At 64.4% G+C, this 47,026-nt stretch carries 48 protein-coding genes and 1 tRNA gene; 26 read left to right on the forward strand and 23 right to left on the reverse strand.

Annotation, left to right across the window (positions count from 1 at the left end; genetic code table 11):
• Positions 1-89 precede the first annotated feature (89 nt).
• From I6F36_RS14250 to I6F36_RS14260, 3 genes are all read left to right on the forward strand, one after another.
• Positions 90-1,535 carry a TAXI family TRAP transporter solute-binding subunit gene (locus I6F36_RS14250; RefSeq protein WP_225126603.1) on the forward strand — a complete coding sequence of 482 codons (1,446 nt, stop codon included), beginning with the start codon at positions 90-92 and terminating at the stop codon, positions 1,533-1,535.
• A gap of 242 nt (positions 1,536-1,777) precedes the next feature.
• A complete protein-coding gene (locus I6F36_RS14255; RefSeq protein ID WP_035997220.1) occupies positions 1,778-1,996 on the forward strand; it encodes a hypothetical protein in 219 nt (72 codons plus the stop codon).
• A 123-nt stretch (positions 1,997-2,119) separates the two neighbouring features.
• Positions 2,120-2,905, forward strand: coding sequence for an enoyl-CoA hydratase/isomerase family protein (locus tag I6F36_RS14260; protein ID WP_225126605.1), 786 nt, complete (start codon positions 2,120-2,122; stop codon positions 2,903-2,905).
• A gap of 7 nt (positions 2,906-2,912) precedes the next feature.
• On the opposite strand, the gene I6F36_RS14265 is transcribed toward I6F36_RS14260, so the two are convergent.
• On the reverse strand, positions 2,913-3,557 hold the full coding sequence (locus I6F36_RS14265) for a glutathione S-transferase family protein (protein ID WP_225171611.1): 645 nt from the start codon (positions 3,555-3,557) through the stop codon (positions 2,913-2,915).
• Positions 3,558-3,643: 86 nt separating this feature from the next.
• Between I6F36_RS14265 and I6F36_RS14270 the strand changes: the two genes are divergently transcribed.
• Together I6F36_RS14270 and I6F36_RS14275 are read left to right on the forward strand one after the other, a co-directional pair.
• Entirely contained in the window at positions 3,644-4,624 is a 981-nt protein-coding gene (locus I6F36_RS14270; RefSeq protein ID WP_225126609.1) for a YafY family protein, read from the forward strand.
• Between the two features lie 137 nt (positions 4,625-4,761).
• Entirely contained in the window at positions 4,762-5,010 is a 249-nt protein-coding gene (locus I6F36_RS14275) for a hypothetical protein (protein ID WP_028138614.1), read from the forward strand.
• Positions 5,011-5,066: 56 nt separating this feature from the next.
• Here the strand turns inward: I6F36_RS14275 and I6F36_RS14280 are convergent, their stop codons facing one another.
• From I6F36_RS14280 to I6F36_RS14290, 3 genes are all read right to left on the reverse strand, one after another.
• A complete protein-coding gene (locus tag I6F36_RS14280) occupies positions 5,067-6,014 on the reverse strand; it encodes a fatty acid desaturase (protein ID WP_225139412.1) in 948 nt (315 codons plus the stop codon).
• Positions 6,015-6,029: 15 nt separating this feature from the next.
• Positions 6,030-7,046 carry an alpha/beta fold hydrolase gene (locus I6F36_RS14285; protein ID WP_225171612.1) on the reverse strand — a complete coding sequence of 339 codons (1,017 nt, stop codon included), beginning with the start codon at positions 7,044-7,046 and terminating at the stop codon, positions 6,030-6,032.
• A 160-nt stretch (positions 7,047-7,206) separates the two neighbouring features.
• Positions 7,207-8,010, reverse strand: a complete 804-nt coding sequence (locus I6F36_RS14290; protein ID WP_225126614.1) for an MBL fold metallo-hydrolase — start codon at positions 8,008-8,010, stop codon at positions 7,207-7,209.
• A gap of 179 nt (positions 8,011-8,189) precedes the next feature.
• Between I6F36_RS14290 and I6F36_RS14295 the strand changes: the two genes are divergently transcribed.
• Entirely contained in the window at positions 8,190-9,389 is a 1,200-nt protein-coding gene (locus I6F36_RS14295) for an MFS transporter (protein WP_225171613.1), read from the forward strand.
• Between the two features lie 203 nt (positions 9,390-9,592).
• The gene (locus I6F36_RS14300; RefSeq protein ID WP_225126616.1) at positions 9,593-10,543 is read left to right on the forward strand and encodes an AraC family transcriptional regulator; all 951 of its coding nucleotides are present in this window, start codon (positions 9,593-9,595) and stop codon (positions 10,541-10,543) included.
• A 35-nt stretch (positions 10,544-10,578) separates the two neighbouring features.
• Here the strand turns inward: I6F36_RS14300 and I6F36_RS14305 are convergent, their stop codons facing one another.
• The 3 genes from I6F36_RS14305 to I6F36_RS14315 form a co-directional block, all read right to left on the reverse strand.
• Entirely contained in the window at positions 10,579-12,192 is a 1,614-nt protein-coding gene (locus I6F36_RS14305) for an acyl-CoA synthetase (protein WP_225171614.1), read from the reverse strand.
• A gap of 579 nt (positions 12,193-12,771) precedes the next feature.
• Positions 12,772-13,998: an ABC transporter substrate-binding protein gene (locus tag I6F36_RS14310; protein ID WP_225139415.1), complete on the reverse strand. Its 1,227-nt coding sequence runs from the start codon at positions 13,996-13,998 to the stop codon at positions 12,772-12,774.
• A 53-nt stretch (positions 13,999-14,051) separates the two neighbouring features.
• Complete coding sequence (locus I6F36_RS14315; protein ID WP_157283137.1) at positions 14,052-14,756, reverse strand: DJ-1/PfpI family protein; 705 nt, start codon at positions 14,754-14,756, stop codon at positions 14,052-14,054.
• Positions 14,757-14,863: 107 nt separating this feature from the next.
• Here I6F36_RS14315 and I6F36_RS14320 point away from each other — a divergent pair, with 107 nt between their 5' ends.
• Entirely contained in the window at positions 14,864-15,841 is a 978-nt protein-coding gene (locus tag I6F36_RS14320; protein ID WP_225126619.1) for a GlxA family transcriptional regulator, read from the forward strand.
• 65 nt (positions 15,842-15,906) lie between these two features.
• Here the strand turns inward: I6F36_RS14320 and I6F36_RS14325 are convergent, their stop codons facing one another.
• Both I6F36_RS14325 and I6F36_RS14330 read right to left on the reverse strand, forming a co-directional pair.
• Positions 15,907-16,683 (reverse strand): cyclase family protein, encoded by a 777-nt coding sequence (locus tag I6F36_RS14325; protein WP_225171615.1) that lies wholly within the window; start codon positions 16,681-16,683, stop codon positions 15,907-15,909.
• Between the two features lie 72 nt (positions 16,684-16,755).
• Complete coding sequence (locus tag I6F36_RS14330) at positions 16,756-17,745, reverse strand: fumarylacetoacetate hydrolase family protein (protein WP_225171616.1); 990 nt, start codon at positions 17,743-17,745, stop codon at positions 16,756-16,758.
• Between the two features lie 113 nt (positions 17,746-17,858).
• On the opposite strand from I6F36_RS14330, the gene I6F36_RS14335 reads away from it, so the two are divergent.
• The 5 genes from I6F36_RS14335 to I6F36_RS14355 are packed head-to-tail and all read left to right on the forward strand — an operon-like array spanning position 17,859 to position 21,824.
• Positions 17,859-18,779, forward strand: coding sequence for an ABC transporter substrate-binding protein (locus I6F36_RS14335; protein WP_346656653.1), 921 nt, complete (start codon positions 17,859-17,861; stop codon positions 18,777-18,779).
• A gap of 12 nt (positions 18,780-18,791) precedes the next feature.
• Entirely contained in the window at positions 18,792-19,496 is a 705-nt protein-coding gene (locus I6F36_RS14340) for a GntR family transcriptional regulator (protein ID WP_225171618.1), read from the forward strand.
• Positions 19,493-20,299, forward strand: a complete 807-nt coding sequence (locus tag I6F36_RS14345; protein WP_225171619.1) for an ABC transporter ATP-binding protein — start codon at positions 19,493-19,495, stop codon at positions 20,297-20,299. The genes I6F36_RS14340 and I6F36_RS14345 overlap by 4 nt, the downstream gene beginning before the upstream one ends.
• Positions 20,296-21,060 (forward strand): ABC transporter permease, encoded by a 765-nt coding sequence (locus tag I6F36_RS14350; RefSeq protein ID WP_225171620.1) that lies wholly within the window; start codon positions 20,296-20,298, stop codon positions 21,058-21,060. Before I6F36_RS14345 ends, I6F36_RS14350 begins: the two co-directional genes overlap by 4 nt.
• On the forward strand, positions 21,057-21,824 hold the full coding sequence (locus tag I6F36_RS14355) for an ABC transporter permease (RefSeq protein ID WP_225139423.1): 768 nt from the start codon (positions 21,057-21,059) through the stop codon (positions 21,822-21,824). The genes I6F36_RS14350 and I6F36_RS14355 overlap by 4 nt, the downstream gene beginning before the upstream one ends.
• Positions 21,825-21,903: 79 nt before the next feature.
• Here the strand turns inward: I6F36_RS14355 and I6F36_RS14360 are convergent.
• Positions 21,904-21,980, reverse strand: a tRNA-Met gene (locus I6F36_RS14360).
• Between the two features lie 387 nt (positions 21,981-22,367).
• Here I6F36_RS14360 and I6F36_RS14365 point away from each other — a divergent pair.
• Positions 22,368-23,960 (forward strand): GMC family oxidoreductase, encoded by a 1,593-nt coding sequence (locus tag I6F36_RS14365; protein WP_225171621.1) that lies wholly within the window; start codon positions 22,368-22,370, stop codon positions 23,958-23,960.
• Between the two features lie 204 nt (positions 23,961-24,164).
• Here I6F36_RS14365 and I6F36_RS14370 read toward each other — a convergent pair whose 3' ends face one another.
• Entirely contained in the window at positions 24,165-24,926 is a 762-nt protein-coding gene (locus tag I6F36_RS14370) for an SDR family oxidoreductase (RefSeq protein WP_225171622.1), read from the reverse strand.
• 121 nt (positions 24,927-25,047) lie between these two features.
• Between I6F36_RS14370 and I6F36_RS14375 the strand changes: the two genes are divergently transcribed.
• A complete protein-coding gene (locus tag I6F36_RS14375) occupies positions 25,048-25,560 on the forward strand; it encodes a CvpA family protein (RefSeq protein WP_035997319.1) in 513 nt (170 codons plus the stop codon).
• A 139-nt stretch (positions 25,561-25,699) separates the two neighbouring features.
• Positions 25,700-26,482, forward strand: coding sequence for an SDR family oxidoreductase (locus I6F36_RS14380; RefSeq protein ID WP_035997153.1), 783 nt, complete (start codon positions 25,700-25,702; stop codon positions 26,480-26,482).
• Between the two features lie 160 nt (positions 26,483-26,642).
• Here I6F36_RS14380 and I6F36_RS14385 read toward each other — a convergent pair whose 3' ends face one another.
• The gene (locus tag I6F36_RS14385) at positions 26,643-27,119 is read right to left on the reverse strand and encodes a DUF3775 domain-containing protein (RefSeq protein WP_035997316.1); all 477 of its coding nucleotides are present in this window, start codon (positions 27,117-27,119) and stop codon (positions 26,643-26,645) included.
• Between the two features lie 125 nt (positions 27,120-27,244).
• On the opposite strand from I6F36_RS14385, the gene I6F36_RS14390 reads away from it, so the two are divergent.
• The 6 genes from I6F36_RS14390 (at position 27,245) to I6F36_RS14415 (ending at position 33,536) form a co-directional block, all read left to right on the forward strand.
• Complete coding sequence (locus I6F36_RS14390) at positions 27,245-28,093, forward strand: MBL fold metallo-hydrolase (protein WP_225171623.1); 849 nt, start codon at positions 27,245-27,247, stop codon at positions 28,091-28,093.
• Positions 28,094-28,177: 84 nt separating this feature from the next.
• Positions 28,178-29,020 carry a fumarylacetoacetate hydrolase family protein gene (locus I6F36_RS14395; protein ID WP_035997147.1) on the forward strand — a complete coding sequence of 281 codons (843 nt, stop codon included), beginning with the start codon at positions 28,178-28,180 and terminating at the stop codon, positions 29,018-29,020.
• A gap of 133 nt (positions 29,021-29,153) precedes the next feature.
• Positions 29,154-29,765, forward strand: coding sequence for a glutathione S-transferase family protein (locus tag I6F36_RS14400; RefSeq protein ID WP_225171624.1), 612 nt, complete (start codon positions 29,154-29,156; stop codon positions 29,763-29,765).
• A gap of 15 nt (positions 29,766-29,780) precedes the next feature.
• Positions 29,781-30,647, forward strand: coding sequence for an MBL fold metallo-hydrolase (locus tag I6F36_RS14405; RefSeq protein WP_225129054.1), 867 nt, complete (start codon positions 29,781-29,783; stop codon positions 30,645-30,647).
• 174 nt (positions 30,648-30,821) lie between these two features.
• The gene (locus I6F36_RS14410; RefSeq protein WP_275945411.1) at positions 30,822-31,970 is read left to right on the forward strand and encodes an alpha/beta hydrolase; all 1,149 of its coding nucleotides are present in this window, start codon (positions 30,822-30,824) and stop codon (positions 31,968-31,970) included.
• Between the two features lie 93 nt (positions 31,971-32,063).
• Complete coding sequence (locus I6F36_RS14415; RefSeq protein WP_225139429.1) at positions 32,064-33,536, forward strand: amidase; 1,473 nt, start codon at positions 32,064-32,066, stop codon at positions 33,534-33,536.
• 144 nt (positions 33,537-33,680) lie between these two features.
• Here the strand turns inward: I6F36_RS14415 and I6F36_RS14420 are convergent, their stop codons facing one another.
• The 3 genes from I6F36_RS14420 to I6F36_RS14430 are packed head-to-tail and all read right to left on the reverse strand — an operon-like array spanning position 33,681 to position 36,785.
• Positions 33,681-34,769 (reverse strand): Zn-dependent alcohol dehydrogenase, encoded by a 1,089-nt coding sequence (locus I6F36_RS14420; RefSeq protein WP_035997137.1) that lies wholly within the window; start codon positions 34,767-34,769, stop codon positions 33,681-33,683.
• Positions 34,770-34,813: 44 nt separating this feature from the next.
• A complete protein-coding gene (locus tag I6F36_RS14425) occupies positions 34,814-36,598 on the reverse strand; it encodes an acyl-CoA dehydrogenase family protein (RefSeq protein WP_225139430.1) in 1,785 nt (594 codons plus the stop codon).
• Positions 36,582-36,785 (reverse strand): hypothetical protein, encoded by a 204-nt coding sequence (locus I6F36_RS14430; RefSeq protein ID WP_109142287.1) that lies wholly within the window; start codon positions 36,783-36,785, stop codon positions 36,582-36,584. The genes I6F36_RS14425 and I6F36_RS14430 overlap by 17 nt, the downstream gene beginning before the upstream one ends.
• 34 nt (positions 36,786-36,819) lie before the next feature.
• Here I6F36_RS14430 and I6F36_RS14435 point away from each other — a divergent pair, with 34 nt between their 5' ends.
• Both I6F36_RS14435 and I6F36_RS14440 read left to right on the forward strand, forming a co-directional pair.
• The gene (locus tag I6F36_RS14435) at positions 36,820-37,521 is read left to right on the forward strand and encodes an SDR family NAD(P)-dependent oxidoreductase (RefSeq protein WP_225171625.1); all 702 of its coding nucleotides are present in this window, start codon (positions 36,820-36,822) and stop codon (positions 37,519-37,521) included.
• 123 nt (positions 37,522-37,644) lie between these two features.
• Complete coding sequence (locus I6F36_RS14440) at positions 37,645-38,475, forward strand: enoyl-CoA hydratase (RefSeq protein WP_225171626.1); 831 nt, start codon at positions 37,645-37,647, stop codon at positions 38,473-38,475.
• 115 nt (positions 38,476-38,590) lie between these two features.
• Here I6F36_RS14440 and I6F36_RS14445 read toward each other — a convergent pair whose 3' ends face one another.
• Both I6F36_RS14445 and I6F36_RS14450 read right to left on the reverse strand, forming a co-directional pair.
• Positions 38,591-39,214: a GNAT family N-acetyltransferase gene (locus I6F36_RS14445; protein ID WP_225171627.1), complete on the reverse strand. Its 624-nt coding sequence runs from the start codon at positions 39,212-39,214 to the stop codon at positions 38,591-38,593.
• A gap of 68 nt (positions 39,215-39,282) precedes the next feature.
• A complete protein-coding gene (locus tag I6F36_RS14450; RefSeq protein ID WP_109142283.1) occupies positions 39,283-39,486 on the reverse strand; it encodes a DUF1127 domain-containing protein in 204 nt (67 codons plus the stop codon).
• 110 nt (positions 39,487-39,596) lie between these two features.
• Between I6F36_RS14450 and I6F36_RS14455 the strand changes: the two genes are divergently transcribed.
• Positions 39,597-40,496 carry a transcriptional regulator GcvA gene (locus I6F36_RS14455; RefSeq protein ID WP_225171628.1) on the forward strand — a complete coding sequence of 300 codons (900 nt, stop codon included), beginning with the start codon at positions 39,597-39,599 and terminating at the stop codon, positions 40,494-40,496.
• Positions 40,497-40,710: 214 nt separating this feature from the next.
• Here the strand turns inward: I6F36_RS14455 and I6F36_RS14460 are convergent, their stop codons facing one another.
• The 3 genes from I6F36_RS14460 to I6F36_RS14470 are packed head-to-tail and all read right to left on the reverse strand — an operon-like array spanning position 40,711 to position 43,372.
• Entirely contained in the window at positions 40,711-41,124 is a 414-nt protein-coding gene (locus tag I6F36_RS14460; RefSeq protein WP_035997113.1) for a Rieske (2Fe-2S) protein, read from the reverse strand.
• A 51-nt stretch (positions 41,125-41,175) separates the two neighbouring features.
• A complete protein-coding gene (locus I6F36_RS14465; protein ID WP_035997110.1) occupies positions 41,176-42,288 on the reverse strand; it encodes an amidohydrolase family protein in 1,113 nt (370 codons plus the stop codon).
• 25 nt (positions 42,289-42,313) lie between these two features.
• Positions 42,314-43,372, reverse strand: a complete 1,059-nt coding sequence (locus tag I6F36_RS14470; RefSeq protein WP_225171629.1) for an amidohydrolase family protein — start codon at positions 43,370-43,372, stop codon at positions 42,314-42,316.
• Positions 43,373-43,517: 145 nt separating this feature from the next.
• Here I6F36_RS14470 and I6F36_RS14475 point away from each other — a divergent pair, with 145 nt between their 5' ends.
• Positions 43,518-44,000, forward strand: a complete 483-nt coding sequence (locus I6F36_RS14475; RefSeq protein WP_035997104.1) for a CinA family protein — start codon at positions 43,518-43,520, stop codon at positions 43,998-44,000.
• 37 nt (positions 44,001-44,037) lie between these two features.
• Here the strand turns inward: I6F36_RS14475 and I6F36_RS14480 are convergent, their stop codons facing one another.
• The 3 genes from I6F36_RS14480 to I6F36_RS14490 all read right to left on the reverse strand — a co-directional run bounded on the left by I6F36_RS14480 (position 44,038) and on the right by I6F36_RS14490 (position 46,765).
• Complete coding sequence (locus tag I6F36_RS14480; RefSeq protein ID WP_225171630.1) at positions 44,038-44,805, reverse strand: hypothetical protein; 768 nt, start codon at positions 44,803-44,805, stop codon at positions 44,038-44,040.
• A gap of 135 nt (positions 44,806-44,940) precedes the next feature.
• Positions 44,941-45,216: a DUF1488 family protein gene (locus tag I6F36_RS14485; protein ID WP_035997098.1), complete on the reverse strand. Its 276-nt coding sequence runs from the start codon at positions 45,214-45,216 to the stop codon at positions 44,941-44,943.
• 79 nt (positions 45,217-45,295) lie between these two features.
• Positions 45,296-46,765 carry an AMP nucleosidase gene (locus tag I6F36_RS14490; RefSeq protein WP_074447674.1) on the reverse strand — a complete coding sequence of 490 codons (1,470 nt, stop codon included), beginning with the start codon at positions 46,763-46,765 and terminating at the stop codon, positions 45,296-45,298.
• Between the last annotated feature and the right edge of the window lie 261 nt (positions 46,766-47,026).

Below are 47,026 nucleotides of genomic sequence, written 5' to 3' on the forward strand. Positions count from 1 at the left end.
CTTTTTTCAGGCGTTTACGAATTACCGGGCCCGCCGCGCTTCCAAGCCACGCGCCGCCGCCAGCCAAACGATAAGGCCAGAGTGCCGCCATGAGTACCGAAGGCCCCATCGCATCGCCGACCATGCCGCCGCCCCGGCGCCCCAAGGTGATCAAGACCAACCAGCAGCAGGTTCTCCTCTACGTCGTGCTGACCCTGCTGCTGTCGTTCGCCACCGTCTGGGCCGGCCGCACGCTGGTGCACAATTCGGAGACGCTGACCTTTGCCGTCGGCGGCCCCAACAGCGATGAGGCGCTGTTCGCGGCCAAGCTCGCCGCCCTCCTGAAGAACAACGCTTCGCGCTTGCGGATCAACATCGTCAACAACGCCGACAATGCCAAGGCGCTCGCGCAGTTCGACCGCAGGCAGGCCGACCTCGCCGTGCTGCGCACCGACGCCAAGGTGCCGCTGCGGGCGCGCACGCTCGCGATCCTCGAGCACGATCTCGTGCTCCTGCTCGGTCCCGGCAACAAGAAGATCAAGTCGCTGGCCGAATTGAAGAAGAAGAAGGTCGCGGTCGTCGCCGAGAACGAATCCTCGCTCGCCTTCGTCCGCAGCATCCTCGACGTCCCCGATGGCCCTGAGGCTGCGAAGATCCAGATGGCGCCGCAGGGCGCGACGCTCGACAAGCTGTTCGCCCCGGCAAACGGCTTCAGCGCGGTGATCGCGATCGTCCACGCCTCGAAGGCGGTCCGGGACAAATCCTATGAGCAAGCCGCCAAGCGCGGCGGCTTCACACTGAACACCATCGAAGAAGCCAAGACGCTGGCGCGCAAATTTCCCGGCATTTCCGACGAGACCGTGACAGCTGGCTCGGTGTCGACATCCCCGCAGATTCCCGACGACGATCTCGACACGATCGGTCTCGAATGGCTGCTGGTCGCGCAATCCCGGATGTCCCCAAGCACGGCCGGCGAGCTCGCCCGCATCGTCTACGAGAACAAGTCGGCGCTCGGGCTCGACAACGGCTTTGCCACCAGGATCGAGCCGGCCTCGGTGGAGAAGGACGCCTTCGTGATCGCGCATCGGGGCGCCGCCGACTACATCAACGACGACACCAAGTCGTTCGTGGATAAGTACAGCGACCTGATGTATCTGGGCGTCGCGGCGCTCAGCGTCATCGGGTCGATCTTCGCCGCGATCTACGCCAAGATCACCCGCATCGCGCCGGAGAAGGCCAGCGAGCTCTCGACCGCCATCCTCGACATCGGCGAGCGGATCGAGCACGCCCATTCGCTGGATCAGCTCGAATGTCTCCAGGATGAGCTCGAGACCATCTTGCGCGGTGCCGTCATCGGCCTCAGGGACGGCACGATCAGTACCGACGGGCTCGACACCTTCAAGCTCGGCTACGAATTCGTCCGTGACGAGATCGGCATGCGCCGCGACTATCTGAAACGTCATGCCGGCGAAGCCGACAAGACGCTATGCGATGCCGGCCCGGCTCCGTCAGACGACAGCAATGTCGTGGTGGTGAAGACCGCCCAGAGCGCCTGACAGCCGCCCCCACCGTTGTCGTGTCCCGGACAAGCTGCAATGCCGAAGGCATCCCAGCGATGAGCCGGACCCAGGAACCGGCACAATATCCGTGACCACATGGACCCCGGTCCTGCGGTGCATCACTTCGTGCTGCGCCGCGTCCGGGGCACGAGACGGAGGCTACCCGTCCGATCGCCAGCCAGTCTGGAACCCTGCCCACCCGCAACCGTTGGTTTCCGGTTGCAACCGGAGAACGCGGCATGCGTGCACTCCTCATCATCCTCCTTCTGGCAATGCTGGCGGCGGCCGGCTACTTCGCCTATTCCGCAATGGCGGTCGAAGGTGAGCCGATCCCGACGGAAGGCTATGTGGCACTGGCGCTGGGCGCGGGGTTTTCCGTCATTGTCGGCGTCGGGCTGATGGTGCTGCTGTTCTTCAGCAGCCGCCGCGGCTACGACGAGCCGCCACATTTCAGGTAAGGCACCCCGCCCGGGACGGCGGCGTGGACGGCAGGCCCGCTGCAGCGGCGCGGCAAACGACCGGCGCCGTCGTTGACGGCCTCCGCCCGGGCGGGCACTTTGGCGCCGACAACGGAGACGAGAATGTCGGACACAGCCGACGCAGCATCTAGCCCCCTGCTCGAAATCATCGGCGCCCGCGCCACCATCCGCCTCAACCGGCCGAAACATCTCAACCGGCTGCAGGCGGAGGATCTCGACGAGCTGACGAGACTGTTCGACCGGGTCGAGGCCGATCCCGATATTCGCGTGCTGGTGCTGACCGGAACCGGGCGCGCCTTCTCCGCCGGCTACGATCTCAATTCGGTCGCGGAACGCGCGGTCAGCGCGGGCGAGCAGCAGAGCGCGGGCTCGGCCTTCGAGGCCGTCGTCAACCGGCTCGAGGATCTCGGCGTGCCGACCATCTGCCGGCTCAATGGCGGCGTCTATGGCGGCTCGACCGACCTCGCACTCGCCTGCGATTTCCGCGTCGGCGTCGATACCGCGGAAATGTTCATGCCGGCGGCGCGCCTTGGGCTGCATTACTACCCGAGCGGCATCAAGCGCTACGTGACCCGCCTCGGCGTCGACAATGCGAAGAAGCTGTTCCTCACCGCGCAGAAGATCGACGCCCCGGAAATGCTGCGCATCGGCTATCTCACCACAATGGTGCCGGTGGAATTCCTGGACGAGGAGGTCGACACGCTCGCTACGATCCTCGCCGGCAACGCCCCCCAAGCGATGCGCGGCATGAAGCGCGCGATCAACGAGTTCGCCCGCGGCGAGCTCGATGAAGGCGCCGCCGACCGGCGCCACCGCGACAGCATGCGCGGCGACGAGATCAAGGAAGGCATCAAGGCGTTCGCCGACAAGCGGGCACCGCGATTTTGACGCCCTCTCATCCACCCGCCGCGGCGGCATGCTGCGCCGCCATCTCCGCATCTGCGGCATTGATGCGCTGGAACGCCGGCCGCGCCGTCATGCGCTCCGCATAGCGGACGAGGACATCCTTCTTCGGCACGATGCCGAACATCATGGTCCAGCTGAACGCGACGCCCCACAATACGTCGGCCGCCGTCATGCGCTCGCCGAGCAGATAGGGCCCGTTCGCCAGCTGGGCCTCGAGCGCACCCAGCATCGTATCGTAATCGGCATAGGGCGATTGCGTGATCGGCGCCGGCTCTCGCTGCATGAACTTGTCGATCAAGGCCGGCTCGAACGACGACCCATAATAGGCGATCGAGCGCAGATAAGGCCCGCGCAGCGGATCGTTCAGGGCGGGGGTCAGCCCCGCTTGCGGGAACAGGTCGGCGAGATAGATGGTGATCGCGACCTGCTCGGTCACCAGCGCCTCGCCGTGGCGAATCGCCGGCACCTTGCCGAGCGGGTTGAGGGCGAGATAGGCGGGCTTGCGCTGATCGCCGGCCTTCATATTGAGGACATGGAGATCGTAAGGTGCCGCCAGCTCCTCCAGCAGCACGCGCGTGCCGGTGGCGCGCGTCTGCGGCGAATAGAACAGGGTGATGCGGTTTGGATCGGTCATGGCAGTCTCCATCTGGCCGGCTGGCGATGGCGCTGCTTGTAGCGGACCATACCTGACATCTTGTGTCAGGTATGGTCTAAGGGATCATGCGCGCGAGTCGGATGCTGTCGATCCTCACCACCCTCCAGGCCAGGGGACAGGTCACCGCGCCCGAGCTCGCGGAGGCCTGCGAAGTGTCGGTGCGCACGATCTATCGGGACATCGACGCGCTCGCGGCGTCCGGCGTTCCCGTTTATGCAGACCGCGGCGCAGACGGCGGCTATCGCCTGCTCGACGGCTATCGCGTGCGGCTGAACGGACTGTCGCAGAGCGAGGCGGGCGCGTTGTTCCTGGCGGGATTGCCAGGCCCGGCCGCCGCACTCGGGCTCGATGCTGCGATGATCGCCGCCCAAAACAAGCTGATGGCGGCACTGCCCCCGAATTTGCGTGAGGATGCCGGGCGGATGCAGGAGCGTTTCCACCTGGACGCGCCCGGCTGGTTCGGCGAAGCGGAAGACCCGAAGCACCTGCGCACCATCGCCGGCGCCGTGCTGCGCGGGACGCTGATCAGGATCCGGTACCGGAGCTGGCGCGCCGAGAAGCAGCGCCGCGTCGCGCCGCTCGGCCTCGTGCTGAAGGGCGGCAGCTGGTATCTCGCAGGACAAGTCGATGGCAGCGTGCGTATCTATCGCGTCGCACGCGTGCTCGACTGCACAGCCCTCGGCGACCACTTCGATCGTCCCGCCGGCTTCGACCTCGCCGCCCATTGGCGGGCCGCGACGCTGCGGCTCGAAGGCGAGATGCACCCCAATGTTGCGATCGTCCGGCTGTCGCCGTTCGGCGTGAAGCTGCTCGACGCGCTCAGCCAGCCCTATGTCAAGGCACGCACACAGCTCGAGGAGACAACCGATGCAGACGGCTGGCGCATTGCGCGCGTGCCGGTCGGAAAGACATCGTGGCATGCCGCGGCCGAACTGCTGCGGCTCGGCCCGGAAGCCGAAGTCCTTGAACCGGCCGATCTCCGCGACAAGATGGCCGAGCTGACGCAGGCAATGGCCGTGCGCTATCGCGCGGCGCAGAAAGCCTGATCGCGGCGCATTCTGCCGCAGCCGACGAAACATTCCTGAAACACGATTCTTCCCGCTTGCCATGAACGCGATCGCGTCTCGTCTCGACGGAAATGCAGGGACGCAACAATGGCCCTAGCGCCGAATGGAGAATGAAGATGTTTCGTAAGCTTGCACTTGGTCTGATCGCCGCCGGCTCGCTCGGCGTTGCCGCTCTCGCCCCCACCGCGGCCTCGGCCGGCGGCTTCCATCACCATCATGGTCATCACCACTGGGGTCCCGGCTGGGGCTTTGGCGGTATCTACCTCAACACCGGCGTCAGCAATTGCTATCAGGAGCGCCTGGTCCGGACCCGTCACGGCCTGCGCGTGCGCGTCGTGAACGTCTGCGCCTACGGGATCTACTGATATCTCGATATCACGACAAAGCTCCGGTCGCATCGCGGCCGGAGTTTTGCGTTGAGCTAGCCGGCCTGCCGCTGCCGGCGAAACCAGGCCCAGGTCTCGCGCGTCGTTCTGATGTAGCCGCGGCCGCGATGGACGATCTCGCCGTCGACGATCGCGTTCAGCTTCGGCAGGGCGTGAAAGGGGATCGAGGGATAAGCGTGGTGCTCGACATGATACGGCATGTTCCACGCGAACCATTTGACGATAGCACCGGTGTAAGTCGTGCGGGTGTTCTGAAAGGCGCTGCGGGTGCGGTCGCAACCGGTATGCTCGGCGTAGAGATAGGGCCGCAGGAAGAACTGCCCGATCACGAGCGGCACGATCCAGACCCAGAGCAGCAGCGCTGAAGAGAACCACAGCGACAGCGCGAGCAGCAGGGCGTAGAGCGCGACATAGGCGCGCGCCTCGGCAACGATGGTGCTGCGCTTGCTCTCGGGAATCCATGGCACGACGACCTTGCCGGTGATCGCGTGGCCGAGCATCAGCCGCAGACGGCCGGCGACCTGGAGCAGGCCGCTATAGGCGAGCGCAAGCTGGGTGTCGGACGTCGGCTTCACGCCAACGATCAGCTCGGGATCCCTTTCCGGGTCCTGCGTGTAGCGATGATGGTCCCAGTGAAACAGACAGTAATATTCGTAAGGCAGCCCGATGATGAACGCCGAGAGATAGCCGACGCCGAGATTGAGGCCCCGGCTCCTGAACGCCGTCTTGTGCGCGGTCTCGTGCACCGCCATGAACAGGAAGGCAACGACATAGCCCTGCACCACCATCAGCGGCAGCGCCCAGAGCGCGCCCCAGCTCGACGAAACCGTCCAGATCAGCACGCCCACCAGCACAATCACGCTGTAATGGCCGAGGCTCTGCACCGCACCTCTGATGTTGGAGCGAACCGACAATTCGCGCAGCGTGGTGGGCGTCAGGGGCTTCAGGCGATGGCCGGCGTCCGGAATGGTTGCGTCGCTCATGGTCGGTTGCGTGCCCTACTTGCGGAGAAGCTCGGCGATCTCGGCCTTGATGAAGGCCTGGTCGCGGGGATTGTTGATGGGATTGCCGGCGCGATGGCCATGCAGCGACGGGATCGGATGCAGCACCGCCGATTTCGCGTTGACGAGCTTGCCGAGTTCGTCCTCGTTGTCGTGCACGTCGAAATAACGGTCAGTCGCGCCCGGCATCAGCAGCATGTGGGCCTTGATCGCCGCCAGCGCGCGATCGAGATCGCCGGCGAATGCCCCACACCGACTGATGTCGCCACGCTGCCAGATGCCGATCTGCGCCAGAAGATCGTTGGCATCGCGCCGCGCGAAGGTCGCATCCCAGGCGCGGACGAGATAATCCTCGAGTGAAGTGAAGCCGGCCTCGCGCCAGAGCTCGTCGCGGTAGAAGCCGTGCGACATCGCCCAGCCGGCATAGACGCGTCCCATGGCGCGGTAGCCGGCGACGGGTTTTTCGAGGAAACGACCATCGCGGAAGGCGGGATCGGCCGTGAGCGCGGCCTTCACGCTTTCAAGGAAGACGTAGTTGTAGGGTGCGCAGCGGGCGCTGCCGCAGACGACCGCGGCGCGCTCGACCATGTCCGGATGCAGCGCCGACCAGTGATAGGCCTGCATGCCGCCCATCGACCAGCCATAGACCAGCGCAAGCTTCGAGATGCCAAAGCGCTCGGTGAGCAGCCGGTGCTGGACCGCGACGGCATCGTGATAGCTCACTTCCGGGAAAGGCGCGGGCGTGTTCGAGGGCGACGACGACAGGCCGTTGCCGAACAGGTTCGGGATGATGATGAAGTAGTGCGTGGGATCGAGCACGCCGTCGGGCCCGATCAGCCATTCAATGTCGGTGTGCTGGGCGCTGAACGAGGTCGGATAGAGAATGACGTTGTCTTTGGCCGGGCTCAGCGTGCCGTAGGTCTTGTAGGCGAGCTTCAGCGCGGGAAACACGGACCCGGATTGGAGCGTGACGTCGCCAGCCTCGAAGATGTCGTAGCCGCGCTGCGCCGTCATGCACTCAGCTCCCGCTCACGGAGGCCGCTAGACCTCACGGCTTCTTCGATGCATCGATCATGCCGGCTCCCGCCAGATGCGCCGTTTGCGCCCGATCTTATAATGTACTTATAGTACACTAATTAGAGGCCGGCAAGATAAATCCGATCCGCAACCCGGCTCAGGCGATGGCCGCGAGATAGCGCGCGACCGACGCAGCAAACGCCGCCTTGGCACCGCTGGCGATGTTGCGGCCCCACCAGGCGCCATAGATCCGGTCGAAGGCGAACGGCTCGACGGCTGACGCAATCCGCCGCACCGCGGCGGCGTTGAGCGGCATGTAGTTCGGATAGGAATACATGAAGCTGACGAAGCGCCGGTCCATCGTCACCTGCGCGATATCCCCCGTGAGCAGTGCACCCTTGCCGTCCGCACCACGCGCATAATGCAGCACGGTGGCGCCGGAGAAGTGGCCTCCGGTGCGAAGCAGCAGCACGTCGCCGGAGAGGCGATGGCTTTCGCCGGTCCAGTGCACGATCGCCGGATGAGGCCGCGTGACAAAGGCGCGATCGTCGGCGTGCAGATAGACCGGCACGCCACCGAACCTGTCGCTCCAGTCGGCGACCGCGCCATAGTAATGCGGATGCGAGATCGCGATGGCCTTGAGACCGCCGAGTGCTGTGATGTGATGGATGGCCTCGTCGCTCGCGAGTGGAATGCAATCCCACATTACGCAGCCGCCGCCGTCGGGCACCAGCAGCGCTCGCTGCCCGATGGCAAAGCTCGGCTCCATGCCGATCCCGGTCAGGCCGAGATCGTCGCGCCCCACCAGTCGGTGCTTGCGCGCGAGCTCCTCGCGCGTGAGGAAAGCTTGACCGTCCCAGCCGACGAACTGGCGCTCGTCCTCGCAGATCGGACAGGCCGCAGGGGGTTTTCCGCTATCCGGGAATTGAGCGCCGCAGGTTGCGCAGGTCCAGAGGGGCATCGCGCTGATCCATCATGATCCAGTCTTGCAAGACATGACGTCGCACTCGCCGGATCGCAAGAGCAACCGGAACCAACGCCATGAGAGCAGGTTAAGTTCTGGTCCGCCCGGGCACCCGCCCGCCGAGTCCGCATCATGCGAGATCCGATTCGATCGGCAGCATCAAGTTCAGCGTCTCGATGACATCTCGCCCTTCAACGTCTCGCATCTGGCCCCTGTTCGCGCTCAATTTCTTCATGGCCGACATGCAGTCGGGCATCGGGCCGTTCGTCGGGGTCTTCCTTCAGGAACGCGGCTGGGCGACCGGCCTGATCGGCACGGCAATGACGATCGGCAACGTCGCGGGCATGCTGGTCACGACTCCGATCGGCGGCTTCATCGATTCCAGCCGCAACAAGCGGCTGTGGGTGATCATTCCCGGCATCTGCGTCGTCTCGGCGTCTGCAATCATCCTGATCTCGCAAAACTTCTGGGCGGTGACGTTCTCGCAAGTCGCGCAATCGCTGGCGAGCGCCGCAATCGTGCCGGCCGTCACGGGCATCACGCTCGGCATCGCCAAGCAGAAGGGCTTCAATGCGCTCAACGGCCGCAACCAGGCGTACAACCACGCCGGCAACATGGTCGGAGCCGCGCTCTCAGGCTATCTCGGCTACAAGTATGGCTATTTTGCCGTGTTCGCGCTGGCGGCCCTGTTCGGCGCCATCGCCATCGCTTGCGTGCTGATGATTCCAGCCAAGGCGATCGACGATCGCGCCGCGCGCGGCAGCAAGGAGGACGATTCCAAGGCGCCGCCGGATGCGATGACGATGCTGCTGAAGCACAAGGCGCTGCTCGTGCTGGCTCTCGCCCTCGCGCTGTTCCACCTCGGCAATGCCGCGATCGTGCCGCTGTACGGACTTGCCGCGGTCGCCGAGGGACAGGCCAACGGCCCGAGCTTCGTCGCAACCACCGTGGTGATCGCACAGGGCGTGATGATCGTCACGTCGCTGATCGCGATGAAGGCCGCGAGCAAGCGCAATTACTGGCCGGTGATCCTGGTGTCTTTCATGTTCTTGCCGGTCCGCGGCGTGCTCGCCTTCTTCGTCACGGGATGGTGGGGCGTCGTGCCGATGCAGGTGCTCGACGGCATCGGCACCGGGCTTCAGACGGTCGCCGTCCCCGGCATGGTCGCGCGCGCGCTCAACGGCACCGGCCGCATCAATCTCGGCCAGGGCGCCGTGATCACCGTGCAGGGTATCGGCGCGAGCCTCAGTCCCGCTCTCGGCGGCTGGATCGCGCAATGGATCGGCTATGGGCCGACCTTCCTGCTGCTCGGCGGCTTTGGCCTGGCGTCGATCGCGCTGTGGCTGGCCTTCAGTGCGGCGGTGAAGAAGTATTGAGCGACAGCGCCGTATGGCGGTCGCGGCGCAACGTGCCCGCCTTCGATCTGCCCAATAAGCAGGCTGCGGCACCTGGTCGCTGGCTCAGCGCGTAGGCGCGAATGGTTTTTTGCGCAATCTGGCGCTTTTCCAGTTGCCGCATCCCCGGCGCGCCGACGAAAGTGCGGACCGCAATGAATCGGCAATAGGCGTTCCGGCGATCGATGACCCAGCCGCAGCTCTCATTCGATGGCGACCCGAACGGTGCGGCCTATGAACAATGGCGCGAGCAGTTTTGCCGTCAGGTAGCGAACGTCGATTTCGTGCCGGTTGGTGAAGGGCGCGTTCACCGAACCATTGCGCCTGCCATTCTTCCCCGCCTCAGGCTCTCGGCCTCGTTCGGCACGCCGATGTCCTTCGTGTCATTGGGAACGAACGACGAGTTGGTGATCACGACGTCGCCCAATTCGGCATTGCGTGGGGCCATGGGGAAACGGCCACTGGAGGTCGCCGCCGGCGACATCACGATCGGCGATCCCTCGATCAAGGGGGCCCAAATCACGCAACTGGCGTATGGTAATTTCCAGACCGCGCTGCTGCCGCGAAAGGCCCTGCTGCGCGCCTGCCCGAATGCCGAGGACCTGATCGCGGGGTCGATCTCTGGCGCCAACCCGATCACATCGATGTTCCTGCGATATTACGATCTCGCGCATGCGCACGCGGACAAGCTCGCGCCGGCGGAGCTCGATGCGGTCTCGCAGCACCTGTTCGACCTCGCCGTCCTGATGCTCGGCGCACGCGGCGATGCCGCCGAAGAGGCTCAATTGCGCGGCCTTGCGGCGGCGCGCTTCGAAGCGCTCAAGTCCGACATCCTGGCGCAGCTGGACAGCACCGCATTGTCGCTGTCCGACCTTGCAGCCACGCACCGCATCAGCGCGCGCACGATCCAGTTACTGTTCGAGAAGGCCGGCATCACCTATAGCGGCTTCGTGCTGGAGCAACGATTGCTGCGCGCCGAACGACTGCTGCGAAATCCTGCGATGCGCAGCCGCAAGATCATCGAGATCGCGCACCTCGCCGGATTTCACGACGTCTCTTACTTCCATCGCGCGTTTCGCCGCCGTTTCGGAGCGACGCCCGACGATGTCAGGAAGCTGGCTGGCGAGGCCGAATAGGCGAGTTCGCCGCGACGGTGCCGGAACGGCGCCTGCTACGTCCCAAAGCTCTTCTGCACCGCCTTGTCGAGCGTTTCGCCGCCGACGAAGCGCTGGCGCAGCTCGCGCTTGAGCAGCTTGCCGCTCGGATTCTTCGGCAGGGCGTCCACGAAGATCACGCGCTTGGGCACCTTGAAATGGGCCATATGGCCGGCGCAATGTCTGATGACGGTTTCTTCGTCGAGCTTTGCCCCGGTCTTGACCACGACGATGGCGGTCACCGCCTCGATCCAACGCGGATCGGGCAGGCCGACGACCGCGACTTCGGAGACCTCCGGGATGCGATAGACCATCTCCTCGACCTCGCGGCTGGCGACGTTCTCGCCGCCGGTCTTGATCATGTCCTTGACGCGGTCGACCACGGTGATGTGGCCTTCCTCGTCGACCGTGGCGAGATCGCCGGAATGAAACCAGCCGCCGGTGAATGCCGCCGCGGTCTTGACCGGATCGTTGTAATAGCCGGAGAGCAGATGCGGCGAGCGATGCACGATCTCGCCGACTTCGCCGACCTTGACATCCTCCATCGCCGTGTTGACGACGCGCGTCTCGACATTGAGCACGGGCTTGCCGGCGGAGCCTGCCTTGCGGAGCTGGTCCTCCGGCCGCAGCACGGTCGCGAGCGGCGCGATCTCGGTCTGGCCGTAGAAATTCCAGAACTTTACGGCCGGCAGCCGGCGCTGCAATTCGAGCAGCACCTCCACCGGCATGATCGAGGCGCCGTAATACCCCTTCTGCAACGTCGACAGATCAGTCTTGTCGAAGTTCGGCGAGCGCAGCATCGCGATCCAGATCGTCGGCGGCGCGAAGAACGAGGTGATCCTGTGCGCCTGGATCAGCGCCAGGATGTTGTCGGCGGTCGGCTTGCCCGTGATCACGCCGGAGGCGCCGAGATAGACCTGCGGACCCAGGAACACATCCAGCTGCGCACAATGATAGAGCGGCAGAGCGTGCAGGAACTTGTCGTCCACGCTCATGCCGCCATCGATGATGCAGCTGACATACTGCCACATCACGGCTTCATGGGTCAGCATCGCGCCCTTGGGCAGCGATTCCGTGCCCGAGGTGTAGACGATCTGCGCGAGATCGCGGCTATCGACCGAGGCGTCCAGGAACGACCCGTCGGGATGCAATAGATCATCGAAGGTGGTGAGGTCGGCAGGCGCCGCGGCCGGATCCTCGCCCGGCAGCCAGATCATCTTCTCGACCGCGCAATCCTTCGCGCTCGCCGCGCGTGCCGGCCCGACGAAATCGGGACCGGTCGCGAGCAGCTTGGCGCCGGAGCTCTTCAGGATGAAATTGATCTCGTCCGGATTGAGCATGAAGTTGATCGGCACCAGCACCGCGCCGATCCGCGCCGCCGCGAAGCGTAGCGCAGCAAAGGCGTGCGAGTTGCGCGAGAGCACGGCGAGGCGGTCGCCCTTGCCAACGCCGAGGCCGAGCAGGCCGCGGCCGAGCCGGTTGCAGATCGCATCCATCTCGGCAAAGCTCCAGCTGACATCGCCGCAGCTCACCGCGAGCTTGTTCGGCTCACGGCCTGCGGAGCGGCGCAGAAGATCGCCGATGGAATGCTCGCGCGCTTTCGAGATGGTGGCTGCAATGTCGCCGGTCATTTCTTCCCCGTGGAATTTCGCTCAGCACAGGCTGCGAGCTTTCGTGTTTCGCGGAACGGTAATCGGCGCTGTCAGCGCCGTCAAATTGCAGGGAGCAGATCAAAACTCGCGAAAACAACCCCATGCACAGTAGACGGTGGTTGCAAAATCAATGGGTTAGGTGGGGAGCGGGATTGGGTGCGGGTCGAGCAGGATTTCAGGAGCGAAAAAGCCGAGGGATCGTGGTTTGACTCGCCCGTCCGGCTCGCCCAAGCGAGCCGAGGCGAATTGGCCGCGATCGTTGCCGCCCATTCCGAATGGGGTCTCTCGCGATTTGCTTCGTCGGGCAAAACAGGAGCATAGTGGCATCATCGCAGGAGGTCGGGCGGGCCGGGATGTGGCGGCGCCTTTCGGCGAGCGAGTTGCGCGGTTGAGGCTCGTCAGGCCTTTTTGTTTTCTCCAACGTTGGCCGATGCACAGTCGGAGTTGGCGCGGTCCAGCACTGTCACCGTGGCGCGGTCCAGCACCGTCACCGTAATGCGCGCCGACCAAGCCCGCGATCACGATTATCCATCAGATCGCGGGTTTGGCACTCCAACCTCAATTGCCCCGCTTGACCAGCGGGCATTCGCTGTCAGCCAGCGAAGCGTAGACTTCGCCGCTTGGGATTTTCTCGAGCACGTTATAGTACTCCCAGGGCGCCTTGACCTCGGACGGATCCTTCACCTGTACCAGGTAGAAGTCGTGCACGAGCTTGCCGTCCTCGCGCAACCTCGCGCCGCGTGCGTAGAAGTCGTCGACGGGCGTCGCGCGCATCTTCTCCAGCACTGGGTCAGTTGCATCCGTGCCTACGGCAGCGACTGCTTTCAGATAGTGGCTGACGCCGGAATAGACCGCGGCTTGCGGTGCCGTGGGCATGGCGCTGCGAAGCTTGAAGAAGCGCTGGCCGAACGCCCTGCTCTCGTCATCCAACGCCCAGTACCATGCCGTCAGCGTGGTCAGGCCCTTGGCGGTTTTCGGGCCCATCGCATGAACATCGGTGTCGAACATCAGTTCGGCCACCGGCTTCTGGCTTCCCGTGTTCATGCCGAACTCGTTCCATTGCTTCATCAGATTGACGAGCTGGTCGCCGGCATTGGCGAAGGCGACCGCCTTGGCGCCCGAGGCCTTCGCCTGCAGGATGAACGAGCTGTAGTCCGCGTTGCCGATCGGGTGATACACCGCGCCGAGCGACTTGCCGCCGGCCGCCGCCAGCACGCGCTGCGATTCCGACACCATGTTCTTGCCGAACGCGTAGTCGGCCGCGATGAAGAACCAGGTGTCGTAACCCTGGCTGACCAGGGTGCGGATCGGTCCCGATACCAGATTGTAGGAATCGTGCAGCCAGGCCAGGCCGTTTCGCGAACATTGCTTGCCCGTCAGTTCGGTGGTCGCCACCGCCGAATAGACCGCAATCTTGTTCTTGTCGCGCGCCAGCGACTGGATCGCCAGCCCCACGGCCGAATTGGACACGTCCGCGACCATGTCGACGCCGTCGACGTCGAACCATTTGCGGACAATGCCGACTCCGATATCGGGCTTGTTCTGGTGATCGGCGGCCAAAATCTCGACCTTGATCGACGGCACCAACTTCTGAAAATCTTCCGCCGCCATCTTGGCTGCCGTGACGGAGCCCGATCCCGACAGATCCGACAATGGCCCGGTCTGGTCATTGATGATGCCGATCCGCACCACGCCACCGGAGAGTTCGGCGGCGCGAGTGGCCGGAAAAGATGCGATGAAAGTACCAACGACGAGAAGGGTAGCGATGCGGCCGTGCCAGTTCATGCGAACACCTTTCTAACAGCGTCTGTTGCTTTCCTCCCTGTTTGCGAACGAGCTTAAGCCGCCGTTGCTTTCGCCTTCAGTTTAGATACCGCCTTTTGCACCGCGGCTGCGCGCTTTTGCAGCCAAGGTTCGGCCTCGCGGCGCATGCGGGATATCAGCTCACGCGGCGCATTCTGCACGGTGATATCGAACGGCGGCTGCGGCTGATATTCCAGCATCAGTTGGAGGTTCTTTGCGACGTCTTCGCCGCAGAGTTCGGCGGCAACCTGAAAACCGAAATCGATACCGGCGGTGACCCCACCGCCGGAAATGCGGTTGCGGTCGACCACGACGCGTTCGTCGACGGCGATGGCGCCAAACGCAGCAAGCTGGTCGCTCATCAGCCAATGGCAAGCTGACCTGTATCCATCGATGAGGCCCGCGGCGCCGAGGATCAGACAGCCGGCGCAAACTGAGGTGATGTAGCGCGCCGATCCACCCTTGTCGCGAACGAAGGCAATCACCTCGTCATCGTCCATGGTGGCGACTTGTCCCGGACCGCCGCCGATGCAGAACACGTCCAGATCCGGGCAGTCGGCAAAGGTCGTGGTTGGCAGCAGCGGCAGACCGACGTCGCTGACGACGGGCTCGATGCGCTTCCACAGCAGGTGCATGCGGACGTTCGGCAGACGGGCAAAAACTTCGAATGGTCCGGTGACGTCCAGTTGCGTCATCCCAGGATAGTACAGAATTCCGATTTCGATCCGCTTGCCGGACATGGAGCCCTCCTAACGTTGGATAACTCATGTTGACAGCGGAGGGCCTTTGCCGAAATGTCATAACACACGCAATTCCTGCCAAGCCTTCCCTGCTAAAGGCGCTGCCAATGGCCCGTTCCGCCCCCCGCCGCGTGGTCTTCGTCCTTTTCGACGACTGTCTGCTGCTCGACTTTGCCGGACCGCTACAGGCCTTCGAACTGGCCTGCGAAACGTCGAAAGCGGGGCGCGCGCCCTATGTCTGGCAGATCTGCTCGTTGAAAGGCGGGTCGGTCAAAACCTCGTCCGGTCTGGAGGTGATGACGACCGCTCTCGCTGACTGCGACCACAAGAACATCGACACCCTCATGGTGGGTGGCGGTCCCGGCGTCCACCGCGCCGCTGCAGAAGCCGCGCTGGTCGATTGGTTTCGCCTGGCAGCGCCGAAGGCAAGGCGCGTCTGCTCCGTCTGCACCGGCACATTCATCCTGGCTGCGGCCGGGCTGCTGCGCGGGCGGCGCGCGGTCACCCATTGGGGTTCCTGTGACCTGCTGCGCGCAAAGCATCCCGACGTTTCGGTTCAGGTCGACCCGGTCTTCGTGCATGACGGCGGCATCTGGACATCGGCAGGCGTGACGGCCGGCATCGATCTGGCGCTCACGCTGCTGGAAGATGATCTCGGCCATCGCGAGGCCATGCGCATCGCGCGGCGCCTCGTCGTTTTCCTCAAGCGGCCCGGCGGGCAGGCGCAATTCAGCGTGCCGCTGTCAATGCAGGCCTCGGAAGATCGGGCTCTCGAAAAAATTTCGAGCTGGATGCAAGAAAATCTCGGCCGCGATTTGCGTGTCGAAAGTCTCGCCGAACGAGCGGGCATGAGCCCGCGCACCTTCGCGCGCGTGTTTCGCCAGAAGACCGGCCGCACGCCCGCCAAGGCGGTCGAAGAGCTTCGCGTCGAGGCTGCCCGGCGCGCGCTGGAAGAGTCCGCCTCCCCTATCAAGGAAATCGCCGCGCGCGCAGGCTTTCAGAGCGAGGAGCATCTACGCCGCGCGTTCCGCCGCCGCCTGAACGTGCTGCCGCATGACTACCGGGTTCGATTCCATCAAGGGTAGAGACAACAAGCGACGGCGGGGTGGCTCGACCTTTTGACGCCATGGGCGCCCAACGGGACAATAAGCTACCCCTCCAAAATCGCGACCGCTCGCGTCCATCCCGCCGAGGCTCGTTCGATCTTCACGGGGAAGCATGACACCTTGAAGCCGGTTGCCGGCAGCAATTCGAGATTGTGCAGCTTCTCGAGATGACAATAGCCGATATGGCGTCCGGCCTTGTGGCCTTCCCAGATCAGGCTGGCGTCTTTCGTCTCGGCATATTTCTTCGCGGTGTGAACGAACGGTGCGTCCCAGCTCCAGCCGTCGATGCCGGTCAGGCGCACACCGCGCTCGAGCAGGTACATGGTTGCCTCATAGCCCATGCCGCAGCCCGAGGTAACGTAGTCCGGCCGGCCATATTTGGCGCCGGCGCTGGTGTTGACCACGACGATCTCGAGCGGCCTCAGCTCGTGGCCGATGCGCTTGAGCTCAGCCTCGACGTCCTTGGCCGTCGCGACATAGCCGTCCGGCAAGTGCCGGAAGTCGAGCTTCACGCCGGGCTGGAAGCACCATTCCAGCGGCACCTCGTCGATGGTCCAGGACCGCTCGCCGCGATTCATGGTCGGGTGAAAATGCCAGGGCGCATCGAGATGCGTGCCGTTGTGGGTGGAGAGGCTGACCTGCTCCACCGCCCAGCCCTGGCCATCAGGCAGATCCTCGGCCTTCAGTCCATCGAAGAACTGCAGCATGCGCGGCAGGCCCTGCTGATGATTGATGTACTGGATCGTCGGATGATTGCCAGGCGGGTCGGCCGGCACGTCGTTCTGGAGGGGGACGGAGATGTCGATCAGCTTGCTCGTCATGGCGCTTCCTCGTTGATTGTTCTCGTTGGCGGCAGTCAGGAGTCGCTTCAAGCGCGCCTTCAGACGCCCCCTTCAGGTTTCTTGCCGCTCGACGCGATTCTTCAAAATGCCGATCTTCTCGACCTCGAGCTCGATCGTATCGCCATGCTCGAGAAACCAGCCGAGCTCGAGGCCGCAGCCATTGCCGACCGTGCCGGAGCCGATGAATTCACCGGGCATCAGCGTCTCGTCCTGGGAGACGTGCGCGATGATCTCCTCGAACGAAAACAGCATGCCCTCACTCACGCCTTTCGAGCGGGTCTCGCCGTTGACGCGCGCTTCCATCTTCAGCTTGTAGGGATCACCGATCTCGTCCGGTGTCACGATCCAGGGCCCCATCACGTTGCCGCCGTCAAAACTCTTGCCCTTGGCAGGGCCGAGCCGTCCCTCCATCTCGATGCGCTGGGCGTCGCGCGCGGAGAAATCATTGAAGATGGTGTAGCCGAAGATGTGATCCTTGGCTTTCGCGGCGGAAATGTTCGCGCCCTTGTTCTTGGTGATGATCCCGAATTCGAGCTCGTAGTCCATCACCTTGCTGTAGCGCGGCCATTTCACTGTGGTGTTGGTGCCGCGGACGCTGAAGCGGTTGGTGATGTAGTAGATCGGCTGCTTGCGATAGACCTCGGGCAATTCGCCGAGCGGCTCGGCGTCGATGCGCGCCAACTCTGCCATGTCGCCCTTGGCACGCGCGGCGAGCTTCAGCTGCCCGCGCGGCGCCTGCAGGATGTGCAGGGGGAACGACATGCCGTCGCGCATTTGCCTGGGCTCCGGCACCGGCGCGAGGATGTCGACGGCGCTGACCGCAGCCGACAACGTCGCGTCCTGGCCATGTTTGTCCAGCAGAGACTGTGCCCGATCAAGCGCACGGGGTCCGGCGTCGATCAGCGCCAGCATCGAGCCGAAGGCCGGCTCGGCCCCGCCGTCCCGTGCGGCCGCGGCAACGAGGTCGAACACCTGGCTGTCATTGCTGTGGACGGCTCCGATCTTCTCCTGACCGGCCGATCTGAATGTTGCGAGCTTCACCTTGGGCACCCCTTGTCATCGTTACGAATATATGATCAGATAAAATATCGATAAACAAGAACGAAAAATATAAAATGAGGAGGAGCGCAGTGGGGCGAACGCAGATCACAGCGATGTTGGCGGGCCTCGTGCTCGGGATGTCTGCTGGCTTGACGGCACCCGCGCTGGCGCAAGCCAAGATCCAAATCGGCTGCACCGCGACCTCCGACTGCGCCTCGGCCATGGTCGCGGTCGACGAAGGCATTTTCAAAAAGCATGGGCTGGACGTCGAGATGACGCCGATCGCGATCAATTCCAACATCCCGGCGGCGATCCTGTCGAACTCGATTCAGGTCGGCGGCCCCACCTCCACCGTCTTCCTCCAGGCCGTCGACGGGGGCCTCGACCTCGTCGCGATCGCCGGCGCCTCGGTCATGAACCCGACCTCCAACACCGCGATCGCGGCCTTCGTCCGCAACGGCATCACCATCAAGGATCCCAAGGACTTCATCGGCAAGAAAGTCGGCGCGCCCGGCCTGAACGCCTTCCTGCACGTACTCTTCGTGAAATGGCTGGTCGAGAAAGGCGTCGATCCCAAAAGCGTCAATTTCGTCGAGGTCACCTTCCCGACCATGGCCGACATCATCAAATCAGGCGGCGTCGATGCGGTGCTCACGGCCGAGCCGTTCGTCACGCGCATGAGCAATGCGGGGCTCGGCTCGGTCGGCGCGCGGTACGGCGCCGAGCTCGGCCGTACCGATCCGATCATCTTCTATGCCGCCTCGCGCGACTGGGCGGAGAAGAATGCCGCAACCGTGAAGAAATTCCGCGAGGCCATCGCGGAGGCCGCCGCGATCGTCAACAGCGACCGCGAGAAGGCCTCGGCCTCGATCGCCAAGTTCACCAAGCAGCCGATAGAGCTAGTCAAGGCAACGCCGCCGAACCAGTCCGAGCCGAACCTCAAGCCGCAAAACCTCAGCTGGTGGATCGAGGTGATGTCGTCGCAGAAGATGCTGCAATCAAAGCTCGACACCGCGAAACTGGTGCTGAACTAAGGGATATCGACGATGCCAGCTCCCGAGCGCACTCTCGAACGCCTGCCGACGGAAGCCGGCACCTTGAGCGAACGTGCCGCAAACCTCATCGAGCAGGACATCCTGGCAGGAGATCTCGCGCCGGGATCGCGGCTCGGCATCGTCGACCTCGTGCAGCGCTACGAGATCGGCGCCACGCCGCTGCGTGAAGGCCTGTCGCGGCTGATGTCGCGCGGCCTGATCGTGGGCATCGGCCAGCGCGGCTTTCGGGTCGCCGAGGTCAGCCGCGAGGATCTCGCCGACATCACCTGCATGCGGACCGCGGTCGAGATCGAGGCTGTCAGGCTCGCCATCCTCCACGGCGATGCCGCCTGGGAGGCCGGCATCATCAGCGCGCTGCACCAGATGCGCCGACACATCGAACGCACCGGCAACGAATTCCGCGAGGGCGCGGCGGAGTTCGACCGGCTGCACAAGGGCTTCCACACCGCGCTGCTCGCCGCCTGCGGCTCGCGGCGCATGCTGGCCGCCCACTCCGACCTCTACGACCAGGCCTACCGCTACCGCCGCGTGATGATGGGCGCCATCGATAGCGGCGAGAGATTCATTCGCGGTCACCAGATGCTCGCCGACCACGCGCTCGCCCGCGACGTGGCCGCCGCGCAGAAAGTGCTGGCGGCGCATCTGCACTCGACCATCGATTTCGTCTATCCGCAGGCGGGCGGGGAGCAATCATGAGCGTCGTTGCAAGGCTCAGCGAGGCGCGCGCCGCGGGGCGGCAGAAACCGCTGATCGCGTTCAATGCCGCGACGCTGCGGCTCGGCGGCAAGACCATCATCGAGAATCTCGATCTTCAGGTGAGGCCGGGCGAATTCCTCTGCATCGTCGGCGCCTCCGGTTGCGGCAAGACCACGGCGCTGCGGCTCGCCGCAGGTCTCTATCGCCCCACGAGCGGCGCGGTGACGTTTGAGGGCGAAGAGATCACCGAGCCGCGGCGTGAGGTCGCGATCGTGTTCCAGGATTACGGCAAGGCGCTGTTGCCGTGGCGGACCGCGGCCGGAAACATCTCGCTGGCGCTGGAAGCCTCGCGTGTGCCGGCGCGCGAACGCGGCGCGCGCATCGAGGCGCTGCTGCGCAAGGTCGGATTGCCCGGCCATGCCGATAAATATCCGACGGAAATGTCGGGGGGCATGCAGCAGCGCCTGCAGATCGCGCGCTGCCTTGCGCAGGAGCCGACCACGCTTTTGATGGACGAGCCGTTCGGCGCGCTGGATGCGATGACGCGGCAGGGCTTGCAGGACGAGGTCCTGTCGCTGACGCAGGCGAGCCAGACCACCGTGATCTTCGTGACCCACGATCTCGACGAGGCGATCTATCTCGGCGACCGCGTCATCGGCCTCTTGCCACATCCCGGCCGGATCGGGATCGAGCTCGACGTCGACCTGCCGCGTCCGCGCGACCAGCTCGCCACCCGCGAGCATCCGGAATTCCTGCGGCTGCGCCGGCAATTGTTCGACTTCATCAAGGCGACCGAGCATTGAGCCTCGATCGCACCAAGCCCTTGCTGCTGCCGCTGGCGCTGGTGCTGGCCTTAGAGCTCTGGGCGCGCCTCACCCATCTGCAAAGCGACAGCCTGGCGCCGCCGAGCGCAATCCTCGCGGCGCTGGCCACGGCGCTCGCCGATCTCTCGATCCCGATCGCGACCCGCGACACGCTGTTCGCTGCCTTCGCGGGTCTTTCCATCGGCAGCGCCATCGGGCTTGCGCTCGGCATCGCCTTCGGCATTTCGCGTCCGCTTGACCGGCTGATGGAGGTGACGGTCGAGGCGATCCGCCCGATTCCCTCGATCGCGCTGCTGCCGATTGCGTTGATCGCGCTCGGCTTCGGCTACCGGATGGAGATCGTGATCGTGGCGTTCGCCTGCGTCTGGCCGATGCTGATCATGACCCGCAGCGCGGTGCGCAGCATCGAGCCGCGATTGATGGAAGTGTCGCGGGCATTGCGGCTGAGCGCGCCGCAACGGATCGCGAAGATTGTGATCCCGGCCGCACTGCCGCGAATCTTCGTCGCCTTCCGCCTGTCGGCCGGCATCGCCCTGATCGTCGCAGTCACCGTCGAGATCGCCATCAACCCGATCGGCTTGGGTGCCGGCATCATGCTGGCGCAGCAGGCGCTGCGCGCCGACCTGATGCTCGCCTATCTCGTCTGGATCGGCGCGATCGGCTACGCGCTGAACATGCTGTTGATCGCCGCCCAGCGCCGTCTGTTCGGCCGCGCCGCGCTCGCCGGAGACCATCCATGAAGCGCACCGCGATCCTCTGGCGTTTGGCAAGCGCCCTCGTCGCAGCCGGCTTCATCGCGGCGTGGCAACTCGTCGCCAATCTGAAGCTAGTGTCGCCGGTGTTCCTGCCCGGTCCGGACCGCGCCTGGGCCGCTTTGGTGCGCGGCTTTTCCAGCGGCGATCTCGCGGGCAAGCTCATCGGCACGCTGGAGCACATGGCCTATGGCTGGTTCGCCGCCTCGATCGCCGGCATTGCGCTTGGCGCGCTGATCGGTTCGTCCCGGATGATGCGCGCCTATGTCGCGCCGTCGCTGGAATTCTTAAGGCCCCTGCCGGTCTCGGCGATCATCCCGGTCGCAATCGCGATGCTCGGGCTGACGCAAGGCATGGCGCTGTTCGTGATCGCCTTCGGCGCGATCTGGCCGATCATGCTCGCAACCGTTCACGGCTTTGCCGCAGTCGAGCCGCGGCTCTATGAGGTCGCCCGCTCGCTGCAGATGTCGCGCACCGCAATCATCGCCAAGATCGCCCTGCCCTCGGCATTGCCGGATATCCTCGCGGGCATGCGGCTCAGCCTGACCGTCGCGCTGATCCTCTCGGTGGTCTGCGAGATCCTGGCCGGCCTCGACGGCCTTGGTCACTGGGTGCTGCTCTCGGCACGCGCGTTCCGGTCCGCCGACCTCTTCGCCGGCGTCATCCTGCTCGGCGCGACCGGATATTTGACGTCGATTGCGATGTCACTGGTCGAGCAGCGGCTACTCGCCTGGCAGACCGCGGCGAGGTAGCGCGGCGATCCCATCGCCAAACAAAAAACGGCCCGCATCAAGCGGGCCGTTGTCGTCTCGGATCCGGTCAATCCGAATTTGGTTGCGGGGATAGGATTTGAACCTATGACCTTCAGGTTATGAGCCTGACGAGCTACCGGGCTGCTCCACCCCGCGTTAAAGCTTTGCGCGCCTTCGGTTAAATCCTGGGGACGGTCGGTTGAGGCCGGCGCTGGTCGCGCTGGCTTTCCACTTCCGTCCCAAAGGCTTCCTTGGAAGGCGACCCCTGGGCAACGCCCGTCGGGTGCGGGGGGTATGTATCAAGGCGGGCTGCCTTTGGAAAGGGCTGCGGGAACGTTTTTTTCGACTTTGTGACAGGGGAATGGACGAGTTTCCGCGCCGTTCCGCGCGCTCTTGCCAGAAGTTCCACAAACGGCCAGCCTGCGGCAACAAGATTAAGGCCGAAAACGCCGGGGTGCCGTTCCGGGAGGCGAAGCGAACCTCGAGATTCCGGGTTCGCGCTTCGCGCGCCCCAGAATGACGGTAAACGGGGGGGAAACAACATTGACCGACACATTCGATTTCGTCGTCGTGGGCGCGGGCTCGGGCGGCTGCACAATTGCGGGGCGGCTGTCGGAGGATGCGGGCACATCCGTCGCGCTGCTCGATGCAGGGGGACGCAACGACACGTGGCGGATCACGACGCCATTCGGGCTCGCGTTGCCCTACGCCGCGGCCAACTGGGCGTTCGATACCGTGCCGCAGAAGGGATTGAACGGCCGCATCGGCTATCAGCCGCGCGGCAAGGGCCTCGGTGGGTCCTCGGCGATCAACGCCATGGTCTATATCCGCGGCCACAAATGGGATTACGACCATTGGGCCGCGCTCGGCAATTCCGGCTGGTCGTATGCGGACGTGCTGCCCTACTTCAAGCGCTCGGAAGACAACGCCGATTTCGACGGCGAGTATCACGGCAAGGGCGGACCGCTGCATGTCAACCGGCTGCGCTCGGACAATCCGATTCACGACATCTTCCATCAGGCCGCACGCGAGGCGCAGTTCCGGATCCGCGAGGACTTCAATGCCGAGGACCATGAAGGGCTCGGCAGCTACCAGGTGACCCAGCGGGGCGGCGAGCGCTGGAGCGCGGCGCGGGCTTATGTGGCTCCTCATCTCGGCAAGCGGCCGAATCTGCGGGTCGAGACGGGAGCGCAGGCAACGAAGATCCTGTTCGAAGCAGGGCGCGCCGTCGGCATCGAATATGTGCAGGGCGGGCAGACAAGGCAGCTGCGCGCCCGCCGCGAGGTGATCCTCGCCGCCGGCGCCTTCCAGTCGCCGCAGCTATTGATGCTGTCGGGCATTGGCGATGGTGATGCGCTTGCTGCCCACGGCATCGACGTCGTGCATCACCTGCCGGGCGTCGGGCGCAATCTGCAGGACCATCCGGACTTCGTGTTCGTCTACGCCTCCGACTATCCGCACTTCGTTCACGCCTCGATCAGTCGGTTGCCATCCCTGCTGCGCGGTATCCAGCGATATCGCCGCGAGCGGCGCGGCGTGATGACCACCAATTTCGCCGAATGCGGCGGCTTCCTGAAAACCCGGCCTGATCTCGACGTGCCTGATATCCAGCTCCACTTCGTCATCGCGATGCTCGACGATCACGGCCGCAAGAAGCACAAGGAGGCGGGCTTCTCATGCCATTTCTGTCTGCTCAGGCCGAAGAGCCGCGGCAGTATTGGGCTGAAGAGCGCCGATCCGCTCGCAGCGCCGATGATCGACCCGAACTTCTTGGGCGAGGCGGAGGATCTCGAGGCGATGGTCGCCGGCTTCAAGACGACGCGGCGACTGATGGAGACGCCTGCGATGCGGGCGCTACAGAAGAAGGACATGTTCACATCCGACGTGAGAACGGATGACGACATCCGCGCCATTCTGCGCGCGCGTGTCGACACCGTCTATCACCCCGTCGGCACCTGCAAGATGGGCACGGACGCGATGGCCGTGGTCGATCCGGCGTTGACGGTGCATGGCGTCGGAGGATTGCGCGTGGTCGACGCCTCGATCATGCCGACGCTGATCGGCGGCAACACCAATGCGCCGACCATCATGATCGGGGAGAAGGCGGCGGATATGATCCGGGGGGAGATGCGCTAAGTCGTTTTCCGTCATTGCGAGCGCAGCGAAGCAATCCAGAGTCTTTCCGCGGTGGGATTCTGGATTGCTTCGCTACGCTCGCAATGACGACGCGGATAGAGCGACGCGTGTACTCGCCGTCTCGAATCGCGGAGGCTCGCCCTCACCCGGAATTTGCTTTCGCAATTCCGGCCTCTCCGCACGCGGGAAGAGGCGAAGACACGTTCAACTCAGCAAGAACCCGCCGTCTACGGTCACGACGCTGCCCGTCATGTAGCGCGACGCATTCGACGCCAGCAGCAGAATCGCGCCGTCGAGATCGGACTCGGCGCCGACGCGGCGTTGCGGGATGCGCTTGGCGAGGCGCTCGCCTGCCGGCGTCGACCAGAAGGCGTGGTTCATCTCGGTATAGATATAGCCGGGCGCAAGCGCGTTGATGCGGATGTTCTGGCCAGCGAGCTCGAGCGCCATCGCTTTCGTCGCCTGGATGATGCCGGCCTTGGAGATCGCGTAAGGCGAGAGCGCCTTCAAGACGCCAGTGCCGAGCACGGAGGCGATGTTGACGATGTTGCCCGGCTGCTTGCGCGCGATCATGCGCCGCGCCACTTCGGTTGCGAGGAAATAGGCGCCTTTGAGATTGGCACCAATGACGGCGTCCCAATCCGCCTCGGTCTGCTCGGTCGCGAGCTTCTCGATGGCGATGCCGGCATTGTTGATCAGCACGGTGACGGGGCCGAGCGCGGCCTCAGCGGCATCGACCGCCCTGGCGATCGAGGCAGTGTCGGTGACGTCGAGCGCGACCGCAGCGGCGCGACCACCCTTGCCGCGGATCTCCTCTTCCAGGCCCTTCAATTTGTCGGTCTGCCGCGCAGCGAGCGCCACGGCCGCACCATGCGCCGCCAGCAGCCGGGCAAATTGCCGGCCGAGCCCCTGGCTCGCACCCGTGACGAGGATGGTTTCTTTACTGACGTCGAATAGGTCTGACATGACGCGTTCCTTGGACGGTTCCTTTAAGCTTTGGAGCCACCAATACAGACGATTTTAGCGATCTGAAACCGGAATGATCGGCTCGGCGTTCATTCGTTCCGTCGAGGCAGGGCTTTCGCGCATGAACAGTTTCGATCTCGCCGTCTATGCCGCGCTGGCAGTCGCGGTCGGCTTGGGGTTCAGGACCGGGCTGCTACGCAGCGCCATGACCATCCTCGCCTATCTGCTCGCCGCCCCGATCGCGGTGGCGCTGATGCCGCTGATCGCACCGCAGATCGCCGGCAATCCGAACTCGCCGCTGCTGCAGAACTGGATCTGGTTCTTCGCCATCTTCGTGGTCGTCGGCATGCTGTTCGGCCATATCGGCCGCATCGCGCTGAACGACACGATCGGCGAGGCCGGCATCGGCGACCGACTCGGCGGCGCGGCGCTCGGCGCCGTCAGGGTCGGCCTCGTCGCCACTACCTTGGTGCTGGTGTTTGATCAGATCGTGCCGACGAACCGCCAGCCGCCCTTCCTCGCCGGCTCGCATCTGCGGCCGCTGTTCTCGACCGCGGGCCAGATGGGCTTCAAGTCGCTGCCGCCGGAGGCTGCCGCCGCAATCGACCGCCTCAAGCAGGAGCGGCGGATCTAGTCCAGATCATGCCCGCGCATTTGCATCGCCGCAGCGCACGCCATGCATTTTGGTGCGGGCCGATCCCTTATCAGCGGCATCACAGTTGGCTAATGTAGCCGCCGTCCAAAACCTGCCTGACATTTACGGGAGTGAAACAGTGGATCTTGGGATCAAAGGTCGCCGCGCCATCGTCTGTGCATCCAGCAAGGGCCTCGGGCGCGCCTGCGCCTTCTCGCTGGCGGAGGCCGGCGTTGACGTCACGCTGACCGCGCGCGGCGCTGATGCGCTGAAGAAGACCGCCGACGAGATCCGCAAGGCCTATCCCGACGTGACGGTCACCGAGATCGTCGGCGACATCACGACGCCGGCGGGCCGCGAGGCGGTGCTGAAGGCCTGCCCCGAGCCCGACATCCTGATCAACAATGCCGGCGGCCCGCCGCCCGGCGATTTCCGCAACTGGACCCGCGACGACTGGATCAAGGCGATCGACGCCAACATGCTGACCCCGATCGAGCTGATCAAGGCGACGGTCGACGGCATGATGGCACGCAAGTTCGGCCGCATCGTCAACATCACTTCGGCCGCGGTGAAGGCGCCGATCGACATTCTCGGCCTCTCCAATGGCGCGCGCGCCGGCCTCACCGGCTTCATCGCCGGCCTGTCGCGCAAGACGGTGATCAACAACGTCACCATCAACGGCTTGCTGCCGGGCCCGTTCGAGACCGATCGCCTGACCAGCACCGCGAAGGGCGAAGCCGACAAGCGCGGTGTCACACCGCAGCAGATCCTGGCCGAGCGCGCCAAGCTCAACCCCGCGGGGCGCTTCGGTCAGCCCGACGAATTCGGCTATGCCTGCGCCTTCCTGTGCGGCGCCAAGGCCGGCTTCATCACCGGACAGAACATTCTGCTGGATGGTGGCGCGTTCCCGGGGACGCTGTAGTCGCGTTTGCAGATGTACTCCCTCGCCCCGTTCTTACGGGGGAGAGGGTTGGGGTGAGGGGCTCTCTCCGCAAGCACGGTGACAGTCGGACTCGCGGAGACTCCCCCTCACCCGGCGCTTCGCGCCCACCTCTCCCCGCAAGCGGGGCGAGGTAAAATCATCACCGCTGCTTGGTCGGCTCGTCCTCATCCTGCTGGCTCGGAGCGGAGGAATCGGCGGTGGTGCGCTCATCGGTCCAGTCGATGCCGAATTCGTCGAGCCCGTTCGCGAGCAGATCGCCCAGCATGGGCTCGCCGAGCAGATAGTGCACCGTTTCGCGGCGTGGGCTGCCATATTCACGGCGCGCCTCCGACGCGCGGGCGCGCAGATCGTCCCAGTCATCGATCGTGCCATCGCCGCGTCCGAGCCAGGTCAGCGCGACGAGATCGAGCTGCTCGTCCTCGTTCAAGGCGATCATGAAGCTTCCGAGCTCCTGGACGACAGGATCGGAGCCATCGTCGTCGAGGACGTCCATCATATCGTCGTCGGCCGCGTTCGAGCCGGAGTCCGGATCAGAAGCCCCCTCCTTGACGTCGAATTCGCGCGCCTTCTCGATGATAAAGGCGACCTTTTCCGCGGAAATCGCAAGCTCTGGCATGGCGTCCTCTTCGGCTAGCATCCAGTTCCCCGCGATAACGCCACATCACCTCAGATGATCCATTGCGCCCGATGGCAGAAAACGTGCATGTTCCAGCGCAAGAGCAAGAAAATGGGAGGCGGCGGATGCAGTGGAAGGTCGGCAAGGTCAGGATCACGAAATTCGTCGAAATGGAGACGGTCGGCTCGACCCGCTTCATCCTGCCGGCAGCCACCCATGGCGAGATCCAGAAGCTGCCCTGGCTGATCCCGCATTTCGCCACCGACGAAGGCCGGCTGAAAATGTCGATCCACTCGCTGGTGGTGGAGACGCCGACGCGCCGGATCGTGGTGGACACCGGCCTCGGCAACGACAAGCAGGGCCGCGGCGTCCCCACCTGGAACAACCGCAGCACGCCGTTCTTGGAGACCATGACCGCGGCGGGGTTTCCGCCTGACAGCATCGACACCGTGCTGTGCACGCATCTTCACGTTGACCATGTCGGCTGGAATACGCGGCTGGTTGACGGCCGATGGGTGCCGACGTTCCCGAAGGCGCGCTACGTTTTCGGCAGGACCGAATATGATCATTGGCGTGATTACACGGCCGAGCCGGACAAGGTCGCGGTGTTCAACGACTCCGTGAAGCCAGTGGTCGATGCCGGCCAGGCCGATCTGGTTCCGAGTGACCATCGGCTTTGCGAGGAGATCGAAATGATCCCAACTCCCGGTCACAGCCCGGGGCACATGAGCGTCCTGATCGAGTCCGACGGCGAGCAGGCGCTTCTGACCGGCGACGTTGCCCATCATCCCTGCCAGATGGCCCATCTCGACTGGTGCTCGACTGTGGATACTGATCCCGCGCGTTCGGCGGCAAGCCGGCATGCGGTGTTCTCGCGCTTTGCCGACACACCCACACTGGTGATCGGCGGTCATTATTCCGCCGGACATATCAAGCGAGACGGCGACGCATTCAGGTTCGTGGCGCTGGGGTGATGCCCGTTTTGGGCGGTTGAATTTCCCGCCGCCCTGTTCCATGAAGCAGTTAACCGATCGGTCCATTCCCAGGGAGAAACGAGAATGAAGCTTGTTCGTTATGGCGAGAAGGGTGCGGAAAAGCCCGGCCTGATCGACAGATCCGGCCAGTTGCGCGACCTGTCGGCGCATCTGAAGGACCTCACCGGCGAGGCCTATTCGCCTGAATCCCTGAAGAAGCTGGCCGCGCTCGATCCCGCCTCGCTGCCCGCCGTCTCCGGCAAGCCCCGGTTCGGCGCCCCCGTCACCGGTATCTCGAAATTCGTCGCGATCGGCCTCAACTATTCCGACCATGCCAAGGAGACCGGCGCCGAGATTCCGAGCGAGCCGATCATCTTCATGAAGGCCAATACCTCGCTGTCGGGCCCGAATGATCCCGTCGAGAAGCCGCGCGGCTCGACCAAGCTCGACTGGGAGGTCGAGATCGCCGCCATCATCGGCACCCGCGCCAAATACGTCTCGGAAGCCGACGCGCTGAACCACGTCGCCGGCTATTGCGTCTGCAACGACGTCTCCGAGCGCGCTTTCCAGATCGAGCGCCTGGGCCAGTGGACCAAGGGCAAGTCGCACGACACGTTCGGCCCGCTCGGGCCGTGGCTCGCCACCAAGGACGAGATCAAGGACGTACAGAACCTGTCGATGTGGCTCGACGTCAACGGCCAGCGCCGCCAGACCGGCTCGACCAAGACCATGATCTTCTCGATGGCCAAGTGCATCTCCTATGTCTCGCAGTTCATGACGCTCCTGCCCGGCGACGTCATCACAACGGGCACCCCGCCGGGCGTCGGCCTCGGCATGAAGCCACCGACCTTCCTCAATGTCGGCGACGTCGTCACGCTCGGCATCGAAGGCCTCGGCGAGCAGCGCCAGGAGATCGTGGCGGCGTAAGCCTCCGCCCTCTCGCCGTCATTGCGAGCGAAGCGAAGCAATCCAGAATCCCTCCGCGGCAACACTCTGGATTGCTTCGTCGCTTCGCTCCTCGCAATGACGAAACAAAACGTTCATTTGTGGGATACTCTCCATGAAGCTCACCTTCTCCCCCGCCTCGCCCTTTGCCCGCAAGGTGCGCATCGCTGCGATCGAGCTCGGGCTGATCGACAAGATCGAGCTCGTGCCCGCGAGCGTCACGCCGGGCACCGCCAACGAGGATTATTCGAAGATCACGCCGCTGAAGAAGCTGCCGGTGCTGATCACCAATGACGACGACGTGATCCTGGATTCCTATGTCATCGTCGAATATCTCAACGAGATCGCCGGCGGCAGCCTGATCCCGGATTACGGCCCGCGGCGCTGGAAAGCCAAGACCAATCACTCGCTGATCAACGGCATGCTCGACTCCATGCTGCTGTGCCGCTACGAGAAGATGGTGCGGCCGCAGGGCCTGCAATGGCAGGCTTGGTCGGACGACCACTGGAACAGGGCCTGGACCGGCATGGCGCGGTTCGAGAACATGCCTGACGTGCTGAACGGCCCGTTCGACATCTCGCAGATCGGCCTCGTTTGCGTGCTCGGCTATGCCGACTTCCGCTTCGCCGATTGCGGCTGGCGTAAGGCCTTTCCGAAGCTCGACGCATTCCACCAGAAGATGCTGGAGCGGCCCTCCGTCAAGATCTCGGTGCCGCCAGCGGCATAAGTCTCGGGAGTCCTCATGAGCCTCAGATTCTCGGTCGGCGATCTCACCATCCATCGCATCATCGAGCAGGAGACCTCGTTCGTCCCGGCGCTGGAGATGCTGCCGGGGCTGACGGCCGAGGTGCTGGCCGAGAACCGGGCTTGGATGCGCGAGGCGAAGGCACTGGACGATGAGGACGTGCTGCTGCTGTGCTTCCAGTCCTACGTGGTGAAGACGCCGCACCACACCATCCTGGTCGACAGCTGCATCGGCAACGACAAGCCGCGGCCGCGGCCGAAATGGAACATGAAGACCGACGACACCTATTTGCGCGGCCTCGGCGCCGCGGGGTTTTCGGTCGACGACATCGACTTCGTGATGTGCACGCATCTGCATGTCGATCACGTCGGCTGGAATACGCGGCTTGAGAACGGCCGCTGGGTGCCGACCTTCCCCAAGGCGCGCTATCTGTTCGCCAAGCAAGAGTTCGATCACTGGTCCGCGCAGAACGCGAAGACGGAGATTCCGCCCTTCGTCGACAGCGTGTTGCCGGTCGTCGAGGCCAACAGGCACGAGCTCGTCGGCAATGACCACGAAATCGGCGACCACGTCCGCATCCTGCCGACGCCGGGTCACACGCCCGGCCATATCGCCATCACGATGGGCCGCGGCAAGGACGATGCGGTGTTCTCCGGCGATCTCATGCACTCGCCGCTGCAGACGCTCTATCCGGAGCTGTCGATCAAGTTCGACGTCGATCCGGCCGCAGCCGCGAAGACGCGCCGCAGCTTCCTGGAACGCTATTGCGACACCGACACGCTGTGCTGCACCGCGCATTTCCCCTCGCCGTCGGTCGGGAAGATCAGGAGCAAGGGCAACGCGTTCGAATGTGTGGCGGTTTAGTCTGGCTGTCGTAGGGTGGGTTAGCTCTGCGGCTGCGCGAAGCGCAGACGCCGAGCGTAACCCACCACTTCTGCCTCCGCGGAGAATAAAGAGGTGGGTTACGCCGCGCGGCTTGCGCTTCGCGCAATCCCCGGGGCTAACCCACCCGCCGATACTGCCCGTGTGGAGAATACGATGACCGCACTCCCCGACATTCCCCTGCCCGCCGGCATCCGCTCGCGCACCGTCGACGGCATCAACGGCTTGCGGATGCATGTGCTGGAGGCCGGTTTCGAGACCAAGGGACGGCGCTGTATCCTCTTGCTGCACGGCTTTCCCGAGCTCGCCTTCTCCTGGCGCAAGGTGATGCCGGCGCTCAGCGCGGCCGGCTACCACGTGATCGCACCGGACCAGCGCGGCTACGGACGCACCACGGGATGGAGCGCGGAGTACGACGGCCCTCTCGCGCCGTTCTCGCTTCTCAGTCTCGTGCGCGATGCGCTCGGCCTGGTGTCGGCGTTCGGCTACAGGCAGGTCGATGTGGTCGGACATGATTTTGGCAGCCCGGTCGCAGCCTGGTGCGCCTTGATCCGGCCCGACGTGTTTCGTTCGGTGACGATGATGAGCGCGCCGTTCGGCGGACCGCCGCCGCTGCCGTTCGGCACGGTCGACAATCCGGCAAAGCCCGCGGTGGAAGACCCGGTGCATCGTGAGCTCGCCTCGCTGCCGCGGCCACGCAAGCACTATCAATGGTATTATTCGACACGGGAAGCCAATGCCGATATGCAGCAGGCACCGCAGGGCGTGCATGATTTCCTGCGCGCCTACTATCATCACAAGAGCGCGGACTGGACCGACAACAAGCCCTATCCGCTGCAAGCATGGTCGGCGCAGGAGCTGGCGAAGCTGCCGACCTATTACGTGATGGACTTGCACGAGACCATGGCCGAGACGGTCGCGAAGGAGATGCCCTCGCCGGCCGCGATCGCCGCGAACCAATGGCTGCGGGACAGCGACCTTGCCTATTACAGCGCCGAGTACAGCCGCACCGGATTTCAGGGCGGGCTGCAATGGTACCGCTACGGCACATCGGGCATGCTCAATGACGAGATGCAATTGTTTGCCGGCCGCAGCATCGATGTGCCCTCCTGCTTCATCTCGGGCAAGCAGGATTGGGGCACCTATCAACGGGCCGGCGCTTTCGAGACAATGCAGCGCAGCGCGTGCACGAAGATGCTCGGCTGCCATCTCGTCGACGGCGCCGGCCATTGGGTCCAGCAGGAGCAGCCGGCCGCGGTCAGCCGGTTGCTGCTCGACTTCCTCGCCAGGGCCGGCATGGCCTGATTTGACCGGGAACCACAATCTTCATCAAACAGCCGTTGCGAGATTCGGCCAGACTGCGCATCATCTTCGAGCAACCAGAGCGGGAGAAGCGCCGTGGCCGGATCGGAATGGAGTTTCAAGAGTGCGGGCGAATTGTCGGCCGCGTTGCGTGCGAAGAAGGTCTCGGTGGTCGAGCTCACGCAGGATTCGATTGCGCGTATCGAACGGCACGACGGCAGGATCAACGCGGTGTGCGTGCGCGATTTCGATCGCGCGCTCGTTGCGGCGCGCGAGGCGGATGCGGCGCTGGCGCGCGGCGAGCACAAGCCGCTGCTCGGCCTGCCCACGACGATCAAGGAATCCTTCAACATCGCAGGCCTGCCGACGACCTGGGGATTCGTGCCGCAGAAGGGCTTCAAGCCCGTGGAAGACGCGCTGGCGGTGACCCGCATCAAGCAGGCCGGCGGCGTGATCCTCGGCAAGACCAACGTGCCGGTCGGCCTCGGCGACTGGCAGAGTTACAACGACATCTATGGCACCACCAACAACCCCTACGATCTCGGCCGCACGCCGGGCGGTTCGTCCGGGGGATCGGCGGCAGCCCTCGCCGCAGGCTATTGCGCGCTCGCCACCGGCTCGGACATCGGCGGCTCCCTGCGTGTGCCGGCATTTCATTGCGGCGTGTTCGCGCACAAGCCGACCCTTAATCTCTGCGCGGCGCGCGGCGAGACCCCGCCGCCGTTTCCAGCCGTTCCGCGCGAGGGCGACCTCGCCGTCATCGGGCCGATGGCGCGCACGGCGGCGGATCTGTCCTTGCTGCTCGACGTCATGGCGGGACCCGATCCTCTCGACATCGGTATCGCCTACAAGCTCGATTTGCCGGCTGCGCGGCATCAGTCGCTGCGGGATTTTCGTATCCTGGTGATCGACAGCCATCCTCTGCTGCCGAGCGACAGGGATGTCCGCAGCGCAATCGACAAGCTCGCAATCGATCTTGCGAAGGCCGGCGTCACCGTCGCACGCGAGAGCGCGCTGCTCCCGGACTTCGCGGAGACGTCCCGGCTTTACATGCGCATGCTGCTGGGTTTCCTCGGCGCGTTCCTACCTCCCGACGAGCTGGCGGATGCGCAGGCGCGGGCGAGCCAGCTGTCACCGGAGGACACCAGCCTTGACGCGGAGCGGCTGCGCGGCATCACCGCGAGCCACCGCGCCTGGGTCCTCGACGCAGGGACCCGCGCCGTGCTCCGCGCGCAATGGCGGGCGTTGTTCAAGAGCTTCGACGCGGTGATCTGCCCGATCATGCCGACGCCGGCCTTTCCGCACGATCATTCGCCGGAACAACGCCTGCGAACGATCAGCATCGACGGCAAGGATTACCCCTATTCCGACCAGCTCGCCTGGCCGGGCATCGCAACGCTTCCGGGCCTGCCGGCAACGGCCGTTCCGCTCGGCCTGTCGAAACACGGTCTGCCTGTCGGTGTGCAGATCGTCGGTCCCTTCCTCGAGGACAGGACGCCGCTCAAGCTCGCCGAGCTGATCGAGCGCGAGTTCGGCGGCTTCGTGCCGCCGAAGATGTTCGACGATTGATGCTTCGAAGTCCTGTAGCCCGGATGGAGCGAAGCGAAATCCGGGACAGCCGATCCGCGACAAAGATCCCGGATTGCGCTTCGCTCCATCCGGGCTACGAACTTTCATGCCCGGCTTGACCGGGCGATGACACCGTAACGGCCGCTAGCTATCGAACACGATCACGCTGCGTAGCGTCTTGCCCGCTTTCATGTTGGCAAAGCCCTCGTTGATCTCGGACAGCTTCAGCTTGGCCGAGATCCAGTCTTCCAGATGCAGTCGGCCGCGCAAATAGAAGTCGACCAGGCGCGGCATGTCGACCCGAAAGTGGTTCGAGCCCATCGAAGAGCCCTGGATCTTGCGCTCGCGCAGGAAGTCGAAGCCGTGCAGCTCGATCTTCTGGCCGAACGGGATCATGCCGACGATGGTGGCGGTGCCGCCGGAGGCGAGCATCGCAAAAGCCTGCTCGGCCGTCTCCTTGCGGCCCAGCACCTCGAAGGAATGGTGCACGCCGCCATTGGTGAGGTCGCGGACCTGCTTGACGACATCGCCGTCGGCCGGGTTGATGATGTCGGTCGCGCCAAGCTTGGTCGCGAGCTGGAGTTTTGCGGGATTGGTATCGATGGCGATGATACGGCCGGCGCCGGCGATCTGCGCGCCGTTGATCGCGGCCATGCCGACGCCGCCGCAGCCGATCACCGCCACGGTCTCGCCGGCCGTCACCTTCGCCGTGTTCACCACCGCGCCATAGCCGGTGATGACACCGCAGCCGATCAGCGCGGCGAGATCGAGCGGCATGTCCTTGCGGATCTTCACAATGGCATTCTCGTGCACCAGCATCTGCTCGGCGAAGGAGGAGAGATTGAGGAACTGGTGCAGCTTCTCCGGCTTCGACCATTGCATCCGGTTGGAGACGCCCGGCAGCATCTTCACCGTCGCGTCGGTGCAGAGCACGGTGCGGCCGGTCGTGCAATTGTCGCAGGTGCCGCAGAAGACGGAGAGACATGTGACGACATGGTCGCCGGGCTTCACATAGGTGACATCGGAGCCGACCTGCTCGACCACGCCGGCGGATTCGTGTCCGAGCACTGCCGGCAGCGGATGCGGATAGAGCCCTTCCATGAAATGCAGGTCGGAGTGGCAGAGGCCGGCGACGGCGGTGCGGATCAGCACCTCGCGCGGTCCCGGCTTCGGCAGGCTGATGTCCTCGATGACGAGCGGCTGGTTGACTTCATAGAGGACGGCGGCCTTCATCGAACACTCCCTATCGCGCTTTTTGTTTGATCGCAGCGCGCAGCCTACGCCGCCAGAACCAGTTCGCCAACCTCGCTCATGCCGGCTGCGCGATCGCCGAGCAGCAGTTCGGCCATCTTCGCCTGCGCGGCATTTTCCGTCAGCCGGAACGGATCGTTCGGCGCCACGCGGTGGTCGATCACGAGGCGCGACAGCAGCAGCCGGCGTGCATCGCCGCGCATCTCGTAAATGCGGTGTGCTTCCCAGGCGAGCGCGACTGCGCTGGCGACGTGATAGAGCGCGCTGGTAGCGCGGCGCGCATCGGCTTCGTTCTCGGACTTGGCCGCAACTTCGCGTGCGAAGCCGACGGCGCGGTCGGTGAGGCCACGCAGATGATCGCGCCAAGCCTGCGGCACCGAGGCGCTGTCGCCGAGCCGGGCGTGCAGATCGGCCGCGAGCGCGGATTCCGCGCCGTGGCGGCCGACTGCCCGCCGCAGTGCATCGATCGCGACAATGTTGCCGGTGCCTTCCCAGACCGAGCCGAGATGCGCATCGCGCAGCAGGCGGGCGGTGGCGAATTCCTCGATATAGCCGATGCCGCCGCGCATCTCGAGCGCATCGCCGCAAACCTTGCGCGCATCGCGCGTAGCGCGGAATTTCAGCGTGGGGGTGAGAATGCGCAGCAGCGCCGCGGCGTCCTGGCTGCCGGCCTCGGCACGGTCGAGGGCATCAGCAGTGAGGAAGCTCATCGACAGGCCCTGCTCCACCGGCAGCATGATCTTCAGCATCTGCCGCCGTCCCAGCGGCAGATCGATGATGCGCTGCCCGAACACGACGCGGTTGGTCGCGACCGTCATCGCATCGTGATAGGCGCGGCGCATCAGTGCGGTGGACTTGACGCCGTTGGAGAGGCGCGAGGAGTTCACCATCTCGGCCATCTGCACGAAACCACGGTCGAGCTTGCCGACGGCATAGGCGATCGCGCCTTCAAGCTTGATCTCGCCCGAGGCCATCGAGCGGGTGCCGAGCTTGTCCTTGAGGCGCACGATCCGGTAATGGTTCTGCGAACCGTCGTCGAGGAAACGCGGCATCAAAAACAGGCCGACGCCGCGCGTACCGGGGCCGGCGCCTTCAGGGCGCGCCAACAGCATCACGACCTTGGCGTCGGCATTCGAGCAGAACCATTTCTCGCCATAGAGGCGCCAATGGTCGCCTTCCTGCACGGCTCTCGTGGTCAGCGTGCCGACATCGGAGCCGCCTTCCTTCTCGGTCATGAACTGGCCGCCCTGGGTCAGCTTGCTCATGTCGGTCGAGGTCAGGCCATCCAGATATTTCGCCTTGAGCGCCTCGCTGCCGAAATTCGCCAAGAGCTTGGCGCAGCCATCGGTGACGTTGATCGGGCAGCCCATGCCGAATTCGGTCTGGTTGAACAGGAAGGTGAAGGCGTGCTTGGCCACAACAGGGTATTTGTCCGACCAGCCCATGATGCCTTTGCGGATTGAAAGCGCGTGGATGCCGAACTCGCCGAACGCGGCGTTCTCCAGCTCGCGATAGGCCGGATGATATTCGATCCATTGCACGTCACGGCCGAACTTGTCGCGCTGGTGCAGGATGGGCGTGTGCCGGTCGGCGAGCCGCGCGCATTCGTCGAGATGGCCGCCGGCGAGCTCGCCGAGGCGGTCGAGATGCGGCTCGATGTGGCGGAACAGATTCTCCGGCAGATGGATGCGCAGAAGGTCCGTGAGCGCGGGATCGGCGCGGTAGAAATTCATGCCGGATGTATCGGGCGCCAGCAGGCCGGAGGATGCGGCCGCGATATCTTTTGGCTGCGCTTTAACCGGTCTTGGCATGATCGTCCTCTTCGTTTCCGTCCGACGGCAATTCTTTGCGCTTGCCGCTTTGGATGATGTCGATCATGCTCCAGTCGCGGACAGCGATAAAGCCGCAAAATGTCAGGGCGGCATGATCGCCGCGAGGGAGCAACTCGCCCTGCGGAATTGTGATCGCGCCGGCTGGTTGTCTGCGCGGACCATGCATAGATCAGCGGCTCCTACCTCCGAGAGATCACGCCATGGAACACCCGAAGTACAAGATCGCCCTCATCGTCGGTGCCGGCGAAGGCCTCAGCGCATCGCTGGCGCGCCTGCTAGCGGCGCAGGGCATCCGCATCGCGCTCGCCGCACGCAAGATCGAGAAGCTTGGCGCGCTCTGCACCGAGACCGGGGCCAAGGCCTATGCCTGCAACGCCACCGAGCCCGACGAGGTGGAGCGGCTGTTCGGTCTGGTCGAGCGCGAGATCGGCACGCCCGACCTCGTCGTCTACAACGCCTCCGGCCGCACGCGCGGGCCGTTCGTCGATCTCGTGCCCGCCGACGTCGCGCAGGCGATTGCGGTCAGCGCCTATGGCGGCTTCCTGGTGGCGCAGCAGGCGGCCAAGCGCATGCTGCCGAACCAGTACGGCGCGATCCTGTTCACCGGCGCCTCCGCCAGCGTCAAGGGCTATGCGCAGTCGGCTCCGTTCGCGATGGGCAAGTTCGCGCTGCGGGGCCTTGCCCAGAGCATGGCGCGCGAACTCTCGCCGCAGGGCATCCATGTCGCGCATTTCGTCATCGACGGCGGCATCAGGAGCGCCGCGCGGACGGATCCGGCGGACAAGCCGGACTCGATGCTCGATCCCGACGCGATCGCACAGAGCTATTGGAACGTGCTGCAGCAGCCGCGCAGCGCCTGGAGCTGGGAGCTGGAGCTGCGGCCCTGGGTGGAGAGGTTTTGAGGGCAAGCTGACAACAATACCCGTCATTGCGAGGAGCGAAGCGACGAAGCAATCCAGACTGTCTCCGCCGAAAGATTCTGGATTGCTTCGCTTCGCTCGCAATGACGAAGGAAGGGAGAAACCATGACCACGGAAACCACCATCGACACCGGCACCAATGAGCTCCTCTGCACGATCCGCGACCGCGTCGCTGTGATCACGCTGAACCGGCCGGAGGCGCGCAATTCGCTGTCGGACGCGCTGACGCCGGCGCTGCGCACGATGATCCGGAGCTGCGGCGAGAATCCCGATGTCGGCGCACTGCTGCTGACCGGCGCGGGCGAAGCCTTCTGCGCCGGCGGCAACGTCAAGGGCATGGGTGCGCATCGCGACAAGGCCAAGCTCGACATGTCCTTTGACGACAAGGTCGCCGACCTGCAGGAGCGGCAGCGGCTGCTCACCGGCGCGCTGGTGTCTGTGCGCAAGCCGACGATCGCTGCGCTGCCCGGCCCCGCGGTCGGTGCCGGGCTCGCCATCGCCATGGCCTGCGACATACGCATCGCCGCGCAATCGGCCTTCGTCGCCACCGGCTATGCCCGCATCGCGCTCAGCGGCGATTATGGCATCGCCTGGCTGCTCACCCGGCTGGTCGGCACCGCGCGGGCACGCGAACTCATGTTCACCGGCGATCGCGTCGATGCCGCGCGCGCCGAGGCGATCGGCCTCGTCAACCGCGTCGTGCCCGACGACAAATTGCAGACGGAGGCGTTCGCGCTGGCCAAATCCCTCGCCGAAGGCCCGCGCCTCGCGCTGCGCTACATGAAGGACAATCTCGACGAGGCCCTGCTGTTCGACTTCGAAACCGCGCGCGACCACGAGGCCGAGCGTCTGGTCCGCCTCACCACGACCGCCGACCACAAGGAGGCCGTGCAGGCCTTCATCGAGAAGCGCAAGGCGGTGTTCACGGGGAAGTAGGCGCGCCTAACATTCACAGCGGGCTCGCGCTCCCCGCGCCCTGTAATGACGTTGAGACGAGACCGCGCAGCAAAAAAGGCCCGGCTCTGGATAACCAGGCCGGGCTGCAGTGGTGTCAGGCCGAGGCTGAGGGGCTATCGGCCTGACGGGAAAGGGCGGCGAGGCGCCAGCTGGCGCAGGGAATGTCTTGCGGCGCGAGGTTGATCTCCTTGTCGAAGCGCACCAGCTTCCAGTCATCGGGGTGGTTGATGAATGTGAAACCGGATTTGCGCGCGAGCGAGACCATGGCCTCGTTGGAGCGCAGCGTGTCGCCGTAGATGTGCTCGGCGCCGAGCGCGGCCGCGCGGCATTCGAGGTTCTTCATCAGCGCGGTGGCGATCCCGTGGCCCTGCCAGCGGTCATCGACCGAGAGGCCGAACTCGAGCATCGCGGTCTCGGCATGGAAGGCATAGCGGGCTTCAGCCACAATGGTCTCGAAGCCATCGACCATCATGGTCGCGACGACAGTGAAGCGATCGTGCTCGCCGACCTCGAGGAAATCGTGCAGCAGGCCCTTCGGCAATTCGCTGATCGCGCCGAAGAAGCGGTTGTAGCGCGAGCGGGTCGAGAGCGACCGGAAATAGTGCTGCACCTCGTCGGTGTCGCGCGGCTCGACGAAACGGACATTGAGCCGCTCGCCATGCCTCGCGCGCAGCACGTCCGAATATTGCTTGAGGTCGTCGAGGCGAAGGGTGCTCATGACACATGCCTTGCGGAAAAGGGACCGCCGGCGCCCCTGTGCTCAGGGGGCGCCGGCCTGGCGGCCTTTCAGGCCCGCCAGAAGGGTTTTTCGGCCTCGTAGGCAATGTCGGACCAGGACAGCCCGACGTCGTGGAGGTCGCGGGCGGTCCAGTGGGTCAGCTCGCGCCGGGTCCGGTAGCGTTCGTGCCAGAGGTGAAGGGTCTCGCCGATCTGGTAAAGGAGTCCGTGCGCATGATGATTTGTCATCGAATTGTCGGTCAATGTAGACATTTTCAGCTCCTTGAGCTAAGTTGACCGCTAATATCGGCCTTCTGTTGCGCCGCGACAAACGACAATTTGTACCTTTTCGCATGAAATAACGTCATGCATCCTGCTGCCAAATGACTGCCAGATTGCCCTCCCTGAACGGATTGCGGGCGTTCGAGGCCGCCGCGCGCCATCTCAGCTTCACGCTCGCAGCCAGCGAGCTGAACGTGACCCAGACCGCGATCAGCCATCAGATCCGCAGGCTGGAGGAGGAGCTCGGCATCCGCCTGTTCATCCGGCAGAACCGCGCGCTGGCGCTGACGCCGGAGGCGCGCGACTATTTGCCGGGCGTCCGCGCCGCCTTCAACGATTTGCGCCTCGCCACGGACCGTCTCCTGCGCAAGGACGACGACAAGGTGCTGACAGTGTCGACGCTGGCCTCGCTCGCCGCCAAATGGCTGCTGCCGCGGCTGACCGATTTCCAGGAGCAGCACCCCGGCATCGATGTGCGCATCACCACCTCGACCAGCCTCGTCGACTTCCAGCGCGACAATGTCGATGCCGCGATCCGCTATGGTCGCGGCCAATGGCCGGGCCTGCGCGCCGACTGGCTGATGGCGGACGAGCTGTTTCCGGTGTGCAGCCCATCGCTGCTGCGCGGCGACAAGCCGCTGCGCCGCCCCGAGGACCTGCGCAACCATCCGCTGCTGCACACGTCGAGCACCAACAGCGACGACTGGCGGCTGTGGCTGACCGCGGCGGGCCTGCCGGCCGATATCGCAAGACACCCCGGCATCACCTTCGACATGATCTTCATGACCATCCAGGCGGCGATCGACGGCATCGGCGTCGCGATGGGACGGACCTCCTACGTGCAGGACGACATCGCCAAAGGTCGGCTCGTTGTCCCCTTCAAGATCGCGCTGCCGGCGGACGCCGGCTTCTACCTGGTCGCGCCGGAGGGCCATCGCGAGGCCCCAAAGCTGGCTGCGTTCCGGCAATGGGTGCTCGCGGCGGCGCAGAATAAGGCGTGAAAATGTTCCTCTTCGCGCGCTGCGGCGCCGGTTGCGGGGCATTGACCGCCTGTCTTCACCTCTCCCCGCTTGCGGGGAGAGGTCGAATTCGATCGCAGATCGAATTCGGGTGAGGGGGTACAGATATCTCGACGACCGCTCGTGTTGAGAGAGGCCCCTCACCCCAACCCTCTCCCCGTAAGAACGGGGCGAGGGAGCGCACCGCCGGTGCGGCTTAGATTTCGACCACCACGTAGTCGCTCTCGACTTTCACCGGGATGGTCTCGGCGACATACGGCCCCTTCACCACGCTGGCGCCCGGCTCGACATGGGCGGGATAGGCCTTCACGCGGAAACGGCGGGGGTCGCAATAGGATTGGCCGGTGCGGATATCGAACTCCCAGCCGTGCCAGGGGCAGCGGATGATCTCACCTAACTTGGTGTATTCGATCTCGCCGGGATTGCTCGACTGTGCGAGACCGATCAGCGGGCCCTCACACAGCGCCGCACCCTGATGCGGGCAGCGGTTCATCAGGCCGAAATATTCGCCCTTGATGTTGAAGACTGCGATCGGCCGCCCGTCGATCTCCAGGAATTTTCGCGTGCCGGGCGGAAGCTCGTCGACCGCGGCAATCACATGCCGCGCCATGCTATGTTTTCCGCATGATCTGACCGAAAAACCGCTTCACACTTTTTCGGATCATGCGGTTATCCCGTACAGCTTCTTTGCGTTGCCGAGATAGAACGCCTCGCGATTGTCCTCGCTGACTCCCGCCGGCAGCACGCGCGACGGCTCGTCATAGTCCCAATGCGGATAATCGGTGGCGAACAAGAGACGATCCCAGCCGATCCATTTGATGACATCGAACAGATCCTCGCGCCTTTCAGGATCTTCCATCGGCTGCGTCGTCCACCACACCTGCTCGCGGATATATTCCGACGGCGGCCGTTTTACATGCGGCACCTCGCTCCTGAGCCGCTGCCAGGCCTTGTCCAGCCGCCACGCCAGTGACGGCGCCCAGCCGAAGCCGGCCTCGATCATCACCATCTTCAATTTCGGGAAGCGCTCGAACACGCCCTCCAAAACCAGGCTCGCAAGCGCCGATTGCTGGCACTGCGAATGCCCTACCATCTCCTCGATGTAATAGGATGGCCAGCCCGACGGCGTGATCGGATTGCCGCCGAAGCCGAAGGCGTGCACGCCGACGGGAAGGCCGGCCTCTTCCGCAGCCTGATAGATCGGCCAATAGCGGCGCTGGCCGAGCGGCTCGACATTGCGGCTGAGCAGCAGCACCTGCACGAAGTTCTTGTCCCCGGCGCGCTCGCGGATCTCGGCGGCGGCCGATAGCCCGTCCTCATTGCCGACCACGATCGAGGCCTTCAACCGCTTATCCTTACTGGTCCATTTGTCGATCTGCCAATCGTTGATCGCCGAGCACAGAGCGGCTGAGAGCTCGTGATTGCGGATGCCCTGCCCGGTGTTGAGTGGATTGAGCACGCCCAGCTGCACGTTGTTGGGATCGAGCAATTGCTTCTGCATGAAGGCGAGCGAGGAGCCCTGCGGGCCGCCTTCCGGCGGATAGGCATCGCGGCGCGAGGCGTTGGGCTGGGCCTTCGGATAGGGCGGGCCTTCCATCATGCCCTGATAGGCATGGACGCCGTAGACTTCGAGGTGATGCTGCCAGCGTTTGGCGAGGTAGGGGTAGAGCTCGGTGTGGGTCGTGCGCGCCGGATGGATGTCGCAGTCCGCGATTGCGGTTTTGACGTTCAGTGGGGAAGCGGCTTCTTGGTTCTCGCGGAACTGGATATTCATCGCCTTGCCTCCTTTGGCAGCGGGCTCATTTCAGGCGGGGATAGGTTGCATGCGGATTGTCGATCATGATCTTGCGCACGAGATCGGGGGACAGACCTTCGGGCAGCGCGTCCTGGCCGTCGAACTGCCAGTGCGGATAGTCCGTCGAGAATAGGACCAATTCGTCGGACTGCATATGATCAAACAGGCGAATTAATGTCTGAGGTTCCGGCGGCGCATCAAATGGCTGTAACGAGAAACGGATGTTGCTGCGCACAATCTCCAGCGGCGCGCGATCGACCCACGGCGTCTCCATCCGTACCCCGCGCCAGAACTTGTGCAGGCGCCAGAGATAGGGCGCGATCCAGGACACGCCGGACTCCAGCATCACCATTTTCAGCCGCGGATATTTGGCGAACACGCCCTCGACGATCAGGCTGGTGAGCTGGGTCTGGAACGCCTGGGCCTGCCCAACATAATCCTCGATGTGATAGGACCCCCAACCCACGGCGGTCGGCGGATTGTGATAGGCGGAACCGGCGTGGATGCCTACCGGGAGTTCCAGACGTTCCGCGGCCTCGTAGATCGGCCACAGCGCGCGCTTGCCGAGCGGCGTATCGCCCATGACAAGCATCAGCACCTGCACGAAGCGCTCGTCCGGTGCACAGCGCTCGATCTCGGCAACGGCTTTCTCGACGCTTTGCGTGGGGATCACGATCGAGCCACGCAGCCGCGAGTCGCGATCGAGCCATTCCTTCGCCAGCCAATCGTTCAGCGCGCGGCAGAAGGCGGCCTGCATGTCTTCCGAAAACACCATCTGAACGCCGTAGAGCGGGTTGCAGATCGCATGCTTGAGCTGGAAGGGATCGAGCACGTGACGCTGCATGGCCTCCAGACTCTCGCCGGGCTTGCCGGTCTCGGGGCGCCAGTCCGGCCGCGCGGTGATCGGCGAGTTCTGCGGATAGGATTGCGAGATAAGGTCGACCATGCCGCGCGTCGTGACCTGATCGCGCCAATAATCGTTCAGGTACGGCAGCAGGCTGGTCAGATGCGGCACGGCCGGATGCACGTCGCAGTCGATGCCACCGGCGATCAGGGATGCCATCACGTCTCCCTTCTCACGTTTCCTCGCATGTCTCTTCTTGTCCCTGCCATTCAAGCAGGCCTGCCCGCCGCCCGCAACTCGGCCAAGCGTCCTGTCATATGCTAGGAAGGCTGAGCTCGGTTGCGAAGGAATGAGGGGTTACGACATGAAAGAGCTCGTCGGCATTGCGGAACAGGTCGCCGCCAAACTGATCGCGCGCAAACAGACCATTGCGGTTGCCGAATCCTCCGCCGGCGGCCTGATCGCGGCCAGCCTGCTCGCGGTGCCCGGCGCATCCGCCTATTTCCTCGGCGGCGCGGTGGTCTATACGCGCGATGCCAGGCGCGTGCTGATGGATATTTCGGACGAAGGAATGAAGGGCTTTCGGTCGTCGTCGGAGCCCTACGCGCAATTGCTGGCCGAGCAGATGCGAACGCGCTTCGACAGCGACTGGGGCCTGTCCGAGACCGGCGCCGCCGGCCCCACCGGCAACCGCTACGGCGATTCGGCGGGCCATAGCTGCATGGCGGTTGCAGGGCCCGCGTCAGAGGTGATGACGCTGGAGACGGGAAGCAACGACCGGTTCGGCAACATGCAGGTATTCGCGGCGACGGCGCTGAAGCTGTTGTTGAGAAAGCTTGAGGGATGAGCGGAGCCCACGCTCATCTCACCATCGATACCCCCGCTCAGGGGCAAGACAAGCCATTACCGGGTTCGCGGCACAGCTTCGCGCGGACCTCGACGACATCGATCTTGTTATCCCTGGCTCGCCGCAGGCGCGAGGCGTAAGCCGAGTAAACTCTGTCTACTGACAGCAGATTGAGCTGCTTCTTGATGGCCGCGCTGCACATCAAAGCGGGGTTGCCGCCGAGGTATCTCGACTCTGCCCCGAGCTCCTGCCGGGTGAGCTCCGCGAAAGGCCCCCGACGCAATTGCATCTCGATCGCTCCGAGCTCCTCGTCACCAGCCTGCACCCGGGCGACACCCTTTGTCTTGCGTTCGAAACCGTTCGCGATCGCCGCCCCGTGAGCCGCCCCGAGCTCTGCAAGCTCTTGTGCTGCGTCCGAAAACTCGCCGCGCTGGGAACCCGCCATGAGGAAGGACTTGCATGCCAATGGGTCGCTCATCAGCTTCAGAAGGGCTGTCAGCTCTGCCCGGTCCACCGCATTGATGTGTTCGTCATCGGCATAGGCTTCCATCTCGTTCGCCAGAATGATGTTGAGCACGCCATTCGCGGCGGGCCATCCGCCTTCATTGAACGCCGCCTCGGTCTTTCGGAGCAAGACCTCCCGGAGGGCGGGATCGCTGCGGGCGATAGACGCCGCCAGTGGGAATCGCGCGAGGTTCTGATCGAAATCGCGTGCAAACCCGCTGGGCCCGGAGAGGCTGGCATATGCCAGATTTCCGGCCAGCAGGGCGACGGCGACGAGCAGCAGGAGTGATCTTCTGGTCATGCGAGAATGTTGGCGTGAAATACCGCGAGACATCATCGCACGCCGGGGTCGACGCCATCCATTGCAACTACAGGCTGCCGTTAACGAATCCTTTCGCAGCCCTTTCACCGCCTGGCGGATCGCATGCAGGCTGGCTTATTTTGCCAAATGCCGCATGAAAATGCGCACCACATAGCCCGGGAATCGCGGTGCCTCGTCGTAGAGGTCCGACGCGATCCGCTCGATGGTCTCGCGCAGCGACAGGAATTGCGCCTGCCGTGCGCTGCTTTCGGTGCCCTGCATGCCCGCGAGCTCGTCCATCGCGGCGTCGCTGATCTGGCACTGCACGACCTCGCCGTCGTTCAACATGGTGAAGCGAAAGGCCAGCCGTTCCAGATCATGGCCAATGATCTTGTGGCGCATGAGCGGCATCAAGTCGTCCCGGTCGAGCCCCGCGTCGGACAATGCTGAAAATCGCTGCGCTTGTCAGCAGCAAAGTGCGGCTTCGGCCCTACTGGAACGCCACTTCGGCAAAGCTGCGGAGCTTGCGCGAATGCAGGCGTTCCGATTCCTGCTGCTTGAGCCGCTCCAGCGCCTTCAGGCCGATCTCAAGGTGCTGGCCGACGCGGCGGCGGTAGAACTCGCTGGCCATGCCCGCGAGCTTGATCTCGCCATGCAGCGGCTTGTCGGAGACACACAGCAGCGTGCCGTAGGGAACGCGGAAGCGGTAGCCATTGGCGGCGATGGCGGCCGATTCCATGTCGAGCGCGACCGCGCGCGATTGCGACAGCCGGCGGATCACCTCAGGCCCGGAAATTTCCCAATTGCGGTTGTCGACGCTCGCGACCGTGCCGGTGCGCATCAGGCGCTTGAGCTCGAAGCCTTCGAGCCCGGTGACGTCCTCGACCGCCTCCTCGAGCGCGACCTGCATCTCGGCCAGCGCTGGGATCGGCACCCACAGCGGCAGCTCGCGATCGAGCACGTGATCCTCGCGCACATAGCCGTGCGCGAGCACGTAATCGCCGAGCCGCTGCGTGTTGCGCAGGCCGGCGCAATGGCCGAGCATCAGCCAGGCATGCGGCCGCAGCACCGCGACGTGGTCGGTGACGTTGCGCGCATTGGACGGACCGGTGCCGATGTTGATCAACGTGATGCCGCGATAGCCAGGTGCGACCAGATGGAAGGCCGGCATCTGCGGTGCGCGAGCCGGCGCGGTGCCGCTGATCGCGCCGCCGCTGTTCGTGATCACGTTGCCGGGCGCGACGAAAGCTTCGAGCCCGGCTTCGCCGGACTGCAGCCGCTGCTGGCACGCTTGCGCGAAGGCATCGACATAGAACTGGTAGTTGGTGAAGATCACGAAGTTCTGGAAATATTCGGGATCGGTGCCGGTGTAGTGATAAAGCCGGCGCAACGAGTAATCGACGCGGGCGGCGCGGAACAGGGACAGCGGCTCCGGCGTATCAGGCTGGAGCTCGAAAGTGCCGTCGGCGATCGAATCGTCCATGGTCGCGAGAACGGGCACGTCGAACGCATCGCGCAGCGAGCGTGTCACGGGCGAATTCTCGCTGGTGGTGATCGCGGCTTCGATATTGATGTCGCGCCGATAGGCGAAGTGGATCGGGATCGGCTCGGCGGACTCGCCGATCTCGACGGGCACGCCGTGGTTCTGGATCAAGAGGCCGATCTGCTCGGTGAAATAGCTGCGGAACAGATCCGGCCGCGTCACGCTGGTTTCATGCACGCCGGGTCCGGCGACGAAGCCGTAAGCAAGGCGCGAATCCAGCCGCGCATGCGTCGCAGTGGTGATACGGACGAAGGGATAATAGGCGCGAACCCGCATCGTGATCGCTTCCCCGCCGACATAGGCTTCGAACCGGTCGCGCAGGAATTTCGTGTTGCGCTCGTAGATTTCCTCGAGGCGGGCAACGGCGAGGGACGCGTCGGAGAAGGATGCGGTGGGGATGGAGGGAGGAGATTGCATGGTTCGACCGCCGGGTGATTGGGCCTAAGTCGAACTATAGCAAAGAAGGCGGTGTTGTAGGGTGGGTTAGCGCAGCGTAACCCACCACTTCCGCATCCTCGGTTAGAGAAGCGGTGGGTTACGGCTTCGCCTAACCCACCCTTGTAATAGCGCAATCGGATATTGATTGGGGTGTTCCGAGAGGAATGGCCTGCCGGGGCTGCAACCCCGGCAGGCCGCTGGCGATCGGATCGAGCCCACCCAGAGCAGTTTGTGGCTGCC

This window comes from Bradyrhizobium sp. BRP19, from assembly GCF_020194195.1.
GTDB classification, from domain to species: Bacteria; Pseudomonadota; Alphaproteobacteria; order Rhizobiales; family Xanthobacteraceae; genus Bradyrhizobium; species Bradyrhizobium yuanmingense.

Excerpts from the sequence above, each read along its gene's own strand:
- I6F36_RS14250 (WP_225126603.1), top strand. The coding sequence starts at position 90 with ATGAGTACCGAAGGCCCCATCGCATCGCCGACCATGCCGCCGCCCCGG.
- I6F36_RS14255 (WP_035997220.1), top strand. The coding sequence starts at position 1,778 with ATGCGTGCACTCCTCATCATCCTCCTTCTGGCAATGCTGGCGGCGGCC.
- I6F36_RS14260 (WP_225126605.1), top strand. The coding sequence starts at position 2,120 with ATGTCGGACACAGCCGACGCAGCATCTAGCCCCCTGCTCGAAATCATC.
- I6F36_RS14265 (WP_225171611.1), bottom strand. The coding sequence starts at position 3,557 with ATGACCGATCCAAACCGCATCACCCTGTTCTATTCGCCGCAGACGCGC.
- I6F36_RS14270 (WP_225126609.1), top strand. The coding sequence starts at position 3,644 with ATGCGCGCGAGTCGGATGCTGTCGATCCTCACCACCCTCCAGGCCAGG.
- I6F36_RS14275 (WP_028138614.1), top strand. The coding sequence starts at position 4,762 with ATGTTTCGTAAGCTTGCACTTGGTCTGATCGCCGCCGGCTCGCTCGGC.
- I6F36_RS14280 (WP_225139412.1), bottom strand. The coding sequence starts at position 6,014 with ATGAGCGACGCAACCATTCCGGACGCCGGCCATCGCCTGAAGCCCCTG.
- I6F36_RS14285 (WP_225171612.1), bottom strand. The coding sequence starts at position 7,046 with ATGACGGCGCAGCGCGGCTACGACATCTTCGAGGCTGGCGACGTCACG.
- I6F36_RS14290 (WP_225126614.1), bottom strand. The coding sequence starts at position 8,010 with ATGCCCCTCTGGACCTGCGCAACCTGCGGCGCTCAATTCCCGGATAGC.
- I6F36_RS14295 (WP_225171613.1), top strand. The coding sequence starts at position 8,190 with ATGACATCTCGCCCTTCAACGTCTCGCATCTGGCCCCTGTTCGCGCTC.
- I6F36_RS14300 (WP_225126616.1), top strand. The coding sequence starts at position 9,593 with ATGACCCAGCCGCAGCTCTCATTCGATGGCGACCCGAACGGTGCGGCC.
- I6F36_RS14305 (WP_225171614.1), bottom strand. The coding sequence starts at position 12,192 with ATGACCGGCGACATTGCAGCCACCATCTCGAAAGCGCGCGAGCATTCC.
- I6F36_RS14310 (WP_225139415.1), bottom strand. The coding sequence starts at position 13,998 with ATGAACTGGCACGGCCGCATCGCTACCCTTCTCGTCGTTGGTACTTTC.
- I6F36_RS14315 (WP_157283137.1), bottom strand. The coding sequence starts at position 14,756 with ATGTCCGGCAAGCGGATCGAAATCGGAATTCTGTACTATCCTGGGATG.
- I6F36_RS14320 (WP_225126619.1), top strand. The coding sequence starts at position 14,864 with ATGGCCCGTTCCGCCCCCCGCCGCGTGGTCTTCGTCCTTTTCGACGAC.
- I6F36_RS14325 (WP_225171615.1), bottom strand. The coding sequence starts at position 16,683 with ATGACGAGCAAGCTGATCGACATCTCCGTCCCCCTCCAGAACGACGTG.
- I6F36_RS14335 (WP_346656653.1), top strand. The coding sequence starts at position 17,859 with ATGTTGGCGGGCCTCGTGCTCGGGATGTCTGCTGGCTTGACGGCACCC.
- I6F36_RS14340 (WP_225171618.1), top strand. The coding sequence starts at position 18,792 with ATGCCAGCTCCCGAGCGCACTCTCGAACGCCTGCCGACGGAAGCCGGC.
- I6F36_RS14345 (WP_225171619.1), top strand. The coding sequence starts at position 19,493 with ATGAGCGTCGTTGCAAGGCTCAGCGAGGCGCGCGCCGCGGGGCGGCAG.
- I6F36_RS14355 (WP_225139423.1), top strand. The coding sequence starts at position 21,057 with ATGAAGCGCACCGCGATCCTCTGGCGTTTGGCAAGCGCCCTCGTCGCA.
- I6F36_RS14370 (WP_225171622.1), bottom strand. The coding sequence starts at position 24,926 with ATGTCAGACCTATTCGACGTCAGTAAAGAAACCATCCTCGTCACGGGT.
- I6F36_RS14375 (WP_035997319.1), top strand. The coding sequence starts at position 25,048 with ATGAACAGTTTCGATCTCGCCGTCTATGCCGCGCTGGCAGTCGCGGTC.
- I6F36_RS14385 (WP_035997316.1), bottom strand. The coding sequence starts at position 27,119 with ATGCCAGAGCTTGCGATTTCCGCGGAAAAGGTCGCCTTTATCATCGAG.
- I6F36_RS14390 (WP_225171623.1), top strand. The coding sequence starts at position 27,245 with ATGCAGTGGAAGGTCGGCAAGGTCAGGATCACGAAATTCGTCGAAATG.
- I6F36_RS14395 (WP_035997147.1), top strand. The coding sequence starts at position 28,178 with ATGAAGCTTGTTCGTTATGGCGAGAAGGGTGCGGAAAAGCCCGGCCTG.
- I6F36_RS14400 (WP_225171624.1), top strand. The coding sequence starts at position 29,154 with ATGAAGCTCACCTTCTCCCCCGCCTCGCCCTTTGCCCGCAAGGTGCGC.
- I6F36_RS14405 (WP_225129054.1), top strand. The coding sequence starts at position 29,781 with ATGAGCCTCAGATTCTCGGTCGGCGATCTCACCATCCATCGCATCATC.
- I6F36_RS14410 (WP_275945411.1), top strand. The coding sequence starts at position 30,822 with ATGACCGCACTCCCCGACATTCCCCTGCCCGCCGGCATCCGCTCGCGC.
- I6F36_RS14420 (WP_035997137.1), bottom strand. The coding sequence starts at position 34,769 with ATGAAGGCCGCCGTCCTCTATGAAGTCAACCAGCCGCTCGTCATCGAG.
- I6F36_RS14425 (WP_225139430.1), bottom strand. The coding sequence starts at position 36,598 with ATGCCAAGACCGGTTAAAGCGCAGCCAAAAGATATCGCGGCCGCATCC.
- I6F36_RS14430 (WP_109142287.1), bottom strand. The coding sequence starts at position 36,785 with ATGCATGGTCCGCGCAGACAACCAGCCGGCGCGATCACAATTCCGCAG.
- I6F36_RS14435 (WP_225171625.1), top strand. The coding sequence starts at position 36,820 with ATGGAACACCCGAAGTACAAGATCGCCCTCATCGTCGGTGCCGGCGAA.
- I6F36_RS14440 (WP_225171626.1), top strand. The coding sequence starts at position 37,645 with ATGACCACGGAAACCACCATCGACACCGGCACCAATGAGCTCCTCTGC.
- I6F36_RS14445 (WP_225171627.1), bottom strand. The coding sequence starts at position 39,214 with ATGAGCACCCTTCGCCTCGACGACCTCAAGCAATATTCGGACGTGCTG.
- I6F36_RS14450 (WP_109142283.1), bottom strand. The coding sequence starts at position 39,486 with ATGTCTACATTGACCGACAATTCGATGACAAATCATCATGCGCACGGA.
- I6F36_RS14455 (WP_225171628.1), top strand. The coding sequence starts at position 39,597 with ATGACTGCCAGATTGCCCTCCCTGAACGGATTGCGGGCGTTCGAGGCC.
- I6F36_RS14460 (WP_035997113.1), bottom strand. The coding sequence starts at position 41,124 with ATGGCGCGGCATGTGATTGCCGCGGTCGACGAGCTTCCGCCCGGCACG.
- I6F36_RS14465 (WP_035997110.1), bottom strand. The coding sequence starts at position 42,288 with ATGAATATCCAGTTCCGCGAGAACCAAGAAGCCGCTTCCCCACTGAAC.
- I6F36_RS14470 (WP_225171629.1), bottom strand. The coding sequence starts at position 43,372 with ATGGCATCCCTGATCGCCGGTGGCATCGACTGCGACGTGCATCCGGCC.
- I6F36_RS14475 (WP_035997104.1), top strand. The coding sequence starts at position 43,518 with ATGAAAGAGCTCGTCGGCATTGCGGAACAGGTCGCCGCCAAACTGATC.
- I6F36_RS14480 (WP_225171630.1), bottom strand. The coding sequence starts at position 44,805 with ATGACCAGAAGATCACTCCTGCTGCTCGTCGCCGTCGCCCTGCTGGCC.
- I6F36_RS14485 (WP_035997098.1), bottom strand. The coding sequence starts at position 45,216 with ATGCCGCTCATGCGCCACAAGATCATTGGCCATGATCTGGAACGGCTG.
- I6F36_RS14490 (WP_074447674.1), bottom strand. The coding sequence starts at position 46,765 with ATGCAATCTCCTCCCTCCATCCCCACCGCATCCTTCTCCGACGCGTCC.